The following is a 57,671-nucleotide window of genomic DNA, read 5'->3' as shown; positions in this document are numbered from 1 at the left end:
CGAACTGGTTGGTAGCGCAACCCGCCGCTGCCGAAGTGGATGAGTTTGCTCTTGATGTAGATGTTTATTCTGAAGATGAAGACAACGACGAATTAGACAATAACTCTCAATTTGATCGTCTGATTGCGAGCGATGGTGAAAAATATATCATTTCACTGGAAGAAACGACGGCGGGGAAAATTGATAGTGAAGCGCAAAAGCACTATGAAATAAACCTGTTAAGACCGGAATCTCGAGGTGAGGGACGCAATAACTCCTTTGCTTGTGTTTGCTGTGGTGACACTCAACGGAAAAATAATCCTTTATTCCGTCCGCTTCGGCTCGGCGCGCCCTTTTTTTTAAATGAAATTATTCCTACTCTGCTGGAGTTTTCTCCATTACCGCAAACAAGAGAAGAGCAGTTAGGACCGTTTAATGGTCGACGCTTGCTCACCTTTACGGATTCGCGTCAGGGTACCGCTCGCATTTCAGCCCGCTTACAGCAGGATGCCGATAAAGCGACGTTGCGAGCTCTTTGTTACCAGGAGCTGGCAAATATTACAGAGCCTTCAGCAAAACTCAGCCCGGCACACTGTGCACTGTTAGAGAAAGTTATTAGCCAGTTTTCTGTCCTCCCTTTAAAAAATTCCATCGACGCGCTGAAAAAAGCGATGGCTGCGAATGAGGAGCTTAGCCCGGCGGACATTCAGGCACTTAAAATTATTGAGCCGATGGTGAGTTCCTTAAGCCCGGAGCATGCTGAAGCGATGCAAATACTTCAGGCTAACTCTGGCAATCAGCAGAAGAAAACCATGTCATGGCAAACGCTGTCTGAACAGCTGGTTGGCAGTGTGGACCTTGCCGATAGAATGAGAGGCAGTTTTAAAGAATTGTCTGGGCTTGATCTTACTAAACAACAGTTTGCAGATTTTTGTTTATACAGCGAGTTTGGTCGCCGCCCTAAAAATGCCTGGACCCTCGAAAGTCTGGGTCTGGTAGCCATTCACTATCCATTCATTGATAAAGTTACAACCTGCCCGCAGGACTGGAAGACATTATTACCCGATCCCGATAAGCAATTAGCGGAATGGCGTAATTTATTGAAGATTACTCTTGATTTCTTTATCCGTGAAAACAGTGCCGTTTTTTACGAAAACGAGCAATACCCTCGCTGGATGGGGGCACGTTTCCCGGTAAAAATGCTCCAGGGGCCAGATAAAAAAAACAAAGGGCAGAAACGTGATCAACTTTGGCCACAAATACGCGATCGCCATTATAACCGGGTCATTAAGCTATTAATCGCAGTCTTTCCGGCAATACAACCTGAGCAGGCTCACTGGAAATCGTTAGTTAACCACTTAATGATTGAGGTCTGGGATGCAATTCGACCCTGCTTACGTCAGTTTGAGTCGGGTTATCAGCTGGATATTAAACAACAAGCTGAATTTTACAGTCCAAAGCAAGTGTGGCGTTGCCCCTATACTCGACGTGCGTTAGACGTCACGTTACTGGGATACTCTCCGTATTTGCCGGGTAGCAAAGAAATTGCACCTGAAAAAGCAGTGTTGATTGAAATGCCTGAGCTTCCTGTACGTCACTGGCGTTTGTCTGGTGGTGGAGAAATCGCCCGAGAAGAACGTCTGGAGTGGCTGGAAAGTAATGCGCTGATTCAACATGCCCGCGAGGAAGGATTATGGTCTACTCGCAGCGACCGACTGGCCCTGAAAGATAGCTGGTATCGTCTGGAGGAACACTCTGCGCAGAGAACGCCTGAGCAGAACCAGTTTAATGAAAAACAATTTAAGTCAGGCAAAGTTAATGTGCTGAACTGTTCCACGACCATGGAGATGGGGGTGGATATTGGTGGTATGAGTTTGGTGGCAATGAACAACGTTCCTCCAGCTCCGGCAAATTATTTGCAACGTGCAGGTCGCGCGGGGCGTCGTGGAGAGAGTGCATCTGCTGCCATTACGTTATGTAAAAACACGGCGCATGGAATGGAGGTATTCAAAGACCCCCTCTGGGCGTTCAACACTACTGCCAGTGCGCCACGGGTTCGTTTTGGGAGCAGTAGCATTGTTCAACGACATGTTAATGCCCTGGTTTTAGGTCTGTTTTTACGAGCTGAAGTTCCTGATGCGACAAAACTGAGTTGCAAATGGTTCTTTGAAGGTGATGAGAGCCAGTGTCTTCGTTTTCTTCATTGGTTAAATCACCAGCCCGATCAGCTGGCGGATAAACTTAAACGCCTTACTCAGGGAACCGTCCTGATGTCATTGACGGCAACCCAGCTCTTGACCCGCACACAAGCAATGATGCAGCAGGTTGATATCCGCTGGAGAAGCCAACTTGCGATACTGTTAGAAAATATCGAAGCGTTGAAAGCAGATAACAGCGCGTGGGAAGAAACGCCAGCAGGTAAAGCCATCGCTTATCAGCTTCGTGATTATCGCGGTGCATATCTGTTTTCTAAACTCATTAGTGAAGCGTTCCTGCCGGGGCATGGTTTCCCGGTTGGCGTCGTCAATTTCAATTATCTGACGGCAGATGAGCTGGAAAAACGTCGCGCAATAAAAGCTACTCAGGCTGACCCTAATGAAGGGGGAGAAAGCTTTTCTCGTCGTATTGAAAAATTGCCCAGCCGTGATTTGCCTACAGCATTACGCGAGTATGCGCCTGGTGCAGATGTGGTATTGGGCGGAAAAGTATATCGTTCCTCGGGCATTATGCTTGGCAAGGTGCTTGCCAGCGGGCAGGAGCTGTCAGGCGATCATCATATTCCGTGGTTCTGGCATTGTCGTAAATGTGGTGCGGGGGCAACCAGTACTACCCGTCCTGTCGAATGTAGTCACTGCAAAGCGGATATACAGCAACTTGATGTGAAGCGTTATTTACAGCCTGTTGGTTTTGCGACAGATATTCGTTATCAGGCACATAATGATGTATCCATGCCTGCACAACTTCCCTGGAAAGATCCACGTGTTCTTGTACCGTCTTCGGTGTGGGTTTCTTTACCCGATGCTGTGCTCGGACGTTACCGTTTTAGCCATAGTGGGGAATTGTTCCACTTCAGTGAAGGGGAATTTGGCCACGGCTACGCAATTTGCCTCTCATGTGGTCGGGCAGAATCTCAAACTCAACCCCAGCGTACCCCTGAAAATCTAAAGAACCCAGAGAGGGAAAATACGCATTACCTGTTGCGAGGGGGCAGTAACGATCGCCAGGGGAGCAATAAATTGTGCCACGGTCATGTGCATAAAGATCTGTGGTTGGGGTATAGCAGTCGTACAGATATGGTTGAGCTGCAACTCAAGGATGATAATGGCCTGTTGATCCGTGATGAGGTTGCCGCGCGTTCCCTTGCGGTCGCTTTGCGTGAAGGGTTAGCGCATAAATTGGGTATCGAAAATACTGAGCTGGGCGTGACGACGCAGCAAGCGCGCGATATCAATGGCTATACCGGATATTCCATCTTCATTTACGACAATAATGCGGGGGGTGCAGGTTATGCAGTGCAATTGATCGACCATTGGGCTGATGTCTTTAATTACGCCAGAAAATTGCTCGATTGCAGTTGCGATAAATTCTGTCACCACTGCTTGCTCAGCTACGACAGTCAGCATTATGTCAACAGATTAGATCGTCACCATGCATTAACCCTGCTTACCAATGTACGGTTGCAGCGACTTAACCTCGCGCCAGAATATCAGTACTTCGGCGATGGTAGCCGGGTTGAAACTAACCCTCTGAGTTTACGTATTGCGCAATGCCTGAACAGCGAGATTTATGACTCCTGCTCGCTGGTTCTTGCGGGGCCGCAGGAACAGTGGGATTTTGCCCAATGGCCATTATTTAAAGAGTTGCTCCAGTTTGCCTCCTCCGGTGGGCATGTTGAGTTGCTGGTGGCCACGCCGTTGGCAAACTTAACTGATAGCTCCAGACATCAGCTTTCCGCGTTGGCGGCGATGCCGGGAGGGGGCTTACAAGTGAAATCCATTGCCACTGCGCAACTCATGCAAGGAAAGGGGCGCTGGCTTGCGCAGGTGACTCGCGAAGGGCAAAGCCAACAGTGGGCCGCAGACGACAGCGCTACCGTTGCACCTGGTGAATTATGGGGACAAAGTGCGTCCTCACCAGTAGTGACACTTAAAGGAACGTCCGGAAAAACCTTCTCGGGTCAGACCTTAAGTGCAGAAGATTTACTGCCCGCCTTACCCACCGGGGCGGTGCGCATCAACCTCTGCGAACAACTGGACGGGCCGCTGGAAGGTTTTGGTTCGCGTTTCTGGTCGTTAGTCACGCAACAGCACGCTGGCTGGAAGCAGGCATTTACCCGCCACAAAGAGATAACGCATGTTGAGTACAGCGATCGTTATCTTAATAGCCCATTCACGGCGCGTTTGTTAGGTGAAATCTTAACCGAGCTGGTTGAACAGGGAATGGCGGAACGCGCCAGCCTCACTGTTTGCGTCAAAAAATTGGATTACAACTCTCGCCAACACGACGCTCTCTATAACGCGTGGCTTAATGAGGAAGATCGTCAGCAGGTTGTGACCACTTTACTTGAAGAAGGATATCTGGGGCCTGCGTGGCCGGGAGCAATTAGCTGGTTAACGGGGGATAACCAGAGTACGGAGCATGGACGAGAACTGACAGTCACCTTCAGCGATGGCAGTCAGCATTATGTCCTGCTCGACATGGGGCTTAGCTACTGGCGCTGTATTGAAGACACCTTCTTTGATTTTGCCCTGCGAGTACCGCAGCAAGTTGAACGGCTGGCAAACACGCGAGCGCGAGCGGTTGCCCCGGGTAATGACCTTAGGAGTTATATTATCGCTGGATAAATAACTGCTCCCCTGGGGATATCTTCCAGGGGAGTTGACCCAGCTCACTTTTTAATAATTTTTGTTTGAAAATCATGCGCAATTTATGCGCATTCCCTCCCATTTTGTCACTTTGCCGGGGGCCTTCATGATATCTTTAAGGCCCTCTTTTTTATCGCAGTGTGCCGCGCCACATTTTTCAGGATGACGTTACCGCCACTGCCCCAAATAGACAGAAAAACCGATGAATAAGCAAAATTATGCACCTGGTATGCGGGTGGTTATTCGTGATGCCGAATGGCGTATTCGCCGGGCGGATGACAGTGGTGATGGTGGGTATTTGCTGACCTGCGATGGTATTTCAGAGCTGGTGCGCGGTAAAGAAGGGTTATTTCTGACCAAACTGGAACAAAAAGTAGAGATCCTTGATCCCGCAAAAACGCATTTGGTGGAAGATGAATCCGCCAATTATCAGGCGGCGCAGTTGTATATTGAAAGTCAGTTACGCCAACGCGTACCGACAGACAGTAAAGTCCATTTTGGACATCTGGCGGCGATGGATTCCATGCCGTTTCAGCTCGATCCTACGCGGATGGCGCTGGCACAGCCGCGCCAGCGGATACTCATTGCCGACGCTGTAGGTCTGGGTAAAACGCTGGAAGCCGGTATTCTGGTTTCGGAACTGATCCGTCGTGGGCGCGGAAAACGTATTCTGGTTCTGGCGGTTAAATCGATGCTGACACAATTCCAGAAGGAGTTCTGGAGCCGTTTTGCGATCCCATTGACCCGCCTGGATTCTGCTGGTTTACAAAAGGTGCGTAACCGCATCCCTACCAACCACAACCCATTCCACTATTTTGACAAGACCATTATCTCCATCGATACGCTGAAACAAGACATTGAATATCGTCACCATCTGGAAAATGCTTGGTGGGATATTATTGTCATTGATGAGGCCCATAACGTCGCAGAACGTGGAACCAGTTCGTTACGCAGTAAACTGGCAAAGCTGCTCGCCGGGCGCAGCGATACGCTGATTATGCTTTCAGCAACGCCGCATGATGGTAAAGCTGAAAGTTTTGCCAGCCTGATGAACATGCTTGACCCGACGGCGATCGCCAACCCGAAAGAGTATGAATACGCCGACTTTGCCGATAAAAATCTGGTTGTCCGTCGCTTCAAAAAAGACGTGAAAGATCAGATGTCCGGCGAGTTCCCCGAGCGCAATATCGTTAAACTGACTCGCCTGGCATCCGGTGCCGAAGAAGAAGCATACCGTCGCCTGGTTGAGAGTCAGTTCCGGGATGATGACGATGAGCAGGCCCAGTCTAACAAAGGTCGTCTGTTCAAGATAACTCTCGAAAAAGCGCTATTTTCCAGCCCGATGGCGTGTGCCAGCGTAGTGGCTAATCGTCTGAAGCGTCTTGAGAGCCGTAAAGATCATAATAGCCAGAGCCAGATCAACGAACTGGAGTCATTGCTGTTGGCGCTGAATAACATTGATGCCAGCCAGTTTAGCAAATACCAGTTGCTGCTCGACACCATCCGAAAAGACCTCGCCTGGAAAGCTAATAACACGGAAGATCGCCTGGTGATCTTCACCGAAAGCATTAAAACGCTGGAGTTCCTCGAACAGCAACTGCGAGCGGATCTGAAATTGAAAGATGACCAGATCGCCACGCTGCGCGGCGATCAGGGCGATACGGTGTTGATGGAAACCGTAGAAGCCTTTGGTAAAACGCAGTCGCCGTTGCGTCTTCTGGTTTGTTCGGATGTGGCATCTGAAGGGATCAACCTGCATCACCTTAGCCACAAAATGATTCACTTTGATATTCCGTGGTCGTTGATGGTATTCCAGCAACGTAACGGGCGTATTGACCGCTATGGGCAAAAACATCAGCCTCAAATCCGCTATCTGCTTACCGAGGCCAGCGAACCACAGATCAATGGCGATATGCGCGTACTGGAAGTGTTGATCAACAAAGACGAACAGGCGCAGAAGAACATTGGCGACAGTTCGGAGTTTACCGGCAAATTTACCCAGGAAGAGGAAGAAGAGCAGGTTGCAGAGTTCATGATGCAGGATGATGGTGCCAGCCTGTTTGATCAACTGCTGAACAGCAACGTCTCGGAAAGTGCCGAACACGATCTGTTTGGCGAAATATGCAGTGCGGTTTCCAGCGATGCCTCAATGGTCACCGAAACAGACACCAGCTTGTTTGCCAGCGAACAGGCGTACTGCGAAAGAGCATTGGGTTACCTGAAAGCCAGTGGTCAAACTATCCAGTATGAAACCTTGCCTGATAATACCTTGTCGCTGGTGGCACCGGAGGAGTTACGCCGCCGCTTCAACCAGCTACCGCCTGAAATCGCCCCGGATAACTGGCAGCTCTATTTAAGTCAGGATAAAACCGTCATCACCGACGCGATTGCGCGCGCTCGCGGTGAGCAACATGCCTGGCCCGATGTGCAGTATCTCTGGCAAATCAACCCGGTAGTGCAGTGGCTGGACGATAAAATCTCTTCGGCTTTTGGTCGTCATCAGGCACCGGTTATCCGTCTGCCATACCTGCTTGAACCCGATGAAGATCACTTCATTCTTTCCGGGTTATTCCCGAACCGTAAATCACATCCGATGGTGAACCCGTGGATAGTGGTGAGCTTTAACCGTGAATCGCTAATCGGCAGTCAGCCATTCGCTGAGTTTTTACAACGTCATCCGCAGTTGAGTAACAAGCTGACTAACAGCGGCGGTAAAGACCGTAATCACCAGCGTCAGCAGGATTTACTGGAAGCGGCTATTGCTCATGCCCGGGAGGTATTCATCCATGATCGGAATGCGTTTGAAACGCACATTAACCAGCAACTGAATGAGCATCTGCAAAAGCTGGACGTTTTGCGTGGGCGGCAGTTGAGCCAACTTGAGCTGGATTTTGCCGATAATAAACAGCAATTGTCAGTTAAGCAGAGCCGTAAAGAGCAGAGACAACGCGAAATCGAACACAATTTTGACAGCTATATTGAATGGATTGAGGACACCATGACGACTGAAAAAGAACCCTACATTCAGGTAATTGCTGTTATCACCGGAGCGGAGGGTTAATCATGGCGCTGGTCGGTATTAATAACGAAAACGAATTTTACTCTAACCATTATTTGGGTGAGGTTTTTACCAGTGATATCCGCGATGTGCTGGAACCCTGGATAGCCCAGGAAAATGCAGCGCGTGAAGCGGAGCGTGCCGCTCGTGAACAGGGTAAAGACGTTGAGCCGGGATACCGCGCTCCGTGGAACCAGTTTAACAGTTTGGCGACTGAGTTTTTCCGCAAACTTGCCGAGCACGAAAAACAGCGTCAGATCCCGCAGCGTCTGGCCGATCAACGTAATCGCTGGCAGCCATTGTTAAAGGCGCTGGGCTACGAAATTACGCCGCAGATCCAAATGCTGGATGACGATACACCACTGCCGGTACTGGCGCGTTACAACAGCACTGACGGTAGCCCGTGGCTGTGGATTGTTGAAGCACACGATCAGGAAGAGGGAACGCTGGATCCGCTGGCGCTCTCTTTACTGACCGCGCAATTCCCGGCGGATACCGACAAACATAAGCGCGACAGCCTGCGCAAAAAAGCCAACGGTGAATATCGCAGCTGGCAGGATCTGCTCTCTACGGCGGTCTTCACCCAAAATGAACCGCCGCGTTTTGTGCTGCTGCTCGGTAACCGTCAGCTATTGTTGTTGGACCGTACTAAGTGGGCGCAAAACCGTCTGCTACGTTTTGATTTTGAAGAGATTTTAAGTCGTCGTGAAACGGATACGCTGAAAGCGACGGCAGTGTTGCTACATAAAGATTCGCTGCTGCCGGGCAGTGGGGCACCATATCTTGACTCGCTGGATGACAATTCGCACAAACATGCGTTTGGTGTTTCGGAAGATCTGAAATATGCCCTGCGCGAAAGCATTGAGTTGCTGGGCAACGAAGCGATGCATTATCTGATCGACCGTGGCCTGGCAAACTATACTGGTAACCGTGCGGTGGACCCGGATGAACTGAGCCGCGAATGTCTGCGTTACATGTACCGCCTGCTGTTCCTGTTCTACATTGAAGCGCGCCCGGAGCTGGGTTATGCGCCAATGACCGCCAAAACCTATCTGCAAGGTTACAGCCTGGAAACGTTGCGCGATCTGGAGATGATCCCGCTGACCAGCGAAGAAGATCGCAACGGGCGCTACTTCCACGACAGCCTGAATATGCTGTTTAAACTGGTGCGCGAAGGCTACAACGGCGGCGTGAAAATGCAGAGTGACCTGGAGAGCGGCGACCGGATCACCATCCATAGTCATCAGTTCAGCGTCCCGCGTCTGGAAAGTCATCTGTTTGATGCCAACAACACGCGCATTCTTAACCGCGTGGTATTCCGTAACGAAACCCTGCAACAGATTATCCAGGCGATGTCGTTAAGCCGCCCGGGCAAAGGGCGCTTTAACCGCCGTGGACGTATATCTTATCGCCAGTTGGGTATCAACCAGTTGGGTGCGGTGTATGAGGCGCTGCTCTCCTATCGCGGATTCTTCGCCAGCGAAGATCTCTACGAGGTGAAGAAAGCCGGGGAAGAGTTTAACGAGCTGGAGACAGGTTACTTCGTCAGTAAGGATGAGATTGGCAAATACCACGAAGACGAGAAGGTCTACGAGAAAGACGGCAGTCTGCGCATTCACCGCAAAGGCAGTTTTATCTACCGTATGGCCGGGCGCGACCGTGAGAAATCTGCCTCTTATTACACCCCGGAAGTGCTGACCCGCTCACTGGTTAAATATGCCCTGAAAGAACTGTTTAAGGAGCAGATTGATCCCATTAGCGATCTGCACGCCAAAGCCGACGCCATCTTAAACCTCACTGTGTGCGAACCGGCGATGGGCAGCGCGGCGTTCCTTAACGAAGCCATCAACCAGCTGGCGGAAGCGTATCTGTTCCACAAGCAGCAGGCGGAAGGTCGCCGTATTCCGCAGGATCGTTACACCCAGGAGTTACAGCGGGTGAAAATGTACATTGCCGATAACAATGTTTTCGGCGTGGACTTAAACCCGGTGGCGGTGGAGCTGGCGGAAGTGTCGCTGTGGCTGAACGCCATCAGTGGCGATGCCTTTGTACCGTGGTTTGGTTACCAGCTGCACTGCGGTAACTCGCTGGTGGGCGCGCGCCGTCAGGTATTTAACAAGAGCGAACTGACCTACAAAAAAGCCAAAGATCCGAGCTGGCTTAACAGCGAGCCGGTCGAACTGGCGATGAACACGCCGCGTGAAGAGACGCAGATTTTCCACTTCCTGCTGCCCGACGGTGGTATGGCTAACTACAGCGATAAAACTGTTAAGCAGCGTTATCCGGATGACTTCAAAGCGCTGGACAGCTGGCGCAAAGAGTTTATTAAAAGCTTTGCCGGGCATGAGATTGCTGATGTGCAGCGTATCAGCGAAAAGGTGGAAGCACTGTGGAACACCTATCGCCAGCAACTTAAAGCAGAACGTCTGAAAACCGCCGACAGCTACCCGGTGTGGCCGGCAGAAAACAGCGAGCAGACGCGTTCTTCGCTGAGCAGTAAAGATGAAACCTTCAGTGGTCGTCTTGAAGATAACAGTGCCTACCAGAAGCTGCGTTGGGTGATGGACTACTGGTGCGCGCTGTGGTTCTGGCCGATCGACAAAGCCGATGAGTTACCGGATCGCGGCACCTGGTTGTTTGAGATTGAAACCCTGCTCGACGGGATTGTAATCACGGAAAAAGTCACTGAAGTTGCGGAGCACACCACTGGCGATCTGTTTGCCGAAGAAGGCCTACTGCGAGAAGAGTCTTCGCTGTTTTCCGTTGCAGGTCGTCTGAAAACCGAGGTGTTGTTCCGTCATTTGCCGCGTCTGGCGATTGTCGATGCCCTGAGAAAGCAGCACCGTTTCTTCCACTGGGATCTGGAGTTCTGCGACCTGTTTGCCGAGCGCGGCGGTTTTGACCTGATGCTCGGAAACCCGCCGTGGCTGAAAGTGGAATGGCAGGAAGCGGGCGTGCTGGGTGATTACGAGCCGGAATTTGTGCTGCGTAAGCTGAGCGCCTCGAAGCTGGCAACGTTGCGTGTTGATACCTTTAACCAGATCCCGGCACTGGAAGCGGCCTGGCGCAGCGAGTATGAAGGCTGTGAAGGGATGCAAAACTTCCTGAATGCGCAGCAGAACTACCCGGTACTGCGCGGGGTGCAGACCAACTTGTATAAATGCTTCCTGCCGCAGGCCTGGCGATTAGGGGCAGAGAAAGGCGTGTCAGGTTTCCTGCACCCGGAAGGGATTTATGATGACCCGAAAGGCGGGCAGTTGCGTGCGGCGGTATATCCGAGGCTGAGGGCGCATTTTCAATTTCAGAATGAAAGAGCACTGTTCCCGATCGGTAACCGTAACAAATTTAGTATTAATCTGTATGCAACGACATCCGCGAAGATAGGGTTTAGTAATATAGCGAACCTCTTTATGCCACAAACGATCGATGGCTGTTTTATGCCTTCAGATAAGATCGTAGGGGGTATTAAGAATGATCAGGATGAATGGAACCTGGAGGGGCATCCGGATCGGTTATTGCACATTGATGAACAATTATTAAAGCTTTTTTCGCAGCTTTATGATGAGGAAGGAACGCCAAGTCTCGAGGCCCGTCTACCTGCTATACATGCAAGACAACTGATCGCTGTTTTAGAGAAATTTGCGGCCCAACCTATACGCCTGGGGGATTTGCAAAAAGAGTATTTTTCTACCGTGATGTTCGATGAAACTTATGCGCAGCGTGATGGCACTATTGAACGTAATACGCAGTTTCCAAAAGATGCGTCACAATGGGTATTGTCTGGCCCGCATTTTTATGTTGGAAATCCTTTCTATAACACGCCGAAAGTGATTTGCGATACGCATAAAGCATACGATAACCTCGATCTGCTAACTCTGCCTGACGACTATCTGCCGCGCACTAACTACATTCCGGCATGTGATGCACAGGAATATGCAAAGCGCACCCCTCGGGTGTCGTGGACGGAACCGGGGGAAGATGAACCGAGAAAGGTAACAGATTATTATCGTTTTATTAGTCGAGAAATGTTAAGTCAGTCGGGTGAGAGAACTCTAGTAGGGACACTAATTCCAAAAGGTGTTGCAAATATACACACATGTATTCAACAAGTTTTTGACGATTACAATAAGCTGCTTGATTTTTATGTCGGCTCATTATCACTACCGGTAGACTTTCAAGTGAAGAGCACTGGTGCGGGTCATGCAAATAAAAGTGTAATTTCGAAATTTCCAATTATAAACTTAGCAAGTTATATAAAGAATGCAGCTAGAGTCAGGGCATTATCCCTTTCCTCTTTGACTATAAATTTTTCAGAGTTATGGAACATCTGTTACAACGATGATTTCCAAAATCAAAGTTGGAGCCGCGATCTCCCACAACTCCCCCAAAATTTCTTCGCCAATCTGACCCCAGAGTGGCAGCGTAACTGCGCTTTACGCTCCGACTACAGCCGCCGTCAGGCGCTGGTAGAAATCGACGTACTGGTGGCGCAGGCGCTGGGGTTAACTCTCGAAGAGCTGCTTACCATTTACCGTGTACAGTTCCCGGTGATGCGCCAGTACGAAGCGGACACCTGGTACGATCAAAACGGTCGCATTATCTTTACCCCAAGCAAAGGGCTGGTGGGCGTTGGCTTGCCTCGTACCGCGCGTAAAGCTGACCTGAAAAACGGCTTTGTCTTTAACGTCGACAGCCCGGACTGGACCGGCGGTGACTGCACCGATCAAGCCATCGGCTGGGATGATGTCAAACATCTGCAAACCGGTACCGTCAGCGTTACCTTTGATGACTATACCCGCAGCGACGAAGGCGAGCGCCGTACCGTCACCTGGCAGGCTCCGTTTATCAAGCCAGATCGTGAAGACGACTACAAAGTGGCCTGGGCGTTCTTTGCACAAGATAAGGAGAGCGCCTGATGCTGCCATCCGTTGTCAGTCGGCAGGTCGCCGACAGCGTAGCCGCCTTTTTACGGGCGGCGTTCCCGCTAAACAGCCCGCTGTTTAACGGTGAGAATAACGATAATGTCTCAATGCTGGAGCAATTTCTGGCCCAGCCCGAAACGTTGCTGAAAGGACCATACCTTTCCGCCCAGTTGCCGTTTCGTAAAAGTGACTTACCGCTGAATTTTTTCCCTAATCTGACGCTGCCGTTCCCGCCGCACGCACATCAGGCCCGGGCATTTCAGCGTCTGGGAAGCGACGCGCCACAGCCGACACTGGTCGCTACCGGTACCAGCTCCGGTAAAACAGAATGCTTTATGTTCCCGCTGCTCAACCACTGCGCGGGCGCGTCACAAGCCGGGGTTAAAGCGATTATCATCTACCCGATGAATGCCCTGGCAACCGATCAGGCCAGCCGTTTCGCCAAAACCATCGCCAGCGATCCACAACTGCATGGCAAGGTGACCGTCGGCCTGTTTGTCGGCGACAGCGAAATCGAACCCAGCAAAAAAATGTCGGCAGAAAAGGTCATTACCTGCAAGCACACGCTGCGCGAAAGCCCGCCGGACATCCTGTTGACCAACTACAAAATGCTCGACTACCTGCTGATGCGCCCTGGCGATCAGCCGCTCTGGCGTTACAACCAGCCCGGTTCATTGCGTTACCTGGTCGTGGATGAATTGCATACGTTTGATGGCGCGCAAGGGTCGGATCTGGCCTGTCTGGTGCGACGTCTGAAGCATCACATAGGTGTAGATAACCAACGATTCGCCTGCGTCGGGACATCAGCTACCGTCGGCGACGAACTGGGGCAACTGCTCGATTACGCAAAAACAATCTTTGACCAGCCGTTTACCGATGACGCCGTTATTCGCGAAGATCGCTACACGGCAGCGGAGTACTTGCAGGATTACGCCATTGCGTACAGTCAGTATCCGGGGCCGGAGGTCGCTTCGGCCCTGGACCCGCAGAGTTACGCTACCCCGGTAGCGTATCTTAACGGGCAAATCCCTTTGTGGTTCCCCGACAGCGACTTGCAACTCCCGGACGATCTGGAGAGCGACGACGGGCGTGAAAAGCGTATTGCGCTGGGGTCACTGTTACGCCGCCACAGCGTGATGCATGTCTTACTCCATGATCTGCAAGGCGGGATCCTCTCTGAACGAGAGTGTCTGGAAAATCTCCAGGTCATGCTGGCAGAAAGCGCCGACCATGCCCGACGCGTGCTGCAAAGCATTCTGGCGCTGATCGCGCAGGCACGTCTCGAAGTACCGGAAACGGAATACGATCGGCAAAAACGTCTCCAGGCGAAGAAAGCGCGTCCGGTGTTGCCGTTTGTGCAACTGCGTTCCCAGTTGTGGCTTCGTGAGATGCGTCGTCTGGTCGCCAGCGTGGCGAAAACGCCGAGACTGGTGTTTGCCGATGATGTGGCGGTGGAAGACCGCGAACACTATTTGCCGGTTATCCACTGCCGTGACTGCCATGCAACCGGCTGGGCCAGCCTGCGTCATGGGCAAAGCGTTCAGCTGGAAACAGACCTCGACGGCATTTATCGCCAGTTCTTTGAAAAAGGGCGCTCCATCGTCCTTGCTTTCCCGGATAACAACGAAAAAGCGGTCAGTGGCGCACACCAGAAACTGTGTCCTACCTGTCTGAAACTGAACCGGCAGTCCAGCGTCCAGTGTGGACATTGCGGTCATACGGAACTGTTGCAGGTACTGATCCCGGATATGCTCAAAGAGCGTAAGGACGAGCTGGAGTTTGCTAATGAATGCCCGTACTGCAACAGCAAACAGGGGATTTCGATCCTGGGGTCACGGGCTGCCAGTTTGTCGGCGGTGATGATTCACCAGCTTTATGGCAGCCAGTTCAACGAACATAAAAAGCTGATTACGTTTTCTGACTCGGTACAAGACGCCGCGCATCGTGCCAGCTTCTTTACTGCCCGTACCTGGCCGCTGATGATTCGCGGGCAAATCGCCAGTGTTCTTGGCGAAAAAGAGACATTACCGCTGGATGCGTTCGCGGCGCGTGTTTGCCAACAAACGCGTGAACGTTCACCGGACGATGCTCATTTTGCAGCGAACTTCATCGCACCAAATATGCAGTGGCTGAATGATTATCAGACGCTGAAAAATGAAGGCAAACTGGCGGAGAACTCCGATCTGCCGGAGCTGGTTTCCCTGCGCCTCGACTGGGAGGTGTACAGCGAATTTACTCTGCGCGCGCGTATCGGACGTACGCTGGAAGCCACCGGTTATGCCGTTGCCGGAGTGGATAAAGATCGCTTCAATCCGGCAATTACCGCCCTGCATCAACAGCTTTGTGAAGAGCTGGGGGATGAGATGTCCGGTGTGAGCGTCGAGCAGGTAGCGCACCTGGCGCTGGGGGTTATCTGGTATCAACGCCAGGCCGGGGCCGTTATGCATCCGGCGTTCGAAAGTTATCGCCGTGATGGCACGACCTTTATGATGACGCAAAAAGAGCGTACATCGCGCTATATGCCTTCTATCGGTCCGAAAACGCGTAAACCGGCTTATGCGTCGTTTGAAAAAATTAATGGTTTCCATCGCCTGATTGGCGCGAAGTCTAACCCCAGCTGGTATCAGCATTGGATCAATCGCACGCTGAGTAACGGCAATAATCTGTTTATCAGTAGCGTTGCGGAAACAGTGTTACGACGCCTGTTTACGGCGTTGAAAATAGCCGGAGTAGTAAAAGATTTTGACACCAAAGGGCGTGAAGCCTGGGGACTGGTGCCTTCGGCGCTGGTGGTGAGCCGTGACGTCGTTCAGCTTAATTGCTCATGTTGCCGTGAGGTTGTCCGGGCTCCGGCCGATCAAGGCTGGCAGTGGCGTAATGCGCCTTGTCTCTCTTTACGTTGTGAAGGTCGTTACCAGGAAGTCGACAATACGGCGACCTGGCGTTGGGAGAACATGGACATCGCGCGCGTGCAGGGCGCAGAACACACGGGGCTGCTTAGCCGTGAAGATCGCGAAGCCACCGAAAAATCGTTCTACCGGGGCAACCAACCGTGGAATATCAACCTGTTGTCGGCAACACCGACGCTGGAGATGGGTATTGACGTTGGCGATCTTTCCACCGTTTTACTCTGTTCTGTCCCACCTGCTCAGGCCAACTACTTGCAGCGTATTGGTCGCGCCGGTCGTAAAGATGGTAACGCGTTAAACATTACCGTGGCAGAAGGGAACCCGCACGATCAGTTTTTCTTTGAAGAACCGCTGGAGATGATGCAGGGCCAGGTGCAGGCTCCTGGTGTCTTCCTCAATGCAACGGCTATTCTCGAACGCCAGCTGGCAGCTTTTTGTATGGATAACTGGGTGAAAACCGGTGTACCAGAATCCGCTATCTGTAAAAACGTCAAACAGATGCTGGATGAGCTGGAGTTCGGGCGTAAATCGGGTTTTCCGTATAACTTACTGCGATATATCGAACGGCATCATGCGGAGATTGCTGCACAATTTACGGCGATCTTCCCCGATCTTGCCGCAGAAACTCGCCAACAGTTGTTGTCTTATCTTCAGGGCGCGCCAGGACAACGCTCTCTGGTGCAGCGTATCGAAGAGGCGTTAAAACTGCTGGTGGAAGATCGCAAATCTCTGCGTTCACGCATCGATAAACTCAAGCGCAGTATCGATAAACTGGAGAATGCGCCGCGCGATCAAAACTTTGACAGCGATATGCGCGAGTTAACTTCGGAACGGCAGGCGCTGATGGCGCTGGTCAATCAAATCAACAATAAGCAAACGCTGAATTTCCTCACGGATGAAGGTCTGCTGCCTAACTACGCCTTCCCGGAAGCCGGTATTACGTTACGTTCTGTGCTCTGGCGGCGTAAAGAAGGCGGGGAAGCACGTGAATATCAAAACACCACTTTCGAATATGAACGCCCGGCATCAACGGCGCTGGCTGAGCTGGCTCCGCTGAATAATTTCTATGCCGGTGGGCATAAAGTTGAAATTGAGCAGATAGACCTGAAGGTCTCTGAGCCGGAGAACTGGCGTATCTGTAGCCACTGTAACTACAGCGAAAATATCGACCAGACGGGCGACCAGCATAAATATTGCCCGAAATGTGGCACACCGGGGTGGGCCGATGCCGGACAAAAAACCACGCTGCTGAAACTTCGCCAGGTTTATGCCCGCGCCAGCGCACGTGATAGCCAGATCAGCGACGAGAGCGACAGCCGTGAACCTGCTTTCTTCCAGCGTCAGCTATTGGTTAGTTTCGAAAAAGAAGATGTATCGGCGGCATACGCGATTGAGGAAGGCGAAGTTCCGTTTGGTTTTGAATTTTTAAGCAAAGTCACCCTGCGGGATATCAACTTCGGCAAAATGGCGGATGATGCCAATGAGTTGATGATTGCCGGAGAAGCGAAGAAGCGAACCGGGTTTAAAGTTTGCCTCGGGTGCGGCATGGTGCAGCGTCCTCGCGATCATGAACCACGTCATGATTTGAGCTGCAAATATCGCACGGAACCGGAAAAGGCGAAGTTCGAAGATTATCTCTATCTCTATCGCCAGCTGGAGTCAGAAGCGTTGCGTATTCTGCTCCCGGTAAGCAGTTACAGTAATGACCGTGTCGTGGAGGCTTCTCTTGGGGCGGCGATCCAGCTCGGCCTTAAACATTACTTCAAGGGGAATGTCGATCACCTGAAAGGCGTTGTGTACCGCGAGCCGGAAAATGAAGGCGAATCCTGGCGGCAGTATCTGGTGATTTACGATACCGTCCCGGGGGGGACTGGTTCTCTTAAAGAGCTGATGCGCACTCCCGACAATTTGCTGAAATTACTTGAACTGGCCTATCAGGCAATAGTGGAATGCAGTTGCAACAATGATACGCATAAAGATGGTTGTTATCGTTGCGTTTACGCTTACCGTGACCGTGGGCGCATGAAGTATGTCTCCCGCGATCAGGCGCGTCTCTTGCTGGCGAAAATTTTGCAGGCAAGAGATTCGATACGGGTAATTGATTCCATCAAAAACATTTCCCTCGAAGCCATGATGGGCAGTGAGCTGGAAAAACGGTTTATTAGCTGCCTGCAAGAAAATAAAAACCTGATTGTCAGTCGCAGTTACGCGCATCAGGGCGCTGGGTGGATTATTAACACCCGCAGCGAACCGATGATGAGCTGGCATCTTAAAGCTCAGGTGGATTTAGGCGCTAAAGAGGCGGTGGGGATCCCTTGTCGCCCGGATTACGTGCTATCTCCGCTTATGCAGTCTGATGCCATTAAACCGGTGGCTATTTTCCTTGATGGCTTTGCGTTCCACAAAAATAGCGTCGCAGAGGATGTGCAAAAACGCCAGGCGATTCGGGATAGCGGTAATTTCTGGGTGTGGACAGTCACGTGGGCCGATCTCAAAGAGCCTGGGCTTAAACATGTTCAGGATGTCCTGGGGCTTGGGCATAACCCGGATATGAAACAGCCTAAGTTTTATAACCTGTTTCACGATACCAACTTTGCGGCCCTTGAAGCGTCGTTCCGGGAACGTAACAGTTTTGCACTGCTGCTGGATTATCTCGCCGATCCGGGAGGAAGAACGCAGTTATGGCAGAAAATGGCTGCTGCACATGCCTGGGTGTGGTTGGATGTGAAGAAGTCACAGGACGCGGGCACGAAACAAAAGTATGCCTATGAAATGCAGGAAAACGCGCCAGCCTGGCGGCTAGCAGAGCTTTTGCCAGACGAACCGTTTGTCTTTGGTGGTTTACTCGATAGCTGTAACTCATCGCAGCAATTTATTGAGCTGGCTTCGGTGTTACCACAACAAGCCATTAAACCGACGACCAGCGTCGCACAAATGCGCAGCTGGCTGCGTTTGCATATCTGTTTTGACGATCGCTATACGCAGGATGACGGTTATGAAGCGGGACTCAATGGCTTCTGGCGACTGGTAAACCTGTTACAGTTCCTGCCGGATATGACCTTTACCAGCCGTAAAGCCGTGCATTTACCGCAGGAAAGCGTTGACCCTAAAGTTACGGCAACGCCAGAGGCAGTACCAGAGACGGATGAAAGTTGGGCTGAGATTATTGAGTTTGGCTTATTAAGCGCTGAAGAGATCGCGTTGCTTCAGTCTCATTCTCTCTCTGCGCCGACTCTCGGCTACGAATTGCAAAATGATGAGGGTGAAATTATTGCGGAAGCCGATCTCGCCTGGCCATCACAAAAATGGGCATTGATTATTGATAATCAAGAATTTATTCCATTATTCACAACCAGAGGTTGGCACGTTGCATTCGGGCCAATTGACGAAAATACATTGCAACATCTGTCCGGAGGTGACAAATGACGGTGCAAACGCCCAAGGTGGCACTTTCTGATGGTTTTCTGGGCGCATTCGCGCGGATCCCAAAAGCACAGCAAAAAAAGGTGCAGGAATTCATCTCCAAATTCCGTCAGGACCCGACCAGTAATGGACTTAACTATGAAAAGATCCACGATGCGCGCAGTAAAAATGTCCATTCGGTGCGAATCGATCAAACTTATCGCGGCATTGTTCTGAAACCTGAACAGGGTGCCCTGTATATGCTGATGTGGGTGGATAAACACGACGAAGCATACGACTGGGCGCGGCGGCATGATTGTTCGATTCACCCGGTTACCGGCGCGATTCAGGTCATTGATATTAGCTATATCAAACCGGCACCGGAAGCGGTGGTTGATAAACCGAAACTCTTCGCGGCTTACAGCGCGGAACAGATTCTGGCCCTGGGTGTGCCGCCTGTCTTTATTGATCAGGTGATGGCGCTTACCGATGAAGCCGGGCTTAATCAACTTGAAAGCATAATGCCAGCAGAAGCCTGGGAACCTCTGCACTGGCTGGCAGAAGGGCTGGATTACCAGGAAGTGCTGGAAGAGTTTAACGATCATCGTGATGAGCCTGTTGATACCAACGACTTTATGGAGGCGATTGAACGAAGTAAACGTCGCTTCCATGTCGTTGAAAATGAACAGGAACTATTGCAGATGCTTAATGCGCCTTTAGAAAAATGGCGTGTATTTCTGCACCCGAGCCAGCGAAAACTGGTGGAGTCGCCCGCTAATGGTCCGGTACGAGTACTGGGCGGTGCAGGTACAGGGAAAACGGTTGTTGCGATGCACCGTGCGCGGTGGTTATCTCAGCGTCTGGCAGATAAACCCGGTAAGAAGGTACTTTTCACGACCTTTACGCGTAACCTGGCGGCAGATATTCGCGCTAATCTCCAGCGGTTGTGTACGCGAGAAGAGATGGCGCGTATTGACGTCGTTAACATTGATGCCTGGATGAGCGACCAACTAAAACGCCACGGTTATGATTTCCGCGTGGTATACGACAGCGATGAAGGGCGACGCAAATGCTGGAACTATGCCTTGCAGCAGGCACCTGCCGAACTGGGGCTACCTGATAATTTCTATGCTGAAGAGTGGCAACGCGTTGTCCAGCCAAATGCGGTTTACACCCGGGAGGAATATCTCAAAGTCAGCCGGGTTGGACGTGGTACAGCGTTATCCCGTATTCAACGGGCGAAAATCTGGCCAGTCTTTGAAGAATTCAGAGCACAAATGGCGCGTGCCAAACTGCGCGAAATGGGCGATGCCATGCATGAGGCTATTGTTCTGTTTAAAGAAAAACAGGTTCAACTACCTTATAGCAGTATTGTGGTCGATGAAGCTCAAGATATCGGTGCCCCGGCATTTACTCTTATTCGCAGCCTGGTTCCCGAGTCGCCCAACGATCTGTTTATTGTCGGGGATGGGCATCAGCGTATTTATCGCAATAAGGTCGTTCTTGGTCAGTGTGGTATTAACGTCCGTGGTCGTCGCAGTAAAAAATTGAAGATTAACTATCGGACCACAGAAGAGACGCGTCAATTTGCTGTTGGGCTGTTAACTGGTGTCAAGGTTGATAACCTCGATGGCGAAGCGGATACCAGTAATGATTATTTGTCATTACTGCACGGGGAAAAGCCCATGATTACGCATGCGGCAGATTTCAAAGAAGAGGCTGCAACGCTCGTCAAGCAAATTCAGGCATTGCTGGCGAATCAGGTTCGTTCTCAGGATATCTGCATTACTGCGCGTACTAAACATGCTTGTGACCGCTACGCATCAGCACTGAATGACGCCGGAATTGAGACATTTAATTTAGGCAATGATAGCGGTGACAGCGATGCACGCCCTGGCGTGCGGGTTGCAACGATGCACCGTATTAAAGGGCTTGAGTTCCAGTATGTGTTCCTGGTGGGGATTAACGAAGGCGTTGTGCCGGAAATAAAAGCATTAGCATCCGATGATCCCGTTGAACAGCGTGATGCATTATTTAATGAGCGCGCGTTACTGCATGTGGCTGCAACCCGTGCCGTAAAAGGGCTGTTTGTTTCATCATCTGGTGTCCCTAGTCCGCTATTAGTGGCTGACTGATAATATGTCCGAAACAGACCAGGAGCCGAAACGCTCCTGGTCTGTATAACCGTTCTGGCAACTGGCGATATTTATATTTTTTAGCTCCCAACAGCCAGACAATATTAGCTTAGAAATTATATTCGCTTATGCGGTTTGCATATTGCACAGTACAACCTGTTTTCTCTATATCTAACGTAACATCAGGATGTGGATGGTTTTTGGATGGGGTGACACACTGGACAAATATAGCTGGCACGAAAAGGTTGGCATTTTCTGCTGACCAATAGTCTCTGGAACCATGATGAGGAACTTGTATGACGCTTATTGATTTCTTGCGTCTGGGGCCAAAATGGTCAAGCATATCGCAAGCGACATCCCTGGTCAGGTTAATATCACCGGTAAGAAGAGTAGCGTGTTGAGCCATCGAATCAATAATAGAGTTAATTGTTCGTCCAACATACATACATAACGAAATATTATTTTTTGCTTTAGCTGTGTGACCAAAATGTTTTTGATAACAGGCTTTAAGTTTTTTTCTCCAATCAGGTGGAAGAGAACTAATGTCATTTGTAAGTCCTAAGGAATCAATAAGAAGCTCAATCTCCGCTTTTACATCTTTTAACGGGACTTCTGATTTTAATGCGCAAATTTCACCTGATTGAACACGGACCAGCCCTAATCCTTTAAAAGATTTCACAACGTTATAGAACATAAATTCGTAAGCGCTGTCTGTACTGTATAATGGAACTGCGTGGTCTATTGTTCTGATAACCGGACCCGTTTGATTTCCTGAACTTTTAAATTTTAAAAAAGCCCCTTCCTCCCCAAAGAGATCAATCTGCTGTATTGCCTCTCTTTCATTATTTTGAAAGTTAAGATTGTTAAAGTCTGCATTGAGTGGATAACGCGGAGGGCTGTTTGGCTCCTCATGATTATCATCTGGAGGGGCATCTCCCTGCACCAGAGTTAATTGCTCCACACTGCCATTTAGATTATTCATCTGTAGCCACCTGAGTGGGTTCAACTGAAAAAGTGCAACACTGGGAGAGACGCCTTTTTTTCCTAATACTGCGATTTCACGTACACTTTGTGTCCATTCCGTATAAGGGAGAACGAGTTTTTTAACCCGATAAAGCCTTAAAAGCTCCTCTAGCCCATTTACGTGGTCATCATCAAAATGAGAAATGACTAACATATCAATCACCCTTGAGCCGGGAGTATTTTTAAACCATTTGGGTAAGCTATGGATCTTATTTATGATTGTCGTTCTGCTGGTGGAACCACAATCATACACTATATTGAATGTGCTGTTACCAGACATGTTTTTTATCTGTCCGGTATAAAGAGTACCTTTACCTACTGCATGGAAACATTGCTTTATACTGTGTGCCATTGGAGTTAATCCCTTTGAAATAACATATCTGATATGACGTCTACACGTTGAATATTAATCGACGAATCTGCAATATTCTTTATGATAAAATAAATGTCTGGCAAGTTAAACATGTAATGATTGAATCTCGTCAGACATTTTATCTGTAGTAAATTGCCATTAATTATTCAGTTCCATTCACAAGCCATATTATTAGAGTAGTCACCGTTGTTATGGTAATAAATCACATTTCTTTTTCGTAATTGTTCAACATTTATTTTTAAATAGGCGACCAGAGGATAGTCTCTGCAGGGGGATTGTGTTTTGGGCAGCTTCAGGACGCTGGTCAGGTAGACGCCGTGGTGGAGTAGGGTTTCACCACTACTTGCGTATAACCCCGCCGGGCGGCTGTCGTTAAATAATCAGACACTGGTGTGTAAAAATCTTCTTGCGGTGTTTCGGTCACGAGCTAACCAATCGAGACCGCGCGGTGCAGAACAGCACGAGCGCAATCACCACTACAATTGCCGAGAAACCAATAACGTTTTACCTCTCCAGGTTAATCCATTGTTATGTTGGACGACACGTTATGTAAATTGGTCAACCATTATTGCGATGAATGTCACATCCCCCGATCACTAACCGCTGATCCCCCTGTGTTGTCATTTGCAGTAACCGGCAGGAGAGTAGATTTCTTGTGATGTGGTTAACCAATTTTAGATTTCAGGTTGACATGTATTACCAAAAGGTAGAACTTATACGCCATCTCATCCGATGCAACGACACGGCTGCGGTCTGGTCGTTCATTCGGATACCTAAACAACTCCGGGGTTCCGCGTCTCTTCGCTGTTGAACCCACTACGTGAAAGAGGAATAAACATGGAACAGACCTGGCGCTGGTACGGCCCTAACGATCCGGTTTCTTTAGCTGATGTCCGTCAGGCGGGCGCAACTGGCGTGGTTACCGCGCTGCACCATATCCCGAACGGCGAAGTATGGTCCGTTGAAGAGATCCTCAAACGCAAGGCTATCGTTGAAGACGCAGGTCTGGTGTGGTCTGTCGTGGAAAGCGTGCCAATTCACGAAGATATCAAAACCCACACTGGCAACTATGAGCAGTGGATCGCTAACTATCAGCAGACCCTGCGCAACCTGGCGCAGTGCGGTATCCGCACCGTGTGCTATAACTTCATGCCGGTGCTCGACTGGACCCGTACTGACCTCGAATACGTGCTGCCAGACGGCTCCAAAGCTCTGCGCTTCGACCAGATCGAATTCGCTGCATTCGAAATGCACATCCTGAAGCGTCCAGGCGCGGAAGCGGATTACACCGAAGAAGAAATTGCTCAGGCCGCTGAACGCTTCGCCACCATGAGCGACGAAGACAAAGCGCGTCTGACCCGTAACATCATCGCCGGTCTGCCGGGCGCGGAAGAAGGGTATACCCTCGACCAGTTCCGTAAGCACCTGGAGCTGTACAAAGATATCGACAAAGCGAAGCTGCGCGAAAACTTTGCCGTCTTCCTGAAAGCGATCATTCCAGTTGCCGAAGAAGTTGGCGTGCGTATGGCTGTTCACCCGGACGATCCGCCGCGCCCGATCCTCGGCCTGCCGCGTATTGTTTCCACCATTGAAGATATGCAGTGGATGGTTGATACCGTAAACAGCATGGCGAACGGTTTCACCATGTGCACCGGTTCCTACGGCGTGCGTGCTGACAACGATCTGGTTGATATGATCAAGCAGTTCGGTCCGCGTATTTACTTCACCCATCTGCGCTCCACCATGCGTGAAGATAACCCGAAAACCTTCCACGAAGCGGCGCACCTGAACGGTGACGTTGATATGTACGAAGTGGTGAAAGCGATTGTTGAAGAAGAGCACCGTCGTAAAGCGGAAGGCAAAGAAGACCTGATCCCGATGCGTCCGGACCACGGTCATCAGATGCTGGACGACCTGAAGAAGAAAACCAACCCTGGTTACTCCGCAATTGGTCGTCTGAAAGGCCTGGCCGAAGTTCGCGGTGTCGAACTGGCGATCCAGCGCGCTTTCTTTAGCCGTTAATATCCACCGGCATGGCTGCGCGCCGTGCCGGTTCCTTCTTCCTTGCCGTCACTCTCTGAAGACGGATTCTGGAGTTTACGATGACTACTATTGTTGACAGCAATCTGCCGGTTGCCCGCCCGTCATGGGATCATTCTCGTCTGGAATCACGCATTGTGCATCTCGGTTGCGGGGCGTTTCACCGCGCGCACCAGGCGCTGTACACCCATCATCTGCTGGAAAGTACCGACAGCGACTGGGGTATCTGCGAAGTTAACCTGATGCCAGGCAACGACCGCGTGCTGATCGAAAACCTGAAAAAACAGCAACTGCTGTACACCGTGGCGGAAAAAGGCGCGGAAAGCACCGAACTGAAAATTATCGGTTCGATGAAAGAAGCCCTGCATCCGGAAATCGACGGTTGCGAAGGTATTCTCAACGCGATGGCGCGTCCGCAGACGGCGATTGTCTCCCTGACGGTCACGGAAAAAGGCTACTGTGCCGATGCGGCAAGCGGTCAGCTGGATCTCAATAACCCGCTGATCAAGCACGATCTGGAAAATCCGACTGCGCCGAAGTCCGCGATTGGTTATATCGTAGAAGCCCTGCGTCTGCGTCGTGAAAAAGGGCTGAAAGCGTTTACGGTGATGTCCTGTGACAACGTACGTGAAAACGGTCATGTGGCGAAGGTTGCGGTTCTCGGTCTGGCTCAGGCGCGTGACCCGCAACTGGCGGAATGGATTGAAGAGAACGTCACCTTCCCGTGCACCATGGTTGACCGTATCGTTCCGGCGGCGACGCCTGAAACGTTGCAGGAAATTGCTGACCAGCTGGGCGTTTATGACCCGTGTGCCATTGCCTGCGAACCATTCCGTCAGTGGGTCATTGAAGATAACTTCGTTAATGGTCGTCCGGACTGGGATAAAGTCGGCGCGCAGTTTGTTGCCGATGTTGTGCCGTTCGAAATGATGAAACTGCGTATGCTTAACGGCAGCCACTCTTTCCTGGCATACCTCGGTTACCTCGGCGGTTATGAAACCATTGCCGACACCATGACTAACCCGGATTACCGCAAAGCGGCCTTTGCCCTGATGATGCAGGAACAAGCACCAACGCTGTCGATGCCGGAAGGGACTGATCTGAACGCCTATGCGACGCTGCTGATCGAGCGTTTCAGCAACCCGTCTCTGCGTCACCGTACCTGGCAGATTGCGATGGACGGCAGCCAGAAGTTACCGCAGCGTTTGCTGGACCCGGTGCGTTTGCACCTGCAAAACGGCGGTAGCTGGCGTCACCTGGCGCTTGGCGTAGCGGGCTGGATGCGTTACACCCAGGGCGTGGATGAGCAGGGTAATGCCATTGACGTGGTAGACCCGATGCTGGCCGAGTTCCAGAAGATCAATGCGCAGTATCAGGGCGCAGACCGCGTGAAAGCGTTGCTGGGCCTGAGCGGTATCTTTGCCGATGATCTGCCGCAAAATGCAGACTTTGTTGGCGCGGTGACTGCGGCATATCAGCAGCTGTGCGAGCGCGGCGCGCGTGAGTGTGTGGCTGCACTGTAACTGACTGATTACCCTACAGACTTACTGGTCAATCAAAAACATATTTGGTTGACCAGTTTTCGTTTTTTGCCCATCTGTACGTGCCAACTTCCAGTGCTAATGGTATAGTTTGAAATTAACGGTCAACGTAAAATTGCCCGGTAAGCAAGCCTGTCGGGCCTACGGATCAATCGCAATTTATTGAATACGCACTCTTTGTAGGCCGAATAAGGCGTTCACGCCGCATCCGGCAATAATTTGATTAATCGCATCTAACGGACACAACATCATGAAATCTGCCACCTCTGCGCAAAGACCTTACCAGGAAGTTGGGGCGATGATCCGCGATCTGATCCTTAAGACGCCGTACAATCCTGGCGAACGGCTACCGCCGGAACGTGAAATAGCAGAAATGCTGGATGTCACCCGCACGGTGGTGCGTGAGGCGCTGATCATGCTGGAGATCAAAGGGCTGGTAGAAGTACGACGTGGTGCCGGTATTTATGTGCTCGACAGTTTACCCAGCCATAATGCAGAGAGCGCAGAGGCCAACGTCTGCAATGACGCCGGTCCTTTTGAGCTGTTACAGGCGCGCCAGTTGCTGGAAAGTAACATTGCCGAGTTTGCCGCTTTGCAGGCTACCCGCGAAGACATCGTTAAAATGCGTCAGGCATTGCAACTGGAAGAGCGTGAACTGGCTTCCAGCGCGCCGGGCAGTAGCGAAAGCGGCGACATGCAGTTCCACCTTGCTATTGCTGAAGCCACGCATAACAGCATGCTGGTGGAACTGTTCCGTCAGTCCTGGGAGTGGCGGGAAAATAATCCAATGTGGATCCAGTTACATAGCCATCTCGATGACAGCTTATACCGCAAAGAGTGGTTAGACGATCACAAACAGATCCTGGCTGCGTTAATCAAGAAAGATGCCCGCGCGGCAAAACTGGCGATGTGGCAGCATTTGGAGAATGTGAAGCAGCGCTTGCTGGAGTTCTCTAATGTTGATGACATCTATTTCGATGGTTATCTGTTTGATTCGTGGCCGTTGGATAAAGTGGACGCCTGATCCCTCATTTCTGGTGCAAAGTTGAACCGCTTTGCACTATGTATGTTCCCTGAATAATTAATTATGTTCTGCAGAATATATTATGCGTAATTTAATCATTACGTACGATATATTGTTTTGGAATAATTATATATCAGTTTAACGCTGAGAAATTATTCGGAATAATCAGAATATGTTAACGTATTTCCGTTATGTTTAATGACTTTTGTCAAATGATACCTTTTTAAATAAAAAGTCAGTGGATATTCTTTTCTGTACAGTGTTTTATCTTTGGCGGATCTTATAAATCCCTTATGAAAGTGCCAGGGACGCAATGAGCATAAAGGAATGATTATGGAATATGAGCATCAACCCAGTGGTGTCCAGCAGCCAGGGCAGGATACAGATGCCACTAAACGTCAGGAGTGCGCAAAATGATGCGCCAATCAGTTCAGACGGTATTACCTGAAAGTACAGGGAACAATACGTTATCGCTGCGTGATTCCGTATGCCGGGATCTCTTTCAACTTTTTAGTTCTCCCCATTCACCGCTACCAATATTACTTGTTTCAGGCATGCCTGAGTGGCAAGGGCATAATCAGAGCGACAAGCTTCTCCAGAGTTGGTATTGCCGCCAGTTACGTTCCGCGCTTTTATTTCATGAGCCACGTATTGCGGCATTGCAGGTCAATCTGAAAGCAGTCTATTGCCACGAGTTGGTCATTAGTCTGGAGATGATGCTGTACCACGATGATGAGCCGCTAACGTTTGACCTGGTCTGGCAGAAGGGGAGCTGGCATCGCACGATGCCGCAGTAAATGACGGGAAACGCGATACGCGCAAGACGTATCGCGTTAGGTCACAATTAGTGGGAGGTTCTGATTGCTGCTTTCAAGGCCGGAAGCCGGGATGGACTGGCACTGAGCTTATCAATCCCCATGGTGAGCAGTCGTGCTGTTTGCTGGGTATCTCCAGCCATTTCGCCGCACATACTGACCGGAATTTCATTATTACGTCCGGCCTGACACACCATAGCAATAGCGTTAATCACCGCGTCATTACGATAATCGACCAGTTCCGCGACGGTACTATTTCCTCTGTCTGCCGCCATAATATATTGCGTCAGATCGTTGGTGCCGATGGAAAAGAAATCGACTTCACTGGCTAATTTGTCTGCAATCATGACTGCGGCAGGAACCTCAATCATAATTCCCAGCGCCGGAAGATTTTCTGCAGAAAACTTTCAGCCAGGTTCAATCTCCAGCTCGCGCAGTTCACGCCAGAAACGCTCTGCAACGGGATTCATCCGTGTGTTCATCCGGTATGCGTAGGCCTGAATCGGGATAACTAATTCGTCTCGATTCAGGACAATGAGCTGCCCGCTGCGAATTTCTTGTTGTATGGCGTACTCCGGTAGCCAGGCAATCCCACAGCCGTCGAGGGCAACCTGCTTTAATAACTCGCTCATCGAAGACACGAAAAAGGTGCTGAAACTTAACTCACTGTGGCGCGTCAGGGTGCGATTAATCAATCGCCCCATGTAGGAGTTGCGGCTGTAGTTGAGTAGAGGAAAGTGCGGCTGCGTGAGGCTAAAAAGCGCTTCCCCCTGTTCGTTAACGGCGCAGACGGGGAACAGACGTGATTCAAACAACCGAATGTGGTCGAACGGCGCTTCCAGTAAGTCTTCGTCGTGAAACGAAAAAATACAATCACTTTGCCCTTCGCGCAGTTTATCGACTGCTTCATCGACATCAATAGCTTCAATCGCCCAGGTAAAGAGCGGTGGCATCTGGCTGATAATGGACGGTAACAGCCCGAGGGAAAGAGAGTGTGCAGCGGCTATTTTAATTTTGCGTTGCGCGTAATCGCTGCCACCACGGAGTTCTGCAAGGTTGCTCTCTAACTGTTGCAACAGATGACGGATCTGCGAATGGAATATTTTCCCTTGTTCCGAGAGTTGTAGCGGCGTTACCTGGCGATTAAATAACTCAACGCCAATCGCCTGTTCCAGCGCGCGTATCCGGCGGCTGAATGCCGGTTGTGAGACGTTGCGACTGACTGCCGCCTGGGAAAAGTTACGGCATTTTTCCAGCGTTAAAAAATCGTAAAGCCATTTGGTTTCAATATTATGCAAGACTGAACCATTGTCATCCATTGCGTTTTACTCTGTCAGCCGCCCTTGCGGGCATTCTACGTCCATTCGGGCGGCTGACAACTGCTTATGCAGTTTCAAACGTTCCTTTCACACACGCTTTGCCGTCTTTGACCATCAGTTTGCCGCGAGCGTATACCTGCTCAATACGCAACTGCGGTGTCATCACTAACAGATCTGCGTCATTGCCCGGCAGAATTTCGCCTTTACCGGTCAGGTTGAGGAAACCAGCGACGCTGCTGGTGAGTGGACGCAGGGCATCGCTGATACTAAAGCCATAGTCTTTGACTAACACTTGCACGGTTTCCAGCAACGTCTCAAAACCCGCAACACCGATATGCGTTAAATTCCCTTCATCGTCAAAGAACGGCTGACTGCCGTTGCCGTCGGAGCTAAGGGTAACGCGGGCCAGCGGAATACCCGCCTGAACGGCGCGGGCAATACCTTCGGCAGGGGCGACCGGTTCGTCAATGCTGCTGGTGATATCGATGGTGCCGCCTTTGCGCGCGAACTCCAGCGCCTGCTCAAACAACGGAACGTTGCGGTTAACGTGGGTCGGCAGCAACTTGCTGATGGGGACGTCGCAGTTCTCAAGAAGGTCATAGATGGGCTGTAACGCCTTTTTGCTGTCGCCCATGTGGAACACGGTGACGCCAGGTTTACCGCCGAGCAAACCTCCAACGCGGGATTCCGCCGCCATATTGGCCAGATGATAAACATCCGGCGCGGCCGAGCGGTGGTCTGAGATGGCACATTTCACGCCAATCACGCGATCGATAATCGCCACATCTTTTTCCACCGAGCCTGTAATGGTACGGGAAGGAACATGATAAGCACCGGTCAGCATCCAGGCGCTGATGCCTTCTTCATTGAGCGCACGAGTCTTGGCGAGTAAGGATTCCGGGTGGCGAGAGATAGAGTCGGTGCCGAGCAGACCAACCACTGACGTGACGCCCGCTTCTGTCAGACGACTAAGCGCGACTTCCGGCGTGCGTGTAGTGGGGCCAGCTTCGCCGCCGCCGCCAATCAAATGGACGTGTTGATCAATAAAACCGGGGCAGAGGATCTGCCCGCTGAGATCGACAGCCGTGCAGTCCGGTACGATGTCAGAAGGGATGTTGCTGGCAACGGCGATAATCTTGCCGTTAGCGACGAGGACATCGCAAATTCCTCGATCTTCCGGCGCATATAAATGCGCTCCCTGCAGCAGGGTAAAACCGGCTGCGGAATAATCAATCATGGTAACTCCTTGTTAAATAATAAGCTGCATAACCAGGTTTGACAGCAACGCGTTAATCACGCAGACCGTAATGATATGCGGGTAATATTTGGCATTTACTTCGGCTGTCCCCAGGCAGCGACCGACATTTTGCACCGGGTTGCCCATTAAATACATCGCGGGCAGTAAAACGGTGACATCATGGTCGGTTAACACGCCAGCTACAGCATCCCCTTGTTGTGCCATAACAATCCCCATTATGTATGCTTGTGGCGGCTACGTGGAAAAATTACGCTGCGCGGAGAACCTTCCTGTAAGGATTGAGTTGCAGAAAATTCATAAACACAGTGACAATAACGGTTGGTGAGTAAAGGCGGCGAATACAAGGACGAATGCAAAATGGCAAAATACAACGACAAAGAGCTGGCAGAGACGAGCAAGTTTTTAAGTTTTGTCCTCCGACATAAACCGGAGGCGATTGGCATCGTGCTGGACCGTGAAGGATGGGCGGATATCGATAAGCTCATACTCTGTGCACAAAAAGCGGGCAAGCGGTTAACCCGCGCATTACTGGAGACTGTGGTCGCAACCAGCGATAAGAAGCGCTTTAGTTATTCCAGTGATGGTACGTGTATTCGCGCCGTTCAGGGGCATTCGACTTCGCAGGTCGCCATTGCCTTCATCGAAAAAACACCGCCACAATTTCTCTACCACGGTACGGCAAGCCGTTTTCTTGAGGCGATAAAAAAACAGGGGCTGATTGCAGGGGAGCGTCATCATGTGCATCTCTCTGCTGATGAAGCAACGGCCCGCAAAGTCGGGGCAAGACACGGTTCGCCGGTTATCTTAACCGTCAAAGCACAGGAAATGGCGAAACGAGGGATCCCTTTCTGGCAAGCAGAAAACGGGGTCTGGCTGACATCAACGGTTGCGGTTGAGTTTCTTGAGTGGTAAGGGAAACAGCCCTTATGAAGCGACCACTTGTAGCTTAAATAATTGCACTGTGCTGATAAGCGCAGCAATAAACAACGCCGCCGCGCCGCAGAGAGTGGCGCTGGCAAGCGCCGATGTTCCATTGCCGAGCATACTGGTCAGCGCCGGGCCGAGGATTTGCCCAATGCCGTAAATGAGCGTCACAAAGCCTAAAAGATTGAGATTTCCCGGTACGCCCAGTTGGCGGGCGATAGTCATCACCAGAGATGTCGTGCCCATAAAGGTACCGCCAAAACCGATACTACTGATGATAAGCAAGAGAGGCGAGTCGCTGGCGAGAGTAAGCAGCACACAGATAGCCTGCACCAGTAAATTCGCCGTCAGGCAGGGCAAAGCCCCCCAACGTTTTGCTGCCCATAGCCAGCCAAAGCAACCAGGCACAATTGATAAGCCGACTAACGTCCAGAGATGGGCGGTTAACAATGGCGAACCTGCATCTTTCGCCATGAGCGGCAGGTAAGTCGCGACGATGATATAACCAAATCCCGCCAGGCCGTACAGAATAGCCAGTAACCACCAGCTCATTATCTGTTGCTCCGTTTTTGCCAATGGCGTTGGTGCGATGGCGTGTTTTTTCGAGGGCATTAAAAGCGTAAGTGCAATCAGCATCGTGCCAGAAAGCGCCCCGGCGCCTTGCCATAACGTTTGCGAGGAGAGGGCAAAATGCAGGCCAGCCAGAACATATTCATTGCCCAGCGCGATACCAATGCCAACGCCAGAAAACAAAGCTGCCAGCACAAAAGGATGGCGCGTGTGCTGCATAATCAGCGTCGAACCAAAAATCAGCATTCCGGCGCTGGCGACACCCGCCAGGAAGCGAATCAATAACGCCAGAATAAATGGCGGCAACCATGCCATTGCGAGGATCAACAATCCGCTCGCCAGGGCAGAAGCCAACAGAAATGGGCGCAGGCGCGACGGCTGGTGAAATGCGCCAAACGAAAATAGCAGACTGCCAGCCAGATACCCCGCATAGTTGCCGCTGGCAATCCACGAGAGCTGGCTAAATGAAAACGCCCCTTCCGCCATCATGACGGGCAACATAGGTGTATAAAGGAAGCGACCTAATCCCATACCTAAGGTCAGAACCAGCATCCCGAAAAGCGCGGTGCTGAAAGAAAAGCGTTCTACGGGATGCGTGGACGAAGGCATGTTTAACCTTGTTTGTATTTTTTTTGTAGTTAACAAGTTAATAACAAAAAGGCGAAACATGCCAGCCTGTTAATGTGATGATTTAGGGGTAAAGCGATAAAAATGATTTGGTTCGCTAACGATATAAATATTACCAGAGGCATCCATCGCAACCCCTTCGGCCTGTTTGATGTTATGCGACAAACCTCGACTGCCTTTGGTCAGTGACATTTCACCGATAACCTCGCCAGCCAGTGTTACTTCCTGGAGTGCGCGTGATTCATGAGACAGCACCAGAAGCGTATTTTTTTGTTGGTTAAATTCCGCGCCGGACACATCATCTAAAGTAAATTGCCGTTGTAGTGCCTTGTCTTTGCTGATGTGCAATTCATTGCTACTTAACAGCCCGTTAACTTTGTAGACCTCAATCGGGTTTTTCTCTTTAAAAAACCAGAAAGTGTGATCCTGGCGAGAGTAGGCTAACCCTTCAAAACCGCAATTGGTTGGGGATTCCTGCAGCGGGATTTTTATTTTTTTGAGGATTTTTACTTCCGAGTTTGGGGTTAGTGAAATCACATAAATGGCATAATCGCGCTCATCGCTAATGACAAACTGATTATCGCCAATGTATTCGATCGTCTCGAGATCTTTAACAAAATCCAGAGGAATAGTGCGGATCAAATCGCCATTGGTGGTCATTTCAACAATGGCGGCAGGTTTGTTGATAGTGCTAAACAGGGTATTGCTCTGTGCCGACCAGGTCAGCGAGGAGATATTATTCGTTACGCCAGCAATTTCTTTGCCATCAATGGTGGCGTGGTAATTCTGAAATGATGCTGCATGATTGCTTTTACGGGCGCAAGATTGCACGAAGAAAGTACACACTGCCACAATGGCAAAAAGAATCACAATAACGGAGATGCGTTTACTTAACGAAATACTTTTTGTCACGGTAATCCCTTTAAGGCAAATCAATAAGATATCGAGAAGTATACGTAGCGATCTTAATGAATCCTTAACGCGGAGAAACCCCGTAATGTGCAATGCAGCGCCAGCCACCATCCTGCTGGCAATAAACTGATTCCGTATGACCGGGGATTACCCATTGTGTTTCTTCGCCAGGAAGACAGGTCAGCCAGATGCATAACCCACAGCCGCCGCGTAACTCTCGGGGAATATCGGCGACGCGAAAAGTCATCCCTGCTGCCTGTAACGCCTTACGAGTTTGTACAACGCCGACGGTTGAGTGAAATAAAAACAGATACTCTTTCATGTGCGTTTTCTCTGCCGCTGACCAATCACCGCCGCGCCAATTGCGCCAGCGAATTGCGCATCAGGGTGAGTTTGTACCGGCATTCCCAGATGGCTTTCCAGCATGTGGGTAAACCTCTGACAGTGACTCACGCCGCCAGTGAACAGAATCGGCGCTTCACAAGAGAGGCGGCCAATGAAATTGGCGCTGCGCCGCGCCATAGCGTTAATCACTCCGGCGAGAATCGATTCCGCTGGTACGCCCGCAGAACGCAGACTGATCACTTCCGATTCGGCAAACACAGTACACATGCTGCTGATGGCGTGCGGTGGTACATTTTCGGTGATGCTGTCGAGTTCCTCGACGCTGGCGCCCAATGTGCGGGAAATGACTTCCAGAAAACGCCCGGTGCCTGCCGCGCATTTGTCATTCATCAGGAAGTCGCACAGGTTACCGTCGGCATCAAGCTGAATGACTTTGCTGTCCTGACCGCCGATGTCGATCACCGCGCGCGTTGCTGGCGCAAGAAAGCGTGCGCCCAGCCCGTGGCAGGAGATTTCCGTCACCTGTTTATCGGCAAAATCCACCAGTTGCCGCCCGTAACCGGTCAGCGTCAGAAACGGCACTGTCTCTAACCCTTCACGCAGAGTTTCCCAGGCTTCAGTAATTGCTGTTGCCGGACGAAATGGCGTAGGAACAAGGAAACGGCGCGTAATCACGCCGTCTGCCAGTAAGATCCCTTTGGTGGCGGTAGAACCGGAATCAATGCCAATCGAATATGTCACCACCGCTCCTTACAACATCTCAATAAAGGCTGCGACGCGGGTACTGAGTTGTCCGATATCCGATGTGGAGTAGTCTGTTTCTATGGCGATGTAAGGAACGTTATGCTGCTGACGAACGTGGCGTTTAATCGCCAGCGATTCCACCGCGTAGGTATGGCACGCCTGTAAAATTACATCGACCACGCCATCGACCTGATATTCCTTCACCATCTGGCTGAGCATTTTCAGGCGTTGATCGTTTGGCGAAACACAGGAACAGCCAATTGCCAGATATTTATCCGCCAGCGCGTCATACACATCGCCCGTTTCCGCCACGCATTGCTCGGTCGCTTTCGCGCCGGTGCAGTTTTCATAACCAACCACCCAGCCACCGTTTTCTTCAATCGCACGCACGACTTTCTCTGCCGCACCACCAATCGGGCAACCGGTAATTAAAATTCGTGGCCGCGGGTCCAGTCTCTGGCCCTCTTCCCATTGCTGACGAACGCGGGCAGTCATCGCATCCAGTTCATTGATCAACGCCTCTTTATCGAACCGGAAAGTTGCGCCGTAGACCACTTTCAGAATGTCGCTGCCGCTTAACGCCGGAGGATTTAACTGCCCCAGATGATAAAAGTTGGCCAGTGCGCGGCGTTCACGGTTTTTCAGTGCAATGGCATCGCGCAACGCGTCTTCGGTGATCTCGTGCCCAAAACGTTCTTCCACCGCTTTTTGTAAGCGAAGCATCTCGGCTTTCCATAACGCACGCGAGGCATCGTCTTGCACGCTGTTTGGTAATTGCATGACATGAACGGGCTTAAACTCCGCCATGTATTCATACATTTTCTTTTTGCCGTCGCAGGTGGTTTCACCGACCACCAGATCAGAAAAATAGAAGTAGGGGCATTTGTCGGTTTTGCCGAAGCCGTAGCTGCTTTTAATCAGCGGGCAGAGGTTGCGCGGCAGATCTTTCTCGGCTTCTTCAATGGTTTCATCAGAGGTGGAACAGAGCGAAACCACAACAGCACCGGCTGCCATCGGGATCTCTTGCGGCATAAACGTACAATAGGTGCCAACCAGCGGAATGCCGCGCTCTTTGAGATCCATAACGGTGAGAAAGCCTTTCTGGCGAGCTTCGGAGAACTGATCGAAAATGGCGGGTAGATCGGTGACAAGTGACATGATTTTCCTTCCCCGTAACACGGGAGATAATGAAAAGAGGCCACATTATTACCATGTTTTAAGTGTGGTTTATTTGATCTCTCTCGCGGTTAGCCATTTAGCTTTTATCATCGATTTCTAAAAGTTGCCGAGGGGTAACAAGGCCGGAATTTGCGATAAAAGATATAATATCAGCCCAATACAACCGCCGACCAGCGTGCCGTTAACGCGGATAAACTGGAGATCTTTGCCGATATTTAACTCGATTTGCCGGGACATATCCCGCGCATCCCAACTTTTTACCGTATCGCTAATGTGGCGAGTCAGGAATGCCGAAAACTCTGGCGCGACGCGGTGCGCGGCCTGTTCCAGATGACCATTTAACGAGGCGCGCAGGGCATCATCGGCAATTAACGTCTCGCCAAACCACTGTCCCGCTCGCGCGATGCGTTCCTTCACGCGAGAATCTTCGCTGTTGATATCCGCTTTCAACCACTCCCGCAAATCTCCCCACAATTCACCAAGATAGCGGTTAAATGCTTCATCTTCTTTCAGATAACTTTTCACGGCGTCGGCCCGCGCCGCCATTTCCGGATCGTTTTTCAGTTTCTCGATCAGCGCGAAGGTAGCGCGATCAAACGCATGGCGGATCTGATGTGCGCGATCGCGGCTGATATCATCAAGCAAAGAATTCACGGCGTCAGAAACCAACTCCGCACTGTGTTCGCCCAGCCATTCGGTAGGCAAAATTTTGGCTTTCAGCGGATGCTCGCTCTCCAGCCAGCGAACAATTTGCTGGGCAATAAACTTGCGCGATTTATCGCGCTGGAGAAGGGCGATCAGTTGTGCGATCAACGTATCGAGCAGTACCTGATGACGATCGTTTTTGGTCATGCTCTCCAGCATCAATGCACTGGTGCCGGAAAGATCCACTTTATCGATCGCCTTATGCACCGCGCGCTTAAGCAGACGCTGAATACGCGCATCATCGGTCAGTTCGAGAAAACCACTCATGATCTGCAACAGATGCTGCCCAACGCGACGGGCGTTTTCCGGCTGACTAAACCAGTTGCCGATTAACAACGCCGGTTCATGACGTCGGATTAGCGCTACCAGCGACTGAGTATCGAGAAATTTTTCCTGCACGAACTGGCCGAGATTTTCGCCAATCCGGTCTTTATTACGCGGAATAATCGCCGTATGGCGAGAAATAATCGGTATCGGCACGCGGCGAAACAGTGCCACCACCGCAAACCAGTCCGCCAGTGCGCCGACCATCGCCGCTTCGGCAATCGCCTTCACGCCGCTCACCCAAAAATTGGGCGGCAAAAACAGCGTAACGATAAAAGTCGCGGCAGCAACGAGCAGCAAAGAGAGCGCCAGCATTTTGGCGCGTCGGAGTTCAATGATTTTATTCATATCGTAAGAATAGAGCCTGACGGTAAGAAAACGCAAAAAGCGAGATATCTTCCATAAAAATGTATCGTTTGCAGAAGAATAAAAATAGCCTGGAAAGCGCCTCGGGGAACGGGAAATTGCCAGGTGAGAATGGTTTTGTTAGTCGCTAAAGTCGGGCCATCTTATCAACAGGTGACGGATCGCCATGACAAACTTCACGACCAGCACGCCGCATGACGCACTATTTAAATCCTTTCTCACACATCCTGATACCGCGCGGGATTTTATGGAGATCCACTTACCTAAAGATTTACGTGAACTGTGCGATCTCGACACCTTAAAACTGGAATCCGCCAGCTTTGTCGATGAAAAATTGCGGGCGCTACATTCCGATATTCTGTGGTCGGTAAAGACCCGCGAAGGCGATGGCTATATTTATGTGGTGATTGAACATCAGAGCCGCGAGGATATCCATATGGCGTTTCGCCTGATGCGCTATTCCATGGCGGTGATGCAGCGCCATATCGAGCATGATAAACGCCAGCCGCTACCGCTGGTCATCCCGATACTGTTTTATCACGGTAGCCGTAGTCCTTACCCCTGGTCTTTGTGCTGGCTGGACGAATTTGCCGACCCGACTACCGCACGGAAGCTTTATACCGCCGCGTTCCCGCTGGTGGATATCACTGTCGTGCCAGACGACGAGATTGTGCAGCATCGCAGAGTCGCCCTGCTGGAGTTGATCCAAAAGCATATTCGCCAGCGCGATCTAATGGGGCTTATTGATCAACTGGCAGTATTACTGGTTACAGGATGCGCTAATGACAGCCAGATAACTGCGCTGTTAAATTACATTTTACTGGCTGGCGATGAAGCGAGTTTTAAAGAGTTTATCAGCGAACTAACCAGTCGAATGCCACAACACAGGGAGCGAATAATGACGATTGCAGAGCGAATTCATAATGATGGATGGCTGTTGGGAAGGGAGAGGGGGAGGAAAGAAGGGAAAGAAGAAGGGGAACAGAGCCTCCTCCGATTGTTGTTGCAGAATGGGGCGGATCCTGAATGGATACAAAAGATTACCGGACTTTCGGCAGAGCAAATGCAGGCATTAGATCAGCCCTTGCCTGAAAGCAAGCGCGATCCATGGATCCAGTACTAATCAGAGACTGATGACAAACGCAAAGCTGCCTGATGCGCTACGCTTATCAGACCTACATTACCTCTGCAATCTATTGAATTTGCGCGGTTTGTAGGCCGGATAAGGCGTTCACGCCGCATCCGGCATGAACAAAGCACACTTTGCCTAAACCATGCCGGAACGTGGCGATGTCGCTATAAAGATAAAACGAGTTACAGGCGATTCGTGAGAGGAAATCAGGCGCTTCGCCACTATTTCGAATTCATTCCATTGCCCGATACACGGCCTCGCCAATTTGCTTCAGTGCTTCGCGATAGGTTTCGCTGAGCGGCAAAGCGCAGTTGATGCGCAGACAATTACGGTATTTGCCGGACGCTGAGAAAATCGAGCCTGCCGCCACCTGGATTTTCATGCGGTACAGTTGCCGCGCGACGCAGACCATATCGACCTGTTCAGGCAATTCTATCCACAGTAAAAATCCGCCTTTCGGGCGCGTAATACAGATTTCGCAGGGAAAATATTCCCGTATCCAGCAGGTATAAAGCGCCATATTGCGCTGATAGTTCTGCCGCATCCGCCGGATATGGCGATGATAGTGGCCTTCCAGCACAAACGTTGCCGCCGCCATTTGCGTGGACGGTACATTAAAGCTGCTGGTGGCATATTTCATATGCATCAGTTTATCGTGATAACGTCCCGGTGCGACCCAACCCACGCGCAGGCCAGGCGCAATGCTTTTACTGAACGAGCTGCACAGCAGCACCCGGCCGTCGATATCCCAGGAATGAATGGTCCGCGGGCGCGGATACTCCGTTGCCAGTTCACCGTAGACATCATCTTCAAAAATCACAATATCATGACGCTGAGCGAGAGAGAGAACGGCCCGTTTGCGCGCGTCCGGCATAATAAATCCCAGCGGATTATTACAGTTTGGCACCAGAATGATGCCTTTAATCGGCCACTGTTCCAGCGCCAGTTCCAGCGCTTCAACGCTGATGCCAGTTTCTGGATCGGTTGGGATTTCAATCACTTTCACGCCCATACCGCGCAGCATCTGCATTGAACCGTAATAACAGGGGGATTCGACTGCGACAATATCGCCCGGTTTACATACTGCCATTAACGCCAGCGACATCGAGTTATGGCAGCCGCTGGTGATAATGATGTCATCGGCGGTGACCACTGAGCCGCTGTCGAGCATCAGGCGGGCAACCTGCTCTCGCAACACTCGCTGACCGGCTAACAAGTCATAACCGAGAACGGTTTGCAGATTATGCTGCACCACCCGGCTTAGCTCCCGCCACAGCGGTTTCAGGCTGGGCGTTTCGACATCCGGCGTGCTTTTGCTTAACGGAACAATGGAACTGTCGCTATGCGCTACCAGCATATCCAGTACCTGGTCCCACTGGGTAATCTCCACCGGGCGCTGCACCGGACGCGTCATCGGCGGTACTGGCGGCTGGGCTTTACGTTGTGCGACAAAATAACCCGAACGCGGCTGCGGAGTGATGAGCTTCATCGTCTCCAGTGTCTGATACGCCTGCTGCACGGTGCTGATGCTGACGCCGTGCTCCTGACTTAAGCTGCGCACCGACGGTAATTTCTCCCCGTGACGATACAGCCCTTGCTCAATCCGCTCGGCAAGTAGAGTCGCCAGATGTTGATAACGCGTCATGCTGTATTCCTTATTTGGACCATACAGAGAGAAAAACCGGTACAGATGAGGCTAAAAAACCGGATGCAGATGCTGTTTTAACCTGTCTGTATGTTAAATAAAAGTAATATTTGCATCTGTATTGTGAACTGCCAGAAGGCGGATGATGAAGCCTCTGAAAGATGAGGAGGCAGCAGATGGAATTTCACGAAAACAAAGCTAAAGCGCCGTTTACTGGCATCGCACAACTCTGGCAGGCGGTGAGGACCTGGTGGCTGAAAAAGCAGACCCGGCGCGTGTTACAGCAGATGAGTGATGAGCGGTTGAGGGATATTGGGTTACGCAGGGAGGATGTTGAGTGATGGGACAGTTCGTCGCGGATAAACAGGATTTCTCTATAACCTCCACAAGGAAGTGGTTATTATTGCGAAATCATCGCTTCACGGAAAGACGTCAGAATGAAAGCTACAGAAGCTCGCCTACTCGATTTTTTAAAACGTTCGCAGCAGTTTGTTATTCCCATTTATCAACGGACTTATTCATGGACCGGGCAACAATGTCGGCAACTTTGGGACGACATCATTCGTGCCGGAAAGCGTGACGATATATCAGCGCATTTTATCGGTTCGGTTGTTTATATTGAGCAGGGGTTGTATCAGGTTTCTGGTATTTCTCCGTTGCTGGTCATTGATGGTCAACAACGGCTGACGACCGCAATGTTGCTGATTGAGGCTTTATCGCGCCATCTTGGCGAAGACGAAGTTTTTGATGGCTTTTCGGCAATGAAATTGCGTAATTATTATTTGCTCAATCCTTATGAGTCCGGCGAGAAAGGTTTTAAATTACTGCTGACCGAGACTGATAAAGACAGTTTACTGGCGTTAATAAAACAAAGACCAATGCCAGAAAACTACTCCCATCGAATAATGGAAAACTTTACTTTCTTTGATGAGCAAATTGCCAAACTCGGTGATGACTTGATCCCCTTATGTCGTGGGTTAGCAAAGTTATTAATTGTCGATGTGGCGCTTAATCGTGGTCAGGATAATCCGCAACTGATTTTTGAAAGTATGAACTCCACCGGTAAGGCGTTAAGTCAGGCCGATCTGGTGCGTAATTTTATTCTGATGGGCCTCGAACCAGAGCATCAAACCCGGTTGTATGAAGATCACTGGCGACCAATGGAAGTCGCTTTTGGTCAGCAAGGTTACAGCGAATATTTTGACAGTTTTATGCGTCATTATCTGACGGTAAAAACGGGGAAGATCCCTCGGACAGATGAAGTCTATGAGGCATTTAAACTCCATGCCCGTAGCCAGCGTGTTGCTGAAAAAGGCGTAGATCGGCTGGTTGAAGATATTCACATCTACGCGGAGTATTACTGCGCAATGGCATTGGGAAAAGAAAGTGACAAATCGCTTGCTACGGCTTTTCTGGATTTGCGCGAGTTAAAAGTCGATGTGGCGTATCCTTTCTTACTGGCGCTTTATCATGACTATAAAAATGGCGTTTTGTCTCACGAAGATTTCCTGAGCATAATTCGTTTAATTGAATCTTATGTTTTCCGCCGTGCAGTATGTGCGATTCCGACAAATTCTCTTAATAAGACGTTTGCTACTTTTTATAAGGTCATTAATAAAGAAAATTATCTGGAAAGTATTCAGGTACATTTTCTGAATCTGCCTTCATATCGTCGTTTCCCCAACGATGATGAATTTAAACGGGAATTAAAAGTTCGCGATCTCTATAACTTCCGCAGCCGCAGTTACTGGTTACGACGACTGGAAAACGATAAACGCAGAGAGCGCGTGGAAGAGTTTACGATTGAGCACATTATGCCGCAGAACGAAAATCTGTCGGCTAAATGGCGTGAAGAGCTGGGAAGCGACTGGCAGCGAGTGCATAAAGAACTGTTACATACGTTGGGGAATCTCACTTTAACGCGCTATAACTCCCGCTACAGTGACAGACCTTTCGCGGAAAAACGCGATATTGAAGACGGCTTTAAACATAGCCCGCTCTATTTGAATATCGGTCTTGGACAGTGCGAAAAATGGGATGAAGCTGCCATTCGCGCCCGTGCCGATCGTCTGGCCGATCTCGCGGTTCAGGTCTGGCAAGCGCCTTCTCTTCCTGAAGAGGTTTTAGCTGTTTATCGGGGGCAGCCTGAAAACAAAACCAGTTACAGCCTGAGTGATTATCCTTTTCTTGCTGATGGTTCGCATAGCCGGGTGTTATTTGATCATCTTCGCGATGAAATTATGCGCCTGGACGCAGGGATCACGCAGGAAGTATTGAAGCTCTATATTGCGTTTAAAGCTGAAACGAATTTTGTTGATGTTGTGCCGCAAAAAAGCCGACTGCGGTTGTCGCTTAATATGCAGTTTCATGAACTGGTCGATCCGAAAGGTATTGCCACAGATGTGACAAATGTTGGGCGCTGGGGTAATGGTGATGTGGAAATTGGTTTCAGCGACCTCGCACAACTTCCTTACATTATGGGATTAATTCGTCAGGCATTTGAAAAACAGATGGAGAGCGCGTTGGTCTAACGCGGAGAATAATACCCGGTAGCACTGGCGCTACCGGGTCAATGTATCAGGCGACTTTCTGTTTACCCGTAATCACCCCAATAAAATCCTGCACCTGCTTTTGTTTACGTGCCGACAGCTTGCACACCTTGCGCAGCGACTGCATCAGTTCGCTCTCTTCGGCGGCGGGGGGTTGGGCGGTAAGGACAATACAGCCTTCCATCACTTTGACATCTACCGCCGTGCCGGTGGCAAAACCGGCGGCTTCCAGCCACTGACCTTTCAGGGTGATGGCGGGAATACGGCTGTAATCTGGGTAGCGACTCGCATAACTCACGGTTAATTGACGGTTATTTGCCGGGGAGACTTCTGCTTCGAACGGTTGTGCAATAGAATGCGTGTCAGTCATAACTGCTATTCCCTATAAATAGTGATTGTGATGAGCGGTGCGGGTGTGTTGGCGCACATCCGCACCGCGCTAAATACCTGGATATATCATCAGTAAATACAGAGAAAGTCCAGCTAAAAATAGAAAATAATAAAAGCGTTACTGGAAAGATCTGGAAGAGAAATTAATGTTAATTCAGAATGGCCGGATAACAAAGTGTATCCGGCCTTCATAATTAATTTAAAGCACTCATATGATGTTCTTTAAAATTCTCTGCCTGTGCCAGCACCCCCATATAAACATCATCATTCGCTACTGGCGGGAACTTATGCTTGTGTAGAAGCAGAATAAGTTCAACTTTCAGTTTCGCTTTAATATCATCGCGTTTACTCCAGTCAGGATATTTCGATGTGTTGTCAACCACGCTTTTCATCTCTTTTGCCAGTGACAGCATTTTTTCATCGTCATAGGTGAACTGATATTTATCGCGCATATGAGCAAGAATGTCGAAAAACGCTTTTTCTTCCATATCAATACCTAAATCGGCCCAGGTGCCCATTTCGGTTTTAATATCATAGATAATATCGGTCATTTCCTGACTGAATGTATCGAATTCTTCACCGTTGAGTACATCATCTTCTCGCCGCTCATTATAACGATCTATAATCGCCTGGAAGCGGCGGGTGAAGTTAATCCCTTGCAACTGGTTCACTTTCTTGAAGTCGCTGATCGCTTTTTCCAGTAATTTTTGTAATAACTGGATCTTTGTTGCCGGAAGTTTGATCTTGTTAATTCGCGCCAGATAATCTTCGTCAAAAATATCGATGGATTCCGCTTTTTTATCCCCAAGAAAATAAATTTCTTCTACGCCATCAGCTTTTAACGCTTCTGCAATCATTTCACGAATGCGTGCATTCATCTGGGTAACATCCGGTGCGTCACCTTTCGTCAGTTTGAAAACAATTGAACGAACAGCAAGATAATAGTGAATATAGTCACGTTCTGTCTGTGATAATGCTTCGCTGCCGCAGCAGACGTCGTAGGCGGCTTTCATGCGTTTAACCAGTCCCATAAAACGACGTTCAACTTTCTGGGTACGCAGAACAAATTCCGCCGCGCGGTTGAGGCAGGATAATTGCGCTTGTGGCTCACCACTAAAATAATCCCGACTGTCAAATTCGTAAAAGACTTGCCCCAACAAATCGAGATGGTTTTTAACTTCTATTACCGATTGCTGAATATCTTCAAAGTTGGTGGCATCAATGCGGGAATACATTGCCAGTGCCTGGTTCATCTGACTTTTAATGCCGATGTAGTCCACCACTAACCCTTTACTTTTGCCTTCCAGTTTACGGTTAACGCGAGAAATAGTCTGGATAAGATTATGTTTTTGTAAGGGTTTATCAATATAGATGGTATCCAGTTCCGGGACGTCGAAACCGGTCAGCCACATATCAACAACAATGGCAATTTTGAAATTCGATTTAGCGTTTTTGAACTGCTTATCCAGCTCTTTACGATATTCTTTTGTGCCCAGTAAATCATAAAGCGCCTCGTCGTCATCTTTACCGCGCGTCATGACCATCTTCACCATTTCAGAAGGCGGTAACTCTTTTTGTTCCTGTTCCGTCAGGACGACGCCATCGGGTGCTTGCTTCACTTCAAACCAGGCAGGGCGAATAGCTTTAAGCTGACGGTAGAAATCCCAGGCAATTTCACGGCTGGCACAAACAAACATGGCTTTGCCTTTTACGGTGGAACCTTCGGCTACGCGTTTTTCATAATGTTTGGCAAAATCTTCCGCGAGGGCTTTTAACCGATCTTCATCACCCAGTACCGCATTCATGGTTGCGGTGGCTTTTTTGCTTTCGTCGATTTGCCACTCATTGGTGCCTGCGTTTGCGCACTCTTCGTAATACTTTTCGACTTCTTCCAGTTTGCTGGAGTCCAGGATCACTTTAGCCGCACGGCCTTCGTACACGATGCGTACAGTGATTTCATCCTGAACGGATTCGGTCATGGTGTAACTGTCGATCACCTCACCGAAGACATCGAGCGTCGCGTCAATCGGTGTGCCGGTAAAGCCAACATAGGTGGCATTTGGCAGTGAATCGTGCAGGTATTTCGCAAAGCCATACGTTTTGCGCACTTTTCCGCTTTCTTTATCAACGATGACTTTCTGGTCGAGGTTAACCTGGCTACGATGTGCTTCGTCCGAGATGCAAATGATATTGTTGCGTTCAGAAAGGAGTTCGGTGTCTTCGGTGAATTTATGGATCGTTGTCAGGAATACACCGCCACTATTGCGTCCCGCCAGTTGATTACGCAAATCTTCACGGCTGGTAACAGGAACGATGGTGTCGTCGCCAATGTAATTTTTGGCGTTGCACATTTGCGCAGAAAGCTGATCGTCCAGATCGGTGCGGTCGGTGATCAAAACAATGGTCGGGCTGGCAAACTCCACGCTCTTCATCAAAAGACGCGTTAAAAATTGCATGGTGTAACTTTTGCCACAGCCCGTTGCGCCAAAGTAGGTGCCGCCTTTACCGCTACCGAAAGGTTTACGCGCTTGCTTGATGCTGTAATAGAGTTTGCGAGCGGCATAGTACTGCGGATATCGGCAGCAAATTTTTACTTCGTGCTTGGCTTTATCCGGGAAGCAGATAAAGTTTTTAATCACGTCCAGCAGACGTACCGGATGAAACAGCCCCTGAATCATTGAGTGCAATGATGGAATTCCGTCCTGTTCACGGTTTTCATTACCGGTGACTTTGCGCCATGAGTAAAAATATTCATAGGGCGCAAACAGGTTGCCCATCCGGTTATTTACGCCATCGCTAATAATGCAGAGCGCGTTGTAGATAAACAGTTGCGGAATATCCCGGCGATAGCGTTTACAGAGCTGTTTCCAGGCATCGCCAATACTGGCTTCCTGCTCGCGCACCGCACTTTTAAATTCAAAGACGACCAGTGGCAGACCGTTGATATAGAGAATGCCGTCAGGAATACGAGTCTGATTATCTTTGCCGGAGATTTTAAGCTGGTTAACAATCTTAATCCGGTTAAGCGGCGGATTAATATAGGAGGGCGGGAGTTCCGCCGCCTGTTGCAACGGGACATCTTCGGCGTCAAATATCTGGCGCAGCGCGGCAGGTAGATGCCGGGTGTCGAGCAATTCAATATAGAGATCTTTTTGTTGCCGATCGTCGCGTTTGAACAGAAAACCATTTGCCAGCCAGCGACAAAATGTTTTGTTGCTTTCATAAAGGTCGGAGGCCGGAAGCGTGGTGAACTGTTTGATCAGCCGTTGAATCTCTTCTTCAGTAATGCCATCAGGCTGGTAGCGTGCCGCTAAATAATGACGGAGATCGTCTTCGATGATGACCTGATCGAGACTTGAACGTGGGACATTATCGCCGATCAGGTGTTGATATCCCTGATCCTGCAGCAGTTCAATGATCGCTTGTTCTAATTTTGCTTCACTGAAAGAGAGACTCATATCGCGCTCCAACCCTGGCTAATTTCTGGTAAGGATTCCTGTAACCCCAGAAAACCTTACCAGAAAGCCCCTGATTTTTCAGGGGCAAAATGCGTTATGCGGCTTCGGTTTGTTTGATGAGATCGGGGAGATCTTCCACGGATAGCTCGCCGGAGATGAGTTTAGGGAGCAGGGTGTCGCGGAGGGCGATTAACTTTTCATTTTCGTAATTATTAAGTTGCCCTTTTATCCAATAATTTTCTAATAGCACTTCAAATTTTTCTAAAACATTTTTATTAGGTAAAACAATTTTATAGTTAAGCAGATCTTTAGCTTCCGCTCGAGGCATTCTTGTGCCTGTAGAACGCAAATTTGCATATGCTACAAAATCGTCTGTAAAAGCATACATTGCCATTAACGATCTATAGATGTTCTCTTTAGCACGGAAAACCAATATGTCAGTTGAGCATATTCCTGAAAATGGAGCTAGTGCAACTTTGTGAAAATAAGGGCGTAACTTTCCGAATAATAAATCGTTTTTATCGAAAGCTGATTTATTACTGGATACATCACCACCATTCCCATAATTGGTGATAAAAATATGCTTGCGTTCCAAATGCTCTAACCCAATGTAATGAATGTCATCACAAATGTTTTCCGACTTAACATTGTCTTTTATTAATTTCGCAATGACGGAAAAGTCTTTAATACACCATCCTTTCGGCACCCAACCCAACTCCGTTTCTTCAAATTCACTTGGGAAAAGCGAGCGGATTTCCGTCGGAAGTGGTTTGAAATCTGCACTATTATGTACTTTTTGACGCAACTCGGCACGAATTTGCAGGGCTTCCGGGATTGGATTTCCCGCATCCAGAGCGTTATCAATCACTGGATCAAAATCCACAAACCAGGATTTGAAGAGAGTTTGGGACATTTGTTCCAGGGTTTGGTTGATCTTTTTATTTAAATTTATTTTATCATCTAAAGTACCAATGACATTAGAAACTTCTTTTTCATAACTATAACTTGTATCTGCTACGAGTACTCCACTAAGGTGGTTTCTATTTAATGTGGGTACACCTGAACCAACATTAAATTGGCTAAAATCAATGCTTTTTAATAAGTAATAAACAAATCTTGGGTGATGCCCTTTAAAATCTTTAACCCATAATGTTGTGTTCAAAGGCCAGAAATTATTTGTAATATATTGACCACCACCAATACTACCACTTCGGCCAATGACAACTCCCGGCGCCTGCACTTTTTCTTCATTATGGTAACCAACAATACCCGTTGACGCTATGACTGGAATATCACCTTTTATTCTTTTATCTTGAGGTAAGTCAAAACCTCTTTGAAGTGTAATAAATTCATTGAGTGGGATTGTCTTTTCAAATGCCATAACCCAGCGCCTCCAGATTCTGGCGAATCGCACGATCCAGTTCTTCCGCCTGCTTCATCTGCTCAAACAACGTCTTCGACAACTCCCGCATTTTTGTCTCGAATGCTACGCCGTCTTCTTCCTGCTCGGCTGCACCCACATAGCGACCCGGTGTCAGAACGTAGTCGTTATCTTTAATATCTTGCAGGGTCGCAACTTTGCAAAAGCCTGCCTTGTCTTCATATTTTTCCAGCTTGCTGTCACCACGCGCAATCCGTGCAGCCAGTTCTTCCGGCGTGCTGCGCCAGGCATGGTAAGTATCGGCGATGGTGGCGATATCCTCTGTTGTCAGCTCTTTGGTGGTGCGGTTAATCATGCTGCCGAGGTTACGCGCATCAATAAACAGCGTCTCGCCCTGACGATCACGATAACCTTTGGCCGGGTCGGCAGCCTTCGATTTGGTCATAAACCATAAACACACCGGGATCTGCGTAGTGTAAAATAACTGACCTGGCAGAGCGATCATGCAGTCGATCAGATCATTTTCGATCATCTGTGCACGGATCTCGCCTTCACCGCTGGTGTTAGAACTCATCGAACCGTTTGCCAGCACAAAACCTGCTGTGCCGTTAGCCGACAGCTTGGAGAGCATATGCAAAATCCAGCCGTAGTTGGCGTTACCGGTTGGCGGCATACGATAACCGGCAAAACGTGGATCTTTGGTTAATTCGGCTTCATTACGCCAGTCTTTCAGGTTGAACGGCGGGTTCGCCAGAATGTAGTCGGCTTTCAGGTCCGGGTGCTGGTCGCTAAAGAAAGTGTCTGCCGGGCGTTCGCCGAGGTTTGCTGAAAGACCGCGAATGGCGAGGTTCATTTTTGCCAGTTTATACGTCGTGGCTGTCAGTTCCTGACCATACAGCGCGATATCACGACTTTTACCCTGATGGCTCTCGACAAACTTCACCGACTGCACGAACATCCCTGCCGAGCCGCAGCATGGGTCATAAATTTTGCCCTGGAAGGGTTCGAGCATTTCAGTTAACAGCGTAACCACACATTTGGGCGTGTAGAACTCACCACCGCCTTTGCCTTCGGTTGCGGCAAACTTACCGAGGAAGTATTCGTAAACGCGTCCGACAAGGTCTTCTTTCGATAACGTTTCAACGTCAGTTTCGTGGGCCAGCGTTTCGATGTTGTCGATGGTATCAATCAGTGACGCCAGTTTTTTGGTTTCCAGATTCTGACGGCTGAAGTAGTTGTCTGGCAGCGCGCCTTTCAGTGATGGGTTACGTTTCTCAATGGTCGAGAGGGCGGTGTCAATACGAACCGCAATATCGTCCTGTTTGGCATTTTGTTTGATAAACGACCAGCGCGCCTCTTCCGGCAGGTAGAAAATGTTGTCCTGCTGGTAGAACACTTCCATCTCAAGGAAGTCTGCTTGCCCATCGGCAATCATTTTTTTGCGGCGTGCTTCAAACTTATCGCTGATGAATTTCAGGAACACGAGGCTCAACACCACGTGCTTGTATTCGGAGGACTCAACGCTACCGCGAAGCTGGTTTGCGGTATCCCATAATGTTTCTTCAAAGCCTTTCTTTGCTTTGGCTTTTTTAGTTGGTGCTTTGGCCATGATGAACTCTGTTCAGATAAATTGGGTCGCTATTGTAATGGTAGCGGCGGCAAATTTCGCCCTTTAATCCATCTCCAGCTCATCAAACAACTGCAAATCCACATCCAGCAATTCCACTGCATTGCTGCGGCGAATGCCGACGTTATTTTCGATTAACAGTTCCAGTAAGCGATCGCCGTCGATAAGCGTAATTGGCGCGGCACCCGGAAAGAGCGCCGCTTCTGCACATTTCGCCGCAAATTTCCCGGTGGTGATGAGCGTACCGCGAATGGCTTTGTGGTAAGGCAGCGCACCGCGCAGCTGGTCGATATACGGGCGGGTGATGGTGTTCTGCATTCTTTTGACCTGTACCACTTCTGTAATGGTGGTGATGCCGACCTGCACCTGACCAATCACGTCCACGCCTTTATCACCTGAAGCTTTGGTCACTTCGACCTGCTCGTAGCCCATTGCCTCCAGTAATTGACCAACCAGTTGCTCAAATTTGTATGGGTTCATTGTGCTGATTTGTTCGCGCAACAGCTCTTTTTGCTGTTCGTTATAGCGTTTCACCGCTTCCAGCAGCTCTTTACGCGGATCGCTTTTTCGTGCTGGCAACGCTTTTCCAAGCCAGGCGCGCCCGGTATCGGTGATGCGATAGCTCATGCCTTCGCGAGTAACCATGTCGCGGTCGATAAGATTATAGAGTCGGGAGTAGAGCGTACTTTTGGCTGACCGGTCGGAAGCAAATTTCGAATGCTGATGCAAAAAGGCCTGCCATTCCGGCAATAAATCGGCGCGGCGCGACATTTCTCGGCCAGCCAGCAGCTCAAGCAGTTGCAGAATTCCTTCCTGGTCGTCCAGTGAACGCAGCGTTTTTTCGTCATCTTGCAGGAATTTTTGCCCGCGCGAGGTGGGCTGCCAGGTATCATCTGGCGTGCTTTCCATCAGCTCAAACTGGGGATAGTTGAGGAATAAGTAGCAGCCGTAGCTGTGGCGCGGATTCAGAATGTGATTGTCAGTATCCCAGATGCGACGGGCGATGTCGGCATCTTCACCCGTTAAGCGCTCGCTGATCCACAGGTCGGGTTCTGACCAGTCAACGGGTTTTTGCGGCGTACCGGTTTGATCGCGTATGGCGGTAATCATATTGCGTACCGCTTTCAGGGAATAGCCTGAGACGGCTTTCATCATAGCCTTAACTTGCGCATAGGTAGGAAAAAGCGGGGTAATGACTTTGTAGTTTTTCACGGTAATCCCTTAACGACAGCGAGGTGTTTAGTGTGCCATGTCAGGCGAGAAATTCTATTGGATGAATCAAGTCCAACTCACACATTGTCAATTTCATGGTTGATTATCCAAAACGTGATGCTATTTCCAACATCAACGCTATAATTGCAGAATAATTGTAGATACATTTTTGTATATACAATCAGGGATGGCAACTATGCCAATGGAGTTTGAATGGGATGCAAACAAGGCCAAAAGTAATCGGGTGAAACATGGCATCCGCTTTGAAGATGCGGTGTTATTGTTTGATGATCCACAACATTTGTCACAGCAAGATCGCATAGAAAATGGTGAGTATCGCTGGCAGACTATCGGCCTGGTTTACGGCATCGTGGTTATTCTGGCTGCGCATACCATCCGTTTCGAAAGCGGAAATGAAATTATTCGAATCATCAGTGCACGAAAAGCAGATCGTAAAGAGAGGAGTCGCTATGAGCATGGTTAAACATAAACGAGGGACACCCTCTACACTCGATGTGCAGCATGAGGCCGAACTGAAGGCACTGGCGAATAAATCCGACGAAGATATTGATTACAGTGATATCCCGCCTTCCAGCGATGAGCAATGGTCTAACGCAGAACGCGGTAAGTTTTATCGGCCATTGAAAACCCAGGCTTCGGTGCGTATTGATGCTGATGTGATGGAATGGCTGAAGCGACCAGGTAAAGGCTATCAAACTCGCCTGAACGCAATTTTACGTGAGGCGATGCAGCGCGATCAGAACAAAAAATAATTCAGGCCGCCACATGGCGGCCATCATCCAAAATTACTTCCTCAACCCCGCAAACGCCGCCCGAATCTCATCCTCCGGCAGCTGAATCCCGATAAACACCATCGTGCTATGCGGTTTTTCTTCGCCCCACGGGCGGTCCCAGTCGGCGCTGTAGAGGCGCTGGACGCCCTGGAACAGCAGGCGATTAGGTTCGCCGTCAATCCACAGCATTCCTTTGTAACGCAGCAGTTTATCTGCCGATTCCAGCAGCAGGTTTTCCATCACGCGGGAAACTTCGCTGATATCTACCGGGTAATCCAGATCCACCACAATCGACGAAATATCGTTTTGTTTATCCGCGATAAAGTGGAAACGCGGTTTGGTGCTGACAACGTTTTCTTCCAGCATAAAACCGTTGGTGTTGAATAGCAGGCCCAGGTCGATATCGCCGTGGGTAACGGTGTAGACCGGTGCACGGGCATTGATGCGCGCCAGGCGTTCACGCAGTTTTTCTGCTTCGCCTGCGACGTCGGTTTTAGTCAGCAGAATACGGTCGGCGTAGCCAACCTGTGACTGGGCGATGGTGAACTGGTTCATCTGCTCATCGGCATGTACCGCATCCACCAGCGCAATCACGCCGTCCAGCAGGTAGCGCTGGCATAAAATCTCATGGGAGAAAAAGGTCTGAATAATCGGGCCGGGATCGGCCATGCCGGTGCATTCAATGACCAGACGGTCGAACTGAATATTGCCCTTGTCGAGATTATCCAGCAGGTCGAGTAGTGCGTCTTCCAGCTCGTTGGAGCGCGAACAGCAGATGCAGCCGTTGGTCAGCGTTTTGATCTGCGTGGCGCGGTCGCCAATCAGTTGATCATCAACGGAGACTTCGCCGAATTCGTTTTCAATCACGGCAATCTTGTAGCCGTGTTGTTCGTTAAGAATATGGCGCAGCAGGGTGGTTTTGCCCGCGCCTAAAAAACCGGTGAGTAGGGTAACTGCAATCGGGTTCATGCTCTCTCCATTAACAACAGCGCATACCGCCTTTACCATCGCCGCCGTAGCGCGCGTTCTGGCGTTCGCGGAAGAATTCTTCATAGCTCATGTACGGCTTGTCGGGATGGTTGGTCTTCATATGCTCGACGTAGTTGTCGTAGTCTGGAATGCCAATCAACATCTTCGCCGCCTGGCCGAGATATTTTTTTGCCTGTCCTAAGTTACCAAACATAGTTCACTCTGATAAGAACAAAGCCCCGCCGAAGCGGGGCTAAACACGGTTAGTGGTGCGAAGAAATCTTCACGCCGCCTTCCGGGATTGGAACGTACGGTGTTTCTTTGTCAGTACGTTTGTCGCTGTTACGCACCTTCAGCCAGGTTTTGAAACCGTAGAAGATGATGCTGTACACCACAATCAGGAACAGAATACTCAGGCCTGCGTTGGTGTAGTTGTTCACAACGATGTGGTTCATGTTGGCAATCTGCTGCGCCGTCAGGTCAGTACCGTTAGCAATCTTCTCTTTGTACTGGCTTGCCATGTAGAAGAAGCCTTCCATCTGCGGGTTGGTGCTGAACAGTTTCAGACCCAGCGCCCAGGTGGTGCAGATAAGCAGCCATACAGCCGGAACAACAGTTACCCAGATGTATTGGGTGCGCTTCATCTTAATCAGCACAACGGTGCCCAGTACCAGCGCTACGGCTGCCAGCATCTGGTTGGAGATACCGAACAGCGGCCACAGGCTCTTAACGCCGCCCAGCGGATCGACCACGCCCTGATACAACAGGTAGCCCCACAGACCCACACAGCCCGCGGTACCGATGATACCGGCAACCAGAGAGTCGGTTTTTTTCAGGAACGGGATGAAGTTACCCAGCAGGTCTTGCAGCATAAAGCGGCCAGAACGGGTACCCGCATCCAGCGCGGTCAGGATGAACAGAGCTTCGAACAGAATACCGAAGTGATACCAGAAGCCCATGTCAGCCATCGGCAGCACTTTGTGGAACACATGAGCGATACCTACCGCCAGCGTCGGCGCACCACCTGCACGGTTCAAGACAGAAGGCTCACCAATGTCTTTCGCGGTTTGCAGGATCTGCTCTGGCGAAATCACGAAGCCCCAGGAGCTGACAGTCGCTGCCGCGTGTGCGGTAACGTCTTTCAGCTGCGCCATGATGATCGGCGCGTTCTCGCCCCCCATTTCATGCAGGTTAGGCATGGTGATGCCAAGGCCCGCAGGCGGGGTATTCATCGCGAAGTAAAGACCCGGTTCGATGATGGACGCAGCAACCAGCGCCATAATCGCCACGAAGGACTCCATCAGCATTGCGCCGTAGCCGATGAAACGCGCGTCGGTTTCATTAGCCAGCAGTTTTGGCGTCGTACCGGAAGAGATCAGCGCGTGGAAGCCAGATACCGCACCACAGGCGATGGTGATGAACAGGAACGGGAACAGAGCGCCTTTCCACAGCGGGCCAGTACCGTCAATGTACTGGGTCATCGCAGGCATTTTCAGTTCCGGGTTCAGCACCACGATACCCAGCGCCAGGCCGACGATAACGCCGATTTTCAGGAAGGTTGCCAGATAGTCGCGCGGTGCGAGGATCAGCCACACCGGCAGCAGTGCGGAAACAAACGCATAGCCAATCAGCGCGAAGGTAATGGTGGTGTCTTTAAAGGTTAGTGCCGGACCCCAGTACGGATCGTGAGCAATCACGCCACCGAAGTAGATAGAGGCAACCAGCAGCACGATACCAATGACAGAGACTTCACCCACACGCCCCGGACGAATAAAGCGCATGTAGATACCCATAAACAGCGCAATTGGTACGGTTGAGCAAACGGTGAAGACACCCCACGGACTTTCGGCCAGGGCTTTAACCACAATCAGCGCCAGGACGGCGAGGATGATGATCATGATTAAGAAACAGCCAAACAGCGCGATAGTCCCCGGTACTGGCCCCATCTCTTCTTTGATCATCTCACCAAGAGATGCGCCGTTACGGCGAGAGGAGATAAACAGCACCATAAAGTCCTGAACCGCACCGGCCAGCACTACCCCCGCCAGCAGCCACAGCGTGCCAGGCAGGTAGCCCATCTGCGCGGCGAGAACCGGACCAACCAGCGGACCAGCACCGGCAATAGCGGCGAAGTGGTGACCAAACAACACGTAACGGTTGGTCGGAACATAGTTCAGACCGTCGTTGTTAATAACCGCAGGCGTCGCGCGCGTGGGGTCGAGTTTCATCACCTTTTGGGCGATGTACAGACTGTAGTAGCGATACGCCACCAGATACACCGACACAGAGGCGACCACGATCCACAGGGCGCTGACGTGCTCCCCCCGACGTAATGCAACTACCGCGAGGCAGAATGCACCGATGATTCCGAGAATCACCCAGGGTATGTGCTTGAATAGTTTTTTCGTATCCATAGTAAAACCTGGCATTTTACTCGTCGTCTTTTGGCTTACAGGTGCGGCAGCTGCGTTCGTTCACCTCTGACACTTACTTTTGTAAGCTCCCGGGGATTCACTCACTTGCTACCTTCCTGCAAACCAAAATCCATAGAGTAATTTGTTAATCATAGGCCGAAGCCGTTCTAGGTTTGCGTTGCGTTTGAGGAGGTAAATTGACCGCTATCCTGCAGTGATGTTGCCAGAGTTACGCGCGCGTAAAGTAAGGTAAATAACTGAGTGGTTATATTAGGGACGTAAGCGGTCAGGAATGGCGGTGAGCGGTTGGGCAAGAATTATTCATTAGGCTAATATGTGATTGAGATCACGAATTTTTTTGCCAGGATAGATTTCTCGTTTGCGCCTCAATAATTGCCAGATGCGCCACGCTTATCTGGCCTGGATAGATTCTGCAATGTATTGAATTTGTAAGATTTACCAGACCGGATAAGCCATTAACGTCAAATCCTTATCAGGGATTTAATGTGGTGAAGGTGGCTGGTGCGCCAGGGCAATTAACGTTTCGCTGCGAGAGGGGGAAAGGGGTTCTCGCGGTTGCGGTAATGGCCAGCCGTATAACCATCGAGCGGTAGCGGCGCAGGTTCTCCCCTGACAGGCTCCCATGCCGCAGCGGGTCGTTAATTTGGCCTGCAGCCAGCTTTGTGCTTGCTCTACATCGCTACAGCGAATGTCTTCGCAGCGGCAAAGCAGCGTTTCTGGTGTCGCAACGCGCTTGAGACTTTCGGGCAGGGCAAAGGTTTTATGAAGTGCAAGGGCGAAGCGCTGCCACCCGGCACGTTTTTGTTGCAGAAACCTGGTTTCATGGGCGCGATCGGCCGCACAAAGTCCGGCTATCTCACCTTCTATCAGCGCCAGTTCACTGCCACCAAATCCAGTACATTCACCGGCTGCATAGATGTTTTTAACCGAGGTTCGCTGCAGTTCATCCACCTGCACGGCATCATTGCTGATGGCACAACTGAAGAACAACCCAGGTTCAAGATTAGGCACCAGACCATAGCCAATAGCCAATTTGTCGCATGGCAGTGTGATTTCCCTACCATTGTGTCGGAGGGTGACAGCACGCAATGTGGCGTCGCCGTGAGCAGCGATAACCTGGCTTGCACTGAGATAACGACGAGGAAATAGTGTCGCCAGTTGGCGCAGCTTACCCGGCCAACGCCATAGCCCGAGGCCAAAGCGCAATAGCGCTGCGCGTGGGGCTTGTTCCACAATCGCCACCACTTCGCCTCCGGCACGGCGAACGGTGTCAGCAACGGCCAGTAATAGTGGCCCGCTTCCGGCAATAACCACTTTTTGATTTGCCATGTGCAGCCCCTGTTTCACTTGTGCCTGTAACCCACCCGCGCCACTGACACCGGGCAGCGTCCAGCCTGGAAACGGTAATGCAAGTTCACGTGCACCGCAGCAGAGAATCAGCTTATTCCAGCTTACTGTGCCGTAGTCTTCTGCGGTTTCGAACAGTACACAATTTTCGCTGCGGCGGGCGATTAACCTCGCTCCGTTGAGCACACGAATCCGCGATTCGTTGGCAACGGCATCACGGTAATGGCGGGCCAGTGGAGGAAGCTGACTTTGTGGGCCATCGCGCCAGATTTGACCGCCAGGAAGCGGATTATCATCAAGGATGATGACCTGCTTATCGCACTTTGCTGCGGCCAGAGCAGCTGATAGCCCCGCCGGGCCTGCACCGAGAATTAAAATGTCACACTGTAAGGTCTGCATATCCGCTCCTTTCAATCTGCATGTCTGGCTGGCAAAGGGTCTGACAACCTGGTACCCGACGACCATTAACGCTCACCCGACACTCCTGGCAAACGCCCATGCCGCAGAAGGGTGTACGTGGTTGCCCGCTCACCGAAAGGCGCGTAATGGGGTTATCGGTTAAGGCCAGTGCCACCGCTACGCTAATACCCGTCGGGACAAACCAGGGCTGTCCGGCAATAAAAATTCGAATAGTGCCACTCATGCGCTGGCTTCCAGGGAGATAAGTCTGGCGGGTAGCCAGGGGGCAGGAGATACGAGGCTACGTTCACCCAGCAACTGTGCGGCTAACAGCGACGCGCTGGCGGGGGCAGTGGTCACGCCAAGCCCTTCATGACCAAGAGCCAGCCAGACGCCAGCACGGGAAGGATGCGGGCCGAGAAGGGGATTACCATCCTGCGAGGCGGCGCGAAAACCGCTCCAGCAACGAATAATATTGAGCGTTGCCAGAGACGGCAGAAAGTGTTGCGCTCTGGACAGCATCGCGGCCAGGAGTGGAAGGTCCAGTTCGCGATCCTGGTTATCGAACTGACGCGAAGAGCCAATCAGCAGTTGGCCGGTGGGACGAGGCTGCACATTAAAGGCCACTGACGTGCCGCCGCCGTGAGCACTGGCGCCGTAGCCAAGTTCAACCAGTTGGTGATTGACCAGTGGACCATAGCGATCAGTAATCGCCAGTTGGCCTTTCTTCGCGCGCAGCCATGGCTCCCCCAGTAACGTATTGGCTCCCAGACCACTGGCGATGACGATCGCGTCGGCGCGTACCTGGCGACCGCTCTGTAATGTCACTGTTGGTTCTTCCAGACGAATGGCGGGATCAACCAGATGTGTCAGCTTATCGCCCGCATTGGCAATAAACCAACGGGCAACGTTTGGGGCATAGACGATGCCATCGCCCGGCACCCATAACCCGCCGGATAACCCCGGGCGTAGCA

36 protein-coding genes and 3 pseudogenes (2 of these 39 cut by a window edge) are annotated in these 57,671 nt (G+C 50.4%); 16 read left to right on the top strand and 23 right to left on the bottom strand.

Features of this window, described 5'->3' with window-relative positions; all coding sequences use genetic code 11:
- From D9597_RS04500 to D9597_RS04480, 5 genes are all read left to right on the top strand, one after another.
- A protein-coding gene (locus D9597_RS04500; protein WP_130221730.1) for a DEAD/DEAH box helicase crosses the window boundary here: on the top strand, positions 1-4,823 show its 3' portion. It extends 1,492 nt beyond the left edge of the window; the window shows 4,823 of its 6,315 coding nt (coding positions 1,493-6,315); the start codon falls outside the window, past its left edge; it ends in the stop codon at positions 4,821-4,823.
- A 223-nt stretch (positions 4,824-5,046) separates the two neighbouring features.
- The gene (locus D9597_RS04495; protein WP_130221729.1) at positions 5,047-7,905 is read left to right on the top strand and encodes a DEAD/DEAH box helicase; all 2,859 of its coding nucleotides are present in this window, start codon (positions 5,047-5,049) and stop codon (positions 7,903-7,905) included.
- 2 nt (positions 7,906-7,907) lie between these two features.
- Complete coding sequence (locus tag D9597_RS04490) at positions 7,908-12,818, top strand: class I SAM-dependent DNA methyltransferase (protein ID WP_130221728.1); 4,911 nt, start codon at positions 7,908-7,910, stop codon at positions 12,816-12,818.
- The gene (locus tag D9597_RS04485; protein ID WP_130221727.1) at positions 12,818-19,159 is read left to right on the top strand and encodes a DEAD/DEAH box helicase; all 6,342 of its coding nucleotides are present in this window, start codon (positions 12,818-12,820) and stop codon (positions 19,157-19,159) included. The genes D9597_RS04490 and D9597_RS04485 overlap by 1 nt, the downstream gene beginning before the upstream one ends.
- Complete coding sequence (locus tag D9597_RS04480; protein ID WP_000218182.1) at positions 19,156-21,270, top strand: ATP-dependent helicase; 2,115 nt, start codon at positions 19,156-19,158, stop codon at positions 21,268-21,270. The genes D9597_RS04485 and D9597_RS04480 overlap by 4 nt, the downstream gene beginning before the upstream one ends.
- 109 nt (positions 21,271-21,379) lie before the next feature.
- On the opposite strand, the gene D9597_RS04475 is transcribed toward D9597_RS04480, so the two are convergent.
- A complete protein-coding gene (locus tag D9597_RS04475; protein WP_130221726.1) occupies positions 21,380-22,645 on the bottom strand; it encodes a hypothetical protein in 1,266 nt (421 codons plus the stop codon).
- A gap of 858 nt (positions 22,646-23,503) precedes the next feature.
- On the opposite strand from D9597_RS04475, the gene uxuA reads away from it, so the two are divergent.
- From uxuA to iraD, 4 genes are all read left to right on the top strand, one after another.
- Positions 23,504-24,688 carry a mannonate dehydratase gene (gene uxuA, locus D9597_RS04465; RefSeq protein ID WP_000438582.1) on the top strand — a complete coding sequence of 395 codons (1,185 nt, stop codon included), beginning with the start codon at positions 23,504-23,506 and terminating at the stop codon, positions 24,686-24,688.
- 80 nt (positions 24,689-24,768) lie between these two features.
- The gene (locus D9597_RS04460) at positions 24,769-26,229 is read left to right on the top strand and encodes a fructuronate reductase (protein WP_130204660.1); all 1,461 of its coding nucleotides are present in this window, start codon (positions 24,769-24,771) and stop codon (positions 26,227-26,229) included.
- Between the two features lie 268 nt (positions 26,230-26,497).
- Positions 26,498-27,271, top strand: a complete 774-nt coding sequence (gene uxuR / locus D9597_RS04455) for a Uxu operon transcriptional regulator (RefSeq protein ID WP_130216613.1) — start codon at positions 26,498-26,500, stop codon at positions 27,269-27,271.
- Between the two features lie 413 nt (positions 27,272-27,684).
- On the top strand, positions 27,685-28,068 hold the full coding sequence (gene iraD, locus D9597_RS04450) for an anti-adapter protein IraD (RefSeq protein WP_033555723.1): 384 nt from the start codon (positions 27,685-27,687) through the stop codon (positions 28,066-28,068).
- A gap of 47 nt (positions 28,069-28,115) precedes the next feature.
- On the opposite strand, the pseudogene D9597_RS04445 reads toward iraD, so the two are convergent.
- The 4 genes and pseudogenes from D9597_RS04445 to D9597_RS04430 all read right to left on the bottom strand — a co-directional run.
- Positions 28,116-28,487: pseudogene (locus D9597_RS04445) on the bottom strand (putative PEP-binding protein); the annotation flags it as partial.
- A gap of 6 nt (positions 28,488-28,493) precedes the next feature.
- Positions 28,494-29,405 (bottom strand): hypochlorite stress DNA-binding transcriptional regulator HypT, encoded by a 912-nt coding sequence (gene hypT / locus D9597_RS04440; RefSeq protein WP_130216611.1) that lies wholly within the window; start codon positions 29,403-29,405, stop codon positions 28,494-28,496.
- Positions 29,406-29,469: 64 nt separating this feature from the next.
- A complete protein-coding gene (gene iadA, locus D9597_RS04435) occupies positions 29,470-30,642 on the bottom strand; it encodes a beta-aspartyl-peptidase (RefSeq protein WP_130221725.1) in 1,173 nt (390 codons plus the stop codon).
- A gap of 12 nt (positions 30,643-30,654) precedes the next feature.
- Positions 30,655-30,843 (bottom strand): annotated as a pseudogene (locus D9597_RS04430) (hypothetical protein); the annotation flags it as partial.
- A gap of 177 nt (positions 30,844-31,020) precedes the next feature.
- Here D9597_RS04430 and kptA point away from each other — a divergent pair.
- On the top strand, positions 31,021-31,575 hold the full coding sequence (gene kptA / locus D9597_RS04425; protein WP_130216607.1) for an RNA 2'-phosphotransferase: 555 nt from the start codon (positions 31,021-31,023) through the stop codon (positions 31,573-31,575).
- A gap of 12 nt (positions 31,576-31,587) precedes the next feature.
- Here kptA and D9597_RS04420 read toward each other — a convergent pair whose 3' ends face one another.
- The 6 genes from D9597_RS04420 to D9597_RS04395 all read right to left on the bottom strand — a co-directional run bounded on the left by D9597_RS04420 (position 31,588) and on the right by D9597_RS04395 (position 37,341).
- A complete protein-coding gene (locus D9597_RS04420; protein ID WP_130221723.1) occupies positions 31,588-32,766 on the bottom strand; it encodes an MFS transporter in 1,179 nt (392 codons plus the stop codon).
- A 69-nt stretch (positions 32,767-32,835) separates the two neighbouring features.
- On the bottom strand, positions 32,836-33,696 hold the full coding sequence (locus tag D9597_RS04415) for a YjiK family protein (protein WP_130221722.1): 861 nt from the start codon (positions 33,694-33,696) through the stop codon (positions 32,836-32,838).
- A 64-nt stretch (positions 33,697-33,760) separates the two neighbouring features.
- Positions 33,761-34,018, bottom strand: coding sequence for a DUF3343 domain-containing protein (locus D9597_RS04410; RefSeq protein ID WP_130221721.1), 258 nt, complete (start codon positions 34,016-34,018; stop codon positions 33,761-33,763).
- Positions 34,015-34,782, bottom strand: a complete 768-nt coding sequence (gene yjiL, locus D9597_RS04405; protein ID WP_130216598.1) for a putative 2-hydroxyacyl-CoA dehydratase activator YjiL — start codon at positions 34,780-34,782, stop codon at positions 34,015-34,017. Before yjiL ends, D9597_RS04410 begins: the two co-directional genes overlap by 4 nt.
- A 9-nt stretch (positions 34,783-34,791) precedes the next feature.
- Positions 34,792-35,943: a double-cubane-cluster-containing anaerobic reductase gene (locus D9597_RS04400; RefSeq protein WP_130221720.1), complete on the bottom strand. Its 1,152-nt coding sequence runs from the start codon at positions 35,941-35,943 to the stop codon at positions 34,792-34,794.
- 117 nt (positions 35,944-36,060) lie between these two features.
- Entirely contained in the window at positions 36,061-37,341 is a 1,281-nt protein-coding gene (locus tag D9597_RS04395) for a DUF445 domain-containing protein (protein ID WP_130221719.1), read from the bottom strand.
- A 184-nt stretch (positions 37,342-37,525) separates the two neighbouring features.
- Between D9597_RS04395 and D9597_RS04390 the strand changes: the two genes are divergently transcribed.
- Positions 37,526-38,482: an Rpn family recombination-promoting nuclease/putative transposase gene (locus D9597_RS04390; RefSeq protein WP_130221718.1), complete on the top strand. Its 957-nt coding sequence runs from the start codon at positions 37,526-37,528 to the stop codon at positions 38,480-38,482.
- A 241-nt stretch (positions 38,483-38,723) separates the two neighbouring features.
- Here D9597_RS04390 and D9597_RS04385 read toward each other — a convergent pair whose 3' ends face one another.
- The gene (locus D9597_RS04385) at positions 38,724-40,136 is read right to left on the bottom strand and encodes a PLP-dependent aminotransferase family protein (protein WP_130221717.1); all 1,413 of its coding nucleotides are present in this window, start codon (positions 40,134-40,136) and stop codon (positions 38,724-38,726) included.
- Between the two features lie 250 nt (positions 40,137-40,386).
- On the opposite strand from D9597_RS04385, the gene D9597_RS23270 reads away from it, so the two are divergent.
- The 3 genes and pseudogenes from D9597_RS23270 to D9597_RS23260 all read left to right on the top strand — a co-directional run bounded on the left by D9597_RS23270 (position 40,387) and on the right by D9597_RS23260 (position 42,667).
- A complete protein-coding gene (locus D9597_RS23270; RefSeq protein WP_230138863.1) occupies positions 40,387-40,431 on the top strand; it encodes a hypothetical protein in 45 nt (14 codons plus the stop codon).
- Positions 40,432-40,573: 142 nt separating this feature from the next.
- Positions 40,574-41,456, top strand: a pseudogene (locus tag D9597_RS23265) (DUF262 domain-containing protein).
- 47 nt (positions 41,457-41,503) lie between these two features.
- Positions 41,504-42,667, top strand: a complete 1,164-nt coding sequence (locus tag D9597_RS23260) for a DUF1524 domain-containing protein (protein WP_240780424.1) — start codon at positions 41,504-41,506, stop codon at positions 42,665-42,667.
- A gap of 46 nt (positions 42,668-42,713) precedes the next feature.
- On the opposite strand, the gene symE is transcribed toward D9597_RS23260, so the two are convergent.
- The 5 genes from symE to D9597_RS04350 all read right to left on the bottom strand — a co-directional run bounded on the left by symE (position 42,714) and on the right by D9597_RS04350 (position 50,753).
- A complete protein-coding gene (symE, locus tag D9597_RS04370; protein ID WP_130221714.1) occupies positions 42,714-43,055 on the bottom strand; it encodes an endoribonuclease SymE in 342 nt (113 codons plus the stop codon).
- Positions 43,056-43,269: 214 nt separating this feature from the next.
- Positions 43,270-46,533: an HsdR family type I site-specific deoxyribonuclease gene (locus D9597_RS04365; protein WP_130221713.1), complete on the bottom strand. Its 3,264-nt coding sequence runs from the start codon at positions 46,531-46,533 to the stop codon at positions 43,270-43,272.
- A gap of 94 nt (positions 46,534-46,627) precedes the next feature.
- Positions 46,628-47,914, bottom strand: a complete 1,287-nt coding sequence (locus D9597_RS04360) for a restriction endonuclease subunit S (RefSeq protein ID WP_130221712.1) — start codon at positions 47,912-47,914, stop codon at positions 46,628-46,630.
- A complete protein-coding gene (locus D9597_RS04355) occupies positions 47,904-49,523 on the bottom strand; it encodes a class I SAM-dependent DNA methyltransferase (protein WP_130221711.1) in 1,620 nt (539 codons plus the stop codon). Before D9597_RS04355 ends, D9597_RS04360 begins: the two co-directional genes overlap by 11 nt.
- Positions 49,524-49,586: 63 nt before the next feature.
- Positions 49,587-50,753 carry a restriction endonuclease gene (locus tag D9597_RS04350; RefSeq protein WP_075842588.1) on the bottom strand — a complete coding sequence of 389 codons (1,167 nt, stop codon included), beginning with the start codon at positions 50,751-50,753 and terminating at the stop codon, positions 49,587-49,589.
- Between the two features lie 196 nt (positions 50,754-50,949).
- On the opposite strand from D9597_RS04350, the gene D9597_RS04345 reads away from it, so the two are divergent.
- Positions 50,950-51,237, top strand: a complete 288-nt coding sequence (locus D9597_RS04345) for a BrnT family toxin (protein WP_130221710.1) — start codon at positions 50,950-50,952, stop codon at positions 51,235-51,237.
- Positions 51,224-51,526, top strand: coding sequence for a BrnA antitoxin family protein (locus D9597_RS04340; RefSeq protein ID WP_130221709.1), 303 nt, complete (start codon positions 51,224-51,226; stop codon positions 51,524-51,526). The genes D9597_RS04345 and D9597_RS04340 overlap by 14 nt, the downstream gene beginning before the upstream one ends.
- Before the next feature lie 33 nt (positions 51,527-51,559).
- On the opposite strand, the gene yjiA is transcribed toward D9597_RS04340, so the two are convergent.
- The 6 genes from yjiA to D9597_RS04310 all read right to left on the bottom strand — a co-directional run.
- The gene (gene yjiA, locus D9597_RS04335; RefSeq protein ID WP_130221708.1) at positions 51,560-52,516 is read right to left on the bottom strand and encodes a GTPase; all 957 of its coding nucleotides are present in this window, start codon (positions 52,514-52,516) and stop codon (positions 51,560-51,562) included.
- Between the two features lie 10 nt (positions 52,517-52,526).
- Positions 52,527-52,730: a YbdD/YjiX family protein gene (locus D9597_RS04330; RefSeq protein WP_000467859.1), complete on the bottom strand. Its 204-nt coding sequence runs from the start codon at positions 52,728-52,730 to the stop codon at positions 52,527-52,529.
- A 49-nt stretch (positions 52,731-52,779) separates the two neighbouring features.
- Positions 52,780-54,930 carry a pyruvate/proton symporter BtsT gene (btsT, locus tag D9597_RS04325; protein ID WP_001309197.1) on the bottom strand — a complete coding sequence of 717 codons (2,151 nt, stop codon included), beginning with the start codon at positions 54,928-54,930 and terminating at the stop codon, positions 52,780-52,782.
- A 501-nt stretch (positions 54,931-55,431) separates the two neighbouring features.
- Complete coding sequence (locus D9597_RS04320) at positions 55,432-56,697, bottom strand: FAD/NAD(P)-binding oxidoreductase (RefSeq protein WP_130221707.1); 1,266 nt, start codon at positions 56,695-56,697, stop codon at positions 55,432-55,434.
- On the bottom strand, positions 56,678-56,941 hold the full coding sequence (locus D9597_RS04315) for a 2Fe-2S iron-sulfur cluster-binding protein (protein ID WP_130221706.1): 264 nt from the start codon (positions 56,939-56,941) through the stop codon (positions 56,678-56,680). The genes D9597_RS04320 and D9597_RS04315 overlap by 20 nt, the downstream gene beginning before the upstream one ends.
- Positions 56,938-57,671, bottom strand: the 3' portion of a protein-coding gene (locus tag D9597_RS04310; protein ID WP_130221705.1) for an FAD-dependent oxidoreductase. 376 nt of this gene lie beyond the right edge of the window; 734 of the gene's 1,110 nt are visible here — the last part of the coding sequence; its start codon lies beyond the right edge, outside the window; it ends in the stop codon at positions 56,938-56,940. Before D9597_RS04310 ends, D9597_RS04315 begins: the two co-directional genes overlap by 4 nt.

The organism is Escherichia sp. E13S3, from assembly GCF_004212325.1.
Classification (GTDB): Bacteria; Pseudomonadota; Gammaproteobacteria; order Enterobacterales; family Enterobacteriaceae; genus Escherichia.
Note: the sequence above shows the minus strand (reverse complement) of the source record. Positions and strands in the feature narration are given on the sequence as shown.

Coding starts and splice junctions, on each gene's coding strand:
- yjiA (WP_130221708.1), bottom strand. CDS start 52,516: ATGAACCCGATTGCAGTTACCCTACTCACCGGTTTTTTAGGCGCGGGC.
- D9597_RS04495 (WP_130221729.1), top strand. CDS start 5,047: ATGAATAAGCAAAATTATGCACCTGGTATGCGGGTGGTTATTCGTGAT.
- D9597_RS04390 (WP_130221718.1), top strand. CDS start 37,526: ATGACAAACTTCACGACCAGCACGCCGCATGACGCACTATTTAAATCC.
- D9597_RS04365 (WP_130221713.1), bottom strand. CDS start 46,533: ATGAGTCTCTCTTTCAGTGAAGCAAAATTAGAACAAGCGATCATTGAA.
- D9597_RS23260 (WP_240780424.1), top strand. CDS start 41,504: ATGGCATTGGGAAAAGAAAGTGACAAATCGCTTGCTACGGCTTTTCTG.
- D9597_RS04315 (WP_130221706.1), bottom strand. CDS start 56,941: ATGAGTGGCACTATTCGAATTTTTATTGCCGGACAGCCCTGGTTTGTC.
- D9597_RS04490 (WP_130221728.1), top strand. CDS start 7,908: ATGGCGCTGGTCGGTATTAATAACGAAAACGAATTTTACTCTAACCAT.
- btsT (WP_001309197.1), bottom strand. CDS start 54,930: ATGGATACGAAAAAACTATTCAAGCACATACCCTGGGTGATTCTCGGA.
- D9597_RS04400 (WP_130221720.1), bottom strand. CDS start 35,943: ATGTCACTTGTCACCGATCTACCCGCCATTTTCGATCAGTTCTCCGAA.
- D9597_RS04475 (WP_130221726.1), bottom strand. CDS start 22,645: ATGGCACACAGTATAAAGCAATGTTTCCATGCAGTAGGTAAAGGTACT.
- D9597_RS04340 (WP_130221709.1), top strand. CDS start 51,224: ATGAGCATGGTTAAACATAAACGAGGGACACCCTCTACACTCGATGTG.
- D9597_RS04385 (WP_130221717.1), bottom strand. CDS start 40,136: ATGACGCGTTATCAACATCTGGCGACTCTACTTGCCGAGCGGATTGAG.
- D9597_RS04345 (WP_130221710.1), top strand. CDS start 50,950: ATGCCAATGGAGTTTGAATGGGATGCAAACAAGGCCAAAAGTAATCGG.
- D9597_RS04360 (WP_130221712.1), bottom strand. CDS start 47,914: ATGGCATTTGAAAAGACAATCCCACTCAATGAATTTATTACACTTCAA.
- D9597_RS04355 (WP_130221711.1), bottom strand. CDS start 49,523: ATGGCCAAAGCACCAACTAAAAAAGCCAAAGCAAAGAAAGGCTTTGAA.
- D9597_RS04320 (WP_130221707.1), bottom strand. CDS start 56,697: ATGCAGACCTTACAGTGTGACATTTTAATTCTCGGTGCAGGCCCGGCG.
- D9597_RS04460 (WP_130204660.1), top strand. CDS start 24,769: ATGACTACTATTGTTGACAGCAATCTGCCGGTTGCCCGCCCGTCATGG.
- D9597_RS04480 (WP_000218182.1), top strand. CDS start 19,156: ATGACGGTGCAAACGCCCAAGGTGGCACTTTCTGATGGTTTTCTGGGC.
- D9597_RS04410 (WP_130221721.1), bottom strand. CDS start 34,018: ATGAAAGAGTATCTGTTTTTATTTCACTCAACCGTCGGCGTTGTACAA.
- uxuA (WP_000438582.1), top strand. CDS start 23,504: ATGGAACAGACCTGGCGCTGGTACGGCCCTAACGATCCGGTTTCTTTA.
- iraD (WP_033555723.1), top strand. CDS start 27,685: ATGATGCGCCAATCAGTTCAGACGGTATTACCTGAAAGTACAGGGAAC.
- D9597_RS04330 (WP_000467859.1), bottom strand. CDS start 52,730: ATGTTTGGTAACTTAGGACAGGCAAAAAAATATCTCGGCCAGGCGGCG.
- D9597_RS04420 (WP_130221723.1), bottom strand. CDS start 32,766: ATGCCTTCGTCCACGCATCCCGTAGAACGCTTTTCTTTCAGCACCGCG.
- D9597_RS04395 (WP_130221719.1), bottom strand. CDS start 37,341: ATGAATAAAATCATTGAACTCCGACGCGCCAAAATGCTGGCGCTCTCT.
- D9597_RS04485 (WP_130221727.1), top strand. CDS start 12,818: ATGCTGCCATCCGTTGTCAGTCGGCAGGTCGCCGACAGCGTAGCCGCC.
- symE (WP_130221714.1), bottom strand. CDS start 43,055: ATGACTGACACGCATTCTATTGCACAACCGTTCGAAGCAGAAGTCTCC.
- uxuR (WP_130216613.1), top strand. CDS start 26,498: ATGAAATCTGCCACCTCTGCGCAAAGACCTTACCAGGAAGTTGGGGCG.
- hypT (WP_130216611.1), bottom strand. CDS start 29,405: ATGGATGACAATGGTTCAGTCTTGCATAATATTGAAACCAAATGGCTT.
- iadA (WP_130221725.1), bottom strand. CDS start 30,642: ATGATTGATTATTCCGCAGCCGGTTTTACCCTGCTGCAGGGAGCGCAT.
- kptA (WP_130216607.1), top strand. CDS start 31,021: ATGGCAAAATACAACGACAAAGAGCTGGCAGAGACGAGCAAGTTTTTA.